The organism is Pseudoxanthomonas sp., from assembly GCF_002863005.1.
Lineage (GTDB): Bacteria > Pseudomonadota > Gammaproteobacteria > Xanthomonadales > Xanthomonadaceae > Pseudoxanthomonas_A.
In genome coordinates, this window is the sequence record NZ_PKDG01000035.1 from 1 (window position 1) to 55,893 (window position 55,893).

The following is a 55,893-nucleotide window of genomic DNA, read 5'->3' on the forward strand; positions in this document are numbered from 1 at the left end:
GTATCTAAGACTTACTTAGATAAGACTCATGGGCGAGCACGAGGATTGTGGAGGGACGGAGGCCGGGACGTGCGCGCTCGTTGCGATTGCAACGCAGATCGCCAGCAGCTTCATTCATCCTCTGGCGTCAGCATTGAGGTTGCCGGCCCGCTTGGTCTGCCCCTCGGACGAGGCGGAGCAGGCCGTCGTCGACGCGATGATCCAAGCCGCCGCTGCACGGGCAATTCCAGTCGACGTCATCGATCTACGGCCGTCGCCCGCCGAGCGATTGGACGCCGTCACGGCGCGACTCGACGGGTGGGGAAGCAGAGCAGCTGATGTCGCCCCCGGTGCGATGCCGACGCTCCTGATCCTGCGGGGTTTCGACGTCTTCGGCGACGACACGCACGATACACCCACCTATCCGTTCCGATCCGAATTCCAGTTCGACCGGAAATTCCTGTGGCTCTTCATCGGCCGAGACGCCTCGCGCATGCGGTTCCTGTTCGGCAGCTACCGACGTCCGCTGTATCAGGTAGCAGGTGACATCACCCCCGAAGAGTGGCGGCCAGGCAAACGTCATGATCAGTGAAAGAGAGCTCGAACGTCGTCTGGAACGGGCGCGTCAGAATCGCGATCTGGAGCCGGCCTTCTTCCGTTGTCTGCTCGACGCGAGGGTTTATGCCCACGCGCCGGTGTCAGACGACCATTCGCGGCTGCGGCTGCTCCAGTTCCAGCACCCGGATGGGTTCCTTGCTGTTCCTTTCTTTACGTCGCTTGAGAAGGCACGACCTCCCACTGGGATCACTGCCAAGATCGTCCCATTGCGGGGGCGGCAGTTCCTGGAGCTCACGCATGGCGCGGCCGTCATGTTGAATCCCAATGACGGTGGCTGTCTGCTGTTTCCCGAGGAGGTCAGCGCTCTGCTGAGGAGCGGGACCGTCGCCCGCGTCGAGAAGTTTGATCTCGAGTCGGAAATACCTTTTCTGGTCATGGATGAAGCCAACCCTCCAGTCTGGTTGATGCAGGCCTTGATAGCGCTTTATGAGGGCTTACCATTCGTCGAGGTGGCGTACTTGTTGGAAGTGGCGCCGTCCGAGCACCCGGAGCGGCACACCTTCCTGATAGCGGTCGGAGTGGCGAAAGAACACGCCGAACGGACGGCATGTGCCACCATCACCGCGCTGCAGTCGGCCGTCGCTAAGGCGGATATTCCGCTCGATCTGACGTCGTTCGATCCTGATCAGGACCTGCCCGAGTACTTGCGGCGGCCAGGGGCGATGTGCTTCTTTGGGCCACGAAAGTAGCGCCATGAGACCTGCATTGCGTACGGTTTCCGCCAAGATCCCTGCAGAGCTGTTTGACCGACTGCGCGAAGCTGCGGACCGGAACGAGCGGCCGATGGCCTGGATCATCAGACAGGCGCTGCAGAACTATCTCGATGAGGACGAGGCTCTCTGCCCGGGCACTCTAGAGAAAGGTGCGGGTCCGCCGATGCGCCGGCTGTGATCTGCCAGGCACCGGGCAACATGGGCGTGTTGTCGGTGGTTTGGATTTCGTTCGCCTGCGGCCTGGCGGGAGGATTTCGGGGCCCGGAAGCGAGATCAGCCTAATGTGAGCTGAAAAACGCTCATCTCATTGATAAAAAACATTTTTTTTGATCTTGTGCATGGTTTTTACACGTATGTCGGCTGTACCCCAACTACACGGGCAAGACGCGGCCCGCCATCACCGTCAACGGCTCGGTGCCTGCACCGATCCTGCGCTGGCGCGAAGGCACGCGGGTGCAGCTCAGGGCCCGGAATGACCTTCCCCCCGGCTCGATCCACGGCGACGCGACGTCGATCCACTGGCACGGCATCCTGCTGCCCGCCAACATGGATGGGGTTCCCGGCTTCAGCTTCGACGGCATCAACCGCGGCGAGAGCTACCTGTACGAGTTCGATGTCCGCCAGAGCGGAACCTACTGGTACCACAGTCATTCGGGGTTCCAGGAACAGGGCGGCATGTACGGGCCGCTGATCATCGACCCCATCGATCCGCCTCCGTTCTCCTACGATCGAGACTACGTGGTCTTCCTGTCCGATTGGACCGACATGGACCCGGCGCGCCTGTTCGCCCGGCTGAAGAAGCTGTCGGAGTACGACAATTACTACCAGCGTACGGTGGGCGACTTCTTCCGCGACGTGCGCCGGGACGGCTTGAGCGCGACGCTAAGCGATCGCGAGGCATGGGGACGCATGCGCATGACGCCGACGGACCTGTCCGACGTCAACGCGCATACCTACACCTACCTGATAAACGGGACCACGTCGCTGGGCAACTGGACGGGACTTTTCCGTGCCGGTGAGAAGGTGCGCCTGCGTTTCATCAACGGTGCGGCGATGACCTACTTCGACGTCCGCATCCCGGGCCTGAAGATGACGGTCGTCGAGGTCGACGGCCAGTACGTCCACCCGCTGACGGTGGACGAGCTGCGCATCGCCACTGCCGAAACCTTCGACGTGATCGTCGAGCCTACCGGGCAGGACGCCTTCACGATCTTCGCCCAAGACTCCGCGCGCACCGGCTACGTCAGTGGCACGCTTGCGGTCCGCGAGGGCTTGCGTGCTCCGGTACCGGCGGTGGACCCGCGGCCGCTGCTGACCATGGCCGACATGGGGCATGGCGGCCACGGTGCCCATTCCGGACTGGCGGCCGCATCGGCCGATCCGCATGCCGGGCATGGCGCCGCGCCGGCGCCGGACCCCCACGCGGGCCACGGGGCGGGGGCCGTGGCCGCCGATCCGCATGCCGGGCACGGCGTTCCGGCCGCACCAGGCGCGCACTCCGCGCATGAAGGCGGCGGCATGCAGATGCAGACTCATCCGGCCAGCGAAACGGGCAATCCCCTGGTGGACATGCGGACCATGACGCCGGAGCCGCGACTGTCCGATCCTGGGATCGGTCTGCGCGGCAACGACCGCAAGGTGGCGACGTATGCCGACCTGAAGAGCCTGTTCGAAGACCCCGACGGTCGCGAGCCGGGGCGCACGGTGGAGCTGCACCTGACCGGCCACATGGAGCGCTTTGCCTGGTCGTTCGATGGGATCAAGTTCGCCGACGCCGAGCCGCTGCGCCTCAACTACGGCGAACGCATGCGCATCGTGCTGGTGAACGACACCATGATGTCGCATCCGATCCATCTGCATGGCCTGTGGAGCGATCTTGAGGACGAACAGGGCAACTTCCACTTGCGCAAGCACACCATCGACATGCCGCCGGGCACGAAGCGCAGCTACCGGGTGCGCGCCGACGCGCTCGGTCGCTGGGCCTACCACTGCCATCTCTTCTTCCACATGGAATCCGGGATGTTCCGGGAAGTGAGGGTCGAAGAATGACGAGCGTGAGAACATCGATGCGTTGGGCTGCGCTGGCCGCAGCATTGCTGCTCCCTCCTGTCGGCGCCCACGCGCAGCACGCCGGTCATGGCCAGCCTGTCCCGTCGAGTCCGACTGCGAACCAGCAGGAAGAGGACGCGACGACAGCGCAGTCTCCCAATGCCGGCATGGACCACTCGCAGATGGATCATGGACAGCATGGTCGCCCACAGGTCGACCACTCGCAGATGGATCATTCGCAGCATGATCGTCCGCAGGTCGACCATTCGCAGGTCGACCATTCGCAGATGGATCATTCCCGGATGGGGGTGTTCGACTCGCCACGCGAACCCATCCCCGCCGTCACGGATGCCGATCGCCTGGCGGCATTTCCGACGCTGAAGGACTACCACAAGCATGGAACCAGCCTGAACTCCTTCTGGCTTATGGATCAGCTGGAAGGGGCGAACACGGATGAAGGCAGGGAGATCGCCTGGGAGGGAATCGGCTGGGTCGGTAGCGACATCAACCGCCTCTGGCTGAGGACCAAGGGGCACGCCCTGGACGAGAACCTGCAGCGCGCGCGGGTGGAGGCGATGTACGGACGCGCGATCCATCCCTGGTGGGATGCCGTGGTGGGCGTGCGCCGGGATTTCGGTGACTTCGGCGGAGGCGGAACGCCGCGCACCTGGGCCGCGTTCGGCGTTCAGGGGCTGGCGCCCTATAAGTTCGAGGTTTCCGCAACGGGTTACGTCGCAGAAGGCGGCAAGACGGCGGCGATCGTCGAGGCCGAGTACGACATGCTGTTCACCAACCGGCTGATCGCAAGCTGGGGTGTCGAAGCCAACTGGTTCGGGCAGTCCGATCCGGCGGAAGTCATCGGGTCAGGCTTGAGCACGGTAGAAGGAGGTGTGCGATTGCGCTACGAGATCACGCGGCAGTTCGCGCCCTATATCGGGTTCGAGCGCGAATGGAGCTTCGGCGAGACGTCCGACCTGCGCAGGCTCAGCGGTCATTCCCGAACCGACAACCGCTGGGTGGTCGGCCTGCGCTTGTGGTTCTGACGTAGATGCGTTTGGGGTTGGGGAGATGGCGGGGTGGTGCCATCGTAGGAGGGCCTGGAATGCAACCCGCATCAGGCCATCGAACACGAAATCGAAGGTCATATGCGTCCACCCCGAATCTCATCGTTGCGTCGTGGCATTCAGATTGTGGTCGCTGCCCTTGGATTCGGTTTGGCATGGTGGCGCCTGCGGAAGACCACGCCATCGGTGCTGGCGGAGCGCTTGCGCGAGACGCTGGAGGGGCTGGGCACGACTTTCGTGAAGCTCGGTCAAGGCTTGAGCTTGCGTCGCGACATGCTGCCCGACGCGTACCGCGTGGTGCTGGAGGACTTGCATAACCGGGTGCCGCCGTTCTCGTCGCAGCTTGCCGAAGCTGCCATCAAAGATGCGTTCGGCCAACCGGCGGCAACGCTGTTCGCACGGTTCGATGCAATTCCCTTTGCTGCAGCGTCCGTGGCCCAGGTTCATCGAGCCCGTACGCACGACGGGCAAGAAGCCGTGGTCAAGGTTCGCCGCCCCGGTGTCGTCTCCCAGGTCAAGACCGATCTTCTGCTGCTGCGCTTGCTGGTGAGGATTTTGCTTCCTGTGTGGCCGCAGCTCAGGCGGCAACAGCCGCTGGCGCTGATCGACGAACTCGGCATGCAGTTGCTTGCAGAAATCGATCTGGATCACGAAGCGCGGAATATGCGGCGTTTGCAGTCAGCAATCGCGGGGCTGCCAGGAGTCATGATGCCCCGCGTCGTCGAGCCCTATGTCTCGCCTAACGTACTGGTTCAGGAATACAGCAGCGGCGTCGTCGTCACCGACTTCGCCGGAAGCGACCGAGGGCGCGCCATTGCCGATCAGTTGTTCAATGCCTATCTGCACCTCTTGTTCGTTCGCGGCGTGTACCACGCCGACCCACATCCAGGAAACCTGTTCGCGATGGCGGATGGGCGACTGTGCCTTCATGACTTCGGCTCGATCGGATACCTAGATCCAAAGGCGCGGCTGGCACTCGCACGCATGATCGCTGCCGTGCCCTATGCGGATGCGGACGAGGTGCTGGATTCGGCGCTTCTTCTGGGTTTCATCGTTGCACCCGTGGACCGTCGCGAGTACACGCGCGCCATCGGCGAGATTCTCGACAAACTGGAGAGCCTGCCCGTCACCGAGTGGTCGCTGGCCGAGATGGTGTGGCGGATCTCAAGCCTGGGCGGAGGAGAGCGTTTCCGGCTGCCCCGGCATCTGCTGGTCCTGATCCGAACACTGTTCCTGGTCGAGAACACGATTCGCCAGCTCGATCCGGAGTTCAACCTGCTGGGAAGTTTCGAGCTCCACCGCGAAACCCTTGCAGCTTCGTTGAGCAAGGAGGCGAGCCGCAGCCGGCGGCCGGTGGCCGAGCGTGCTGCGCGCACGGCCGACAGCTTGTCGACGATCGCATCAGAACTGCTCAGGTCGGCGATGGTGGATGATGGCAGGCCGAGCCTGACCATGTACCACCGGGGGCTTGAGGCATTGCAGGCCAACATCAGCCGGACCGGCAACAGACTGTCGGTCGCGTTGATCACGCTGGGGCTTTACCTTGCTGGATCGCTCTTGATGCAGCACAGCATTGGGCCTCGCATCTGGGGCGACATGCCGTTGTTCGCGGTCGTCGCGTATTTGCTGGCCCTATTGCTGTCGCTACGCCTGGTTCTGGCGATCTCGCGCTCCGGTCACTTGTGACGACTGGCGCCTAAGCCTTCATCCGCCGATCCACTACGCAACCAAGCCGCGACCACGAATCGTCAGGCCGCGCCGAGCCTTCTCGGCATGGCGCCGAACACAAGCGCGAACCACCATTCCATCGCCTCGTCGCGATGCTTGCGCCCATCTTCGATGGCCTGGGTAACCTGCGCGATCACCGCCTGCTCCTGCGCCGCGAAGGGGTTGTCCGCGGGCAATGGCGTCCGCTCCTTCCTGATCAGGGGCGCCAGGGCCGCGACGGCGTGCATCCAAGGGCTGAAGGCCTCCGAAAGCAGGTAGCGGCTGGTGCGCATCGGATGCAGCCATTCCAGCGCCGGGGCGCTCCAGGGATTGCTCATGGCGCTCACGACGGGACTCACGAACGTCTTGTAGAACAATTCGTTCGTCTCCGACATCCCTCGCACTTTCTCGAACGCTGCACTAGGGACATCGAACCGCAGGTCCTCGACCTGTCGCTCCTCGAAACGGACGGTGTACTGCGACCGCGCGCAATCCGGGTCGCCGGTGGGGTTGTCGATCCTCATCTCGTAGAGGCCCGGGGCCAATGCCTCGACGTCCGCCAGGGTCTCCAGGATGGCCCGATGCTCGAAGCGGGCGACCTTCGCGGAGACGAAGATCCCCAGGTGACCAACATGCGGGTTGGTCAGGTAGACGATGCGCTGATCCGCCTGCTTGAGCGCGTTCGTGTCGGGATAGACAACGGGAATCCAGCCCAGTGCCTGGTGAGGCGGCGTGATGTTGTCACCGTAGGAGGCGAAGACCACCAGCGGGTTGCGGATGCGCTTCAGGTCGACGGCGCAGTGCTCGTCGATCCGCAGTTTGCCTTCCTCAAGACGGTTGCCGATGAACAGGTTCTCGACAATGGCGACGATCTCTTCGCGGCTCATGAAGTACCAGGCATTCCACCAGCGCTCGAACTGGAGGAAGCGATCACGCTCGGTATCCACATGAGCGAAGAGGTTGGCGTACTTCTCCCACACGCCTTCCGGCTTGAGATTCTCGAAGTTCTGGATGAGCCAGGCGCCGTCGAAACGACCATTGCCCAGATCCGCGAGCAGATGGGTCATCCACACGCCGCCCACGAATCCTCCGGCGAGCCGCATCGGGTTCATACCCGCGGCGCCCGCCCAGTAGGACAGCGGCGATCCATTGAGCACGACTGGCCCGCTCAGGCCCTGGCAGTCCGCCGCGAGCAGCGTGAGCGCCCAACCCGCCTGGCAGTTGCCGTACAGCACAGGAGGCAGGCCGGGATGGCGCCTCGCCACTTCCTCCACGAAGCGCCGCAGCGCCTGCAACACGTCCGCGAGCGTCTGGCCGGGACATGGTTCAGGATAAAACGAGACGAAGTAAACGGCATGGCCGCGATGCAGCGCGATACCGACTTCGGAGTCGGTCTTGAAGCCGCCGATGCCTGGGCCATGTCCGGCACGCGGATCGACGACCACCACGGGCGGCCTGGAGGCATCCAGGCAGTCTTCGATGCAGTGGTCCCCGGCCCGCGTGATGCGAAGGAGCGCGTAGTTGGCCGGACGCTCGAAGCGCCGGGCATCGAGGAGGGTTTCGTAGTCGAAGTCCAGCAGCGGAGGCTTGCCCGCGCGCTCGTGGGCGATCATGTCGTCGGCCCGCTGGCGCAGCGTGTCCCAGAACAGCACCGCGCGCTCGAACACGTCACGCGAGTAGCCCACTGCCTGAGCGAAGTCGTACACGGCAGAACCTGCAAGCGCTTGTTCGGCGGAATGATCTGTCGACACCGACGGCACGGCTGCCACGGGTGATGCGTGAACAGCCCTTTCGCTTCTGGATCTGCCCGCAGCGCGCTTCGCTGAACGAGTCAGAGTTTCACGTGGGCGCATCTTGGCCTCCAATGGAGATACTGCCGCGACGTCTCAAGTCGCGATTTCGATGATGTCCGGGTTCCGGGACGCATATTCCATGGCATAGGCCAGTTCACCCGCGGTGTCGGCGTACAACTGAAGCAGCGGCTGTCCGATGCCGACGTCAGCTCCCAGCATGACCTCCATGGTGACGCCGGCGGCCTTGGCCTCGGGCGCACCGGCCAACTTAGCGAGCTGGGCAATCTTGCGGTTGTTGATCTGGACGATCCTCCCAGCACGCGCCGCAGTCAGGGGCCGGATGTGCAAGGCCCTGGGCGGCTCGCGCATGCCGCCCTGCGCCTGGCAGATCCGCTGGAACTTCGTCCAGGCCTGACCGTCAGCCAAGGTGGCCAAGGCCAGCGCATAGCCTGCTCCTGGCTCTGCCGCGCCGCCGATTTCGAGCGCGGCGCCGGCGAGCACTGCGGCCCGGTGCCGCAGATCGCCGGGCGCATCGGGTTTGTTCTGAAGGACGGCGAGAATATCGTGCGCTTCGAGGGCGGGGCCGATCCCTCGGCCCACCGGCTGGCTGCCGTCGGTGCGGATGCACGTCGCGGCCAACCCGAAGTGCGCGGCGACCGCGATCAGGCGGTCGCCCAGCCGATCTGCGGCTTCCTCCGTGCGGACCTTGGCGGTCGGCCCGACCGGGATATCGAGCACGACGTGATTGGAGCCCGCCGCGATCTTCTTGGACAGCACGGAGGCGATCAATTGCCCCTCGGTGTCCACGTCCAGTTCCCGTTCCACGCGAACGAAGATGTCGTCGGCGGGACTGAGATGCACAGCACCGCCCCAGGCGATGCAGCCGCCTTCCTGATCCACGACGCGCCGCATGGTGGCCAGGTCAAGATCCACAGGCGCCAATGTTTCCATGGTGTCGGCGGTGCCCGCCGGCGACGTGATCGCGCGCGATGAGGTCTTGGGCATCACCAGGCCGTGGGCTGCCACGATGGCGACGACGATCGGCGTGGTCCGGTTGCCTGGCAGTCCGCCGATGCAGTGCTTGTCCACCACCACCGGAGCGTTCCACGTCAGGCGCTCCCCGGCATCGATCATCGCGGCGGTCAGATCGACCGTTTCCTGTTCGTCCAGCGGCAGGGCCGCACTGGCCGTCAGGAACGCGGCTAGATGCACGTCCGTGTAGCGTCCCGCCGTCACGTCCGCGACGACGGCTTGCAGCGCGGCCGCATCGAGCCGATGGCCATAGATCCGCCGTCGAACGCTGGCCAAGGAGTCCAGGGCGGGGGCATGGGAGACCTCAATGGGGGCGCCCTCGGCGACGCCCAGCCGTTCCCAGGCGGATTCGGAGAGTGCGGCTTCGCCTGGCGCAACCAGATCGCCATCGGCCTGATAGAGCACTGCCTGCACCTGTCGCCCACCGGCCGAAAGCAACACCTGCGATCGTGAGGCGAGTCCCTCGGCGCGGCACACGTGGCAATCCGTGCGCATGACCGCAATCGACTGGTGTTGGGCATAAAGCCCCAGGCGCCGAGCGCGTAGCGTCGGCGGCGAATCGGCCACCTGGGCATCACGCGCGTTCATAGTTCGAACACCTGCCCGAAGCGCGGCACCGAGACAGGCCAGCCGTTCTCCTTGTCGATGCGTACGCGCAGCGCCTCGGAGGCCTCCGGTTCGCCATGCACGACGAAGATCCGCGAAGGCGCGTGCCGAAAACCGGAGAGCCAGCGCATCAGCTCGTTGGCATCGGCGTGCGCGGACAATTCCGGCAGGTTGGCGACCTGCGCATTGACCGGCACCCATTGACCGTGAATCCTGATTTCGCGCGTGCCTTGCAGCATCGCCTGGCCGCGCGTCCCCGCGGCCTGGTAGCCGGCGAACAGGATCGTATTCTCGCGCCTGGGCGCGAACGCTGCGAGATGGTGCAGCACGCGACCGCCCGTCGCCATGCCGCTGGCCGAGATGACGACCTTGGGGAATCGGCTGGCGGTGATCTGTTTGGATTCCTCGACCTCGCGTGTATACGTGGCGATCCCGCAGGCGGCATGGCAGATCTCGGCGGGCAGGCGGTGGTCGGCGAGGTGATCGCACAACAGCTCGCTGGCGTTGATCGCCATCGGACTGTCCAGATAGATGGGCACCGAACCCAGGCGCCCGGCCTGGCGCAGCTTCCAGAGGTGATAGAGCAGCAGCTGCGCCCGGCCCACCGCGAAGGCGGGAATGACCACCGTACCGCCGCGGCCGACCGTTGTCTCGATGACCGCCCCGAGTGCCTCGGCGGCATCGCTCGGGGCATGGGTCCGGTTGCCGTAGGTGGACTCGATCACCACGTAGTCGGCTTCGGTCACGGGCTGCGGATCGAACAGCATCGGGTCGTCGTAGCGTCCCAGGTCGCCCGAGAACACGATGCGCTTGCCGCCCCAGTCGATCTCCACGGTCGCAGCGCCCAGAATGTGCCCGGCGTAGCGGAACGTCAGTGTCGCGCCGTCGGGAAGCGCGAATGGCTTGCCGAAGGGCACGTTGGAGAACTGCTTGAGCGCGCGCTCGGCATCCTGCACGGTGTACAGCGGCAGCGCGGGCTTGTGCTTGCTGAAGCCCTTGCGATTGGCGTACTCGGCATCCTTCTCCTGCAGATGGCCGCTGTCCTTTAGGATCAGTTCGGCCACGTCGCGGGTTGCGGCGGTTGCGTAGATGCGTCCGCGAAAGCCGTCGCGCACGAGCCGGGGAATGTAGCCAGAATGGTCGAGGTGTGCATGCGTCAAGACCACTGCATCGAGCTCCTTCGGCGCGATCGGCAATGGCTCCCAGTTCAACTCACGCAGGTTCTTCAGGCCCTGGAACAGGCCGCAATCGACCAGGATGTGTTTTCCGTTGTGGCTCAGCAGGTGCTTGGAGCCGGTGACGGTGCCAGCACCGCCGAACGAGGTGAGATGCAAGATGGTGCTCCTCAAGATGTGGAGGGGGCAGTAAAGGAATCGGCATCCAACGGGTCGATGTCATCGAGAGGTTCGGGTGGACGGCGATGGCGCACGAGGCGGGCCTCTGCCTCAGGAGAGGCGGCAAGGAACTGCGCGATCAGGGGAGCCAGTGCAATCGCATTGCTCTGATGACGCACGGCATCGGTGGAGACGATGCGGCTGCATAGCTGCGCGAGTTGTGGATAGGCATCCTCGGCGAAGATGGCATGCACCACAGCGACCACGGGCAGCGCGAAGCCTTGCTGAGGCAGCTGCCGCGCGGCCTCGATCAGCGTGCGTCCGGAGGACGCAATGTCATCGACCAGCACGGGCTGGCGATCGCGCCAGGCGGACAGGTCGGACAATGCGACCTCGACATTGCGGTCGCCGTGGCGGATCTTGCGCAGGACTGCATGGGGTGCGCCGATGCGCTGGGCGATGGCCGCCACCCACTGCTCACTTTCCTCGTCCGGACCGATCACCAACGGCCTTTCCACCTCGCCGGTGATCCAGTCGGCCAGCAGCGGAGCGGCATGAAGGGTGTCGGCGGGCACGGTGTAGAGCGCCGACAGCGCCGGGTAACGGTGCAGATGGGGATCGACCGTTACCAGGCGGTCGAAGCTCGACGACACGAGACGGGCAAAGCTCCGGGAGGTGATCGCTTCTCCGGGGTGGAAGCGGCGATCCTGCCGCATGTAGGCCAGGTAAGGTGCGACTAGGATCACGTCGCGGGCACCGAGGTCGCGGGCGGCGTCGGCGGCGAAGACAAGCGACAGGAAGCCGGGATCGGGCTGGGCCAGGGTCTGCACGAGGACGACCGACTTGTCCGCCACCTCCGCGGCGATGCGCACGTAGCTTTCGCCGTCGGGGAATCGCCGGGTTTCCAGCTCTCCCAGCTCCCACCTTCCAGCGACCGCCAACTGGCGGGCGAATGCTTCGTTGCCGGGAAGGGGAAGGATCACTCGGCTGGAGGAATCTGTCGTAGTCATGTTTGTCGCCTGTAGAAACGGAGAAGCTGGGCATTGATGGCGACGATCACCGTGCTGGCCGACATGAAGACGGCGGCGATGGCAGGCGTCATCAGGAAGCCCGTACCGAAGGTGATGCCCGCCGCCATGGGCACCGCAATCGTGTTGTAGCCGGTCGCCCAGATCAGGTTCTGCACCATCTTGCGGTAAGTGGCGCGAGACAGGCCAAGGATGGCGCCGACATCGCGCGGATCGCTGCGCACGAGCACGACGTCGGCCGACTCCACGGCGACGTCGGTGCCCGCGCCGATGGCCACGCCCAGGTCGGCCTGGACCAGCGCCGGGGCGTCGTTTACGCCATCGCCCACCATGGCGACCGATAGCCCGCGGGCCTGAAGCTCCTGGATCTTCTGCGACTTCTGATCCGGGAGCACCTCGGCGAAGTACTCCGAGATCCCAAGTTCCTTGGACACCGATTCGGCCACGCCTCGGGCATCACCTGTCAGCATCACCGAGCGAATCCCCAGCCGGGTCAATTCGGCGATGGCATCCCGGGATTCGGACCGAACGATATCGGCAAGCGCGAACAGTGCGCGCGGCTGACCATCGCGTTCGAGTACGACGACGGTCTTGCCTGCCGATTCGAGCTGTCCCAGCCGCTCGTGGGTAATGGCGTTGCCCTGGCGGGCCAGATGACCTGGGCTGACGATGCGCACGCGCTCGTCGCCCACGTTGGCTACGATGCCTTCGCCGGTGATGTTGCGCACGTCGCTGGCCTTGGGGATGGGGATGTCGCGGCGCTTTGCCTCGGCCACGATGCCATGGGCGATGGGATGTTCCGACTGGCTCTCGGCCGCCGCGGCGAAGGCCAACTCCTGGCGCTCATCGCCCTCCTGCAGCATCACGATGTCGCTGACCCCGAATCGTCCCTCGGTCAGCGTGCCCGTCTTGTCGAACACGACCGCATCCAGTCGGCGCGCGCGCTCGAACGCGGCCCGGTCACGGATCAGCAGGCCGTTGCTCGCGCTCAGCGACGTGCTGACCGCGACCACCAGCGGCACCGCCAGGCCCAGGGCATGCGGGCAGGCGACGACCATGACGGTGACCATGCGCTCGATGGCGAAGTTGAGCGGCGCGTCGAGCACCAGCCACCAGACCAGCAGCGTGCCGACGCCCACGGCCAAGGCGATGTAGGTCAGCCAGGCGGCAGCGCGGTTGGCGATGTCCTGCGTGCGCGAGCGGGTCTGCTGCGCCTTCTTGACCAGGTCGATCACCTGCGACAGATACGTGGCATCGCCGGTTGCGGTGACGCGTATGGTGACGGCGTTCGCGCCGTTGATGGCCCCGCCGATCGCGGTGGCACCGACTCCTTTGGCGACCGGGCGGGATTCGCCGGTGAGCATGGCTTCGTTGAAGTCCGAGGAGCCCTCGGTGATCTCCCCGTCCACCGGCACCTTGGCGCCGGGACGGACGATCACGCGGTCGCCCGGCTGCAGTGCGCTGATCGGGACGTCGTGCAGGCTGCCATCGGCATCGATGCGGGTGGCACTGTCGGGCAACAGCTTGACCAGTTCCTCCAGGGCACGCGACGCCCCCATGACCGAGCGCATCTCGACCCAGTGGCCCAGCAGCATGATCGCGATCAGCGTCACCAGTTCCCAGTAGAACTCCTGCCCGGGAAAGCCGAAGGTCACTGCCACCGAGAAGATGTAGGCGGCCGAAATGGCCAACGCGATCAGCGTCATCATCCCGGGCTGACGCTTGCGCAGTTCGGAGACGACGCCGACCAGGAAGGGCCAGCCGCCGTAGAGATAGGCGACGGTCGACAGGGCGAACAGGAGGTAACGATCGCCTGTGAATGCCAACGCCTCGCCCAGGCCGAGCGCGTGCTGGATCATGGGCGACAGCGCGAGGACAAACGGGGTCAGCAGCAGCGTGACCCAGAAGCGTCTGCGGAAGTCGGCGACCATGGCGCCATGGTCGTGGCCGGCATGGCCTGCGTGACTCGAACCGGCGGCGCTTACGACTGCGCCGGTGCCGGGTGGAGACGCATGGACGTGTGCGCCGTGATCGTGCTGGTGGTGTGCGTGCGGGTCATGGTGACTCATTCGATCTGGCCTTCTCTATTGTTGAACAAGCGCCCAAGCCGCGGCACGAATGCAGGCACGTCGCTCGCGTAGCGTCGATACTGATCCCCGAACGTCGCTTCGACCTCGCGCTCCTCCCGCTTGGCGAGCCGCCAGTACATGACCAGCAGAATCGGCAGCATCACGCCCGTCACGAGTGTGGGCCATTGCAGGAAGAATCCGATCAGCACCAGGATGAAGCCCACGTACTGCGGATGCCGCACATGGGCGTACGGCCCGGTGGTGGCAAGCGATCCGGCGCGTTGAGCCTCGTGCAACACCCGCCAGCCGGCGGCGATCAGCCAGAACCCGCTGCCGATCAGCATGTAACTGGCCAGGTGGAACGGATTGAGATGAGGATCTCCCGACCAACCGAAGAGTGCGGGCCAGATGTGGCCGGCGTCGTGGGACAGCGGGTCCAGTCCCGGGAAACGATTGCCCACCCAACCCGCCAACAGGTAGAGCGTCAGCGGAAAGCCGTACATTTCCACGAACAGGGCGACGATGAAGGCGGAAAACGCGCCCAGCGAGCGCCAGTCGCGCGCCGTCGTCGGCTTGAAGAAGCTCAGGGCGAACAGAATGAAGATGCCGGCGTTCACCAGCGCCAGAAACCAGAGGCCGTAGGCGGGCGGGTTACCGGTCATCGCGGTCGCCCTCCTCCCGATGCGTCTGGTGGCCACCGTGACCGCCGTGACCGCGGTGCAGGAAGAAGTGCATGCCGATGCAGATCACCAGGGGCAGCAAGAGGGGGAGCGCACCGAGTACGTGCGCCCGGTGCTCCAGCCACAGGAAGAGTCCCGCGATAAAGAGAAAGACGCACAGGGTCAGGACGGCGGGGCTGCGCCAACCGCCTCGCTTCCGATCAGGAATTTCGCTCATCTCGATGCTCCAGGACGCCAGTTAAGAATGGACGGGACAATTGGCGAAGATGCGTCCTGAGCGTAGAAAGGCGTCGCTGTCGGGTCAGTTACGCGTCGATTACATTCATGTAATCACCACGTCATCGCGTGGCAGATGGCGGCTTGCAATGTAGGCAGCAAGCATCCTGGCTTACCGACCTGGTCGGGTCGGCGCTCGAAGCCGTTGTGGAGATTGGACGCGATGAAGCAGCACGTTGTCGATCGGAGGGACGTGCTGAGCGGCATCCTGCTCCTAGCGCTCGGCCTCCTCACCATGGGAACTGCGGTGTTCTTCCTAGTGTTGCGCCCCGCGCTTCTGCCCGAGGATATCCGGCACACCGGTATCGATCCGGGCACGTTGGCTCACGGCGTTCCTGGAATGGCTCGGCACCGTGTTCCGCGCTTGGGGCGCTTCATTGCCGGATTGGGCGTCCTGCTGCTGGGGAGTGGAGGCTTCCTGCTCTCCGGCCGGGCGCGATTGCCTGTACTGGGCCACGGCAATAGGCGCCCTCGTCGCGTTTGGGCGCTTCCTGTTCAGCAATATCCTCCTGGATTCGGATTTCCTCTGGTTCATTTCGGCCCTGTTCGCGTTGGCCGCCGCAACCGCGATCAGCCTGCTGCTGAGGCGCGGACGCTGACGCGATTGTTTGGCATTCACTCGTTCAAGGCCGCTCCGGCCCAAATGGTGACGAAATGATTACCAATATGTAATCTTTGCGTCATCCTTATGGCAGCTTCGCCTCGATAGATTCCAGTGACCCATCATGATCCATCCGTCGTGGCGGGGGCCGGAAGCACGAACGAGTGCGGGCATAGGGCTGACATGAAACTTCTGGTTGTCGAAGACGAGCACAAGACGGCGGACTACGTCCGTCAAGGACTGATGGAGGCCGGGTTCGTCGTCGACTTGGCGCGCGATGGGCCCGACGGCCTGCATATGGCCACGACCGAGCATTACGACCTGATCGTGCTCGACGTCATGTTGCCGGGCATGGATGGGCGGAAAATCCTGCAAACCATCCGGGCGGCCGGCAACCAGGTGCCGGTGCTGTTCCTGACCGCTCGCAGCAGCGTCGACGATCGCGTCCAGGGATTGGAGTTGGGCGCCGACGACTACTTGGTCAAGCCGTTCGTGTTCTCGGAACTGCTCGCACGCGTCCGGACGTTGTTGCGCAGAGGGGGTTCGCCTATTCCGCACGATCGCATCCAGATTGCGGATCTGGAGTTGGATCTGGCGCGCCGTCGTGCCACGAGGGCCGGGCAGCGTATCAACCTGACCAGCAAGGAGTTCGCCTTGCTCGAACTGCTGGCGCGTCGCCAAGGCGAAGTGCTGCCGCGTTCGCTGATCGCCTCGCAGGTCTGGGACATGAATTTCGACAGCGACACCAACGTCATCGACGTCGCGATCCGACGGCTGCGCGCCAAAATCGACGACAGCTTCGAGCCCAAGCTCATCCAGACCGTACGTGGCATGGGCTACACGCTGGACCTGCCGGATGCCTGACCGGTTTGCCTTTCTGCGGCGTCCGGCGTCGCTCTCCGCACGGGTCACCGGCCTCGTCGGCATCGCGATGATGGTGGTGCTCCTTCTGTTCAGTTGGGTCAGCGTGGGATCCCTCGACCGGCATTTCGCCGAAATGGATGAGGAAGAGTTGGGCGTGATCGCCAGTTCGGTCATCCGGGCACTGGGCGAGGTGCAGGACGGAAGCGATGCGCAGGCCTTGCGCCGTGCGGTTCGGGGGCATCACGGGGTCTATTACTATGTCGCTGATGCCGGCGGAAAGACGCTGTACGCGCCGAAGGACGGTCCGGACCTGGCGAGCTTCGCCCGGCGCACGCCTCCCGTCCCTCTGGCGGACAGGCAAAGCATGACGATATGGGAAGAGAACGGGAAGTCCTATCGAGGTGGCGTCATCCGGGTCGGGGGCGACACCAGCCTGAGCGGTACCTACACGATCGCCGTGGCGATGGACATCGGCGGCCATCTCGAATTCATCCGGAGCTTCAAGCGCATCCAGTGGTGGACTATTTGCGTGGTCATGTGCATCGCGATCCTGGTCGCCTGGTTCGCGGTTCGCTGGGGGCACATTCCGATCCACAGGGCGAACGAGAAGATTCGCGCGATCACCTCGTCCAAGCTGTATCTGCGATTGGATCCCAAGGCCGTACCGGTCGAGTTGGAAGAAACCATCGCGTCCTTCAACGACATGCTCGGGCGCATCGAGGATGGGTTCGAGCAACTGGCGAACTTCTCGGCCGACATCGCCCACGAGTTGCGCACGCCGGTCACGAACCTGACCACGCAGACGGAAGTGGCGCTTGGTCAGGCCCGCTCGGCCGACGAGTATCGGGAGATTCTCTATTCCAACCTGGAGGAGTTCGGGCGCCTGAACCGCATGATCAACGACATGCTGTTTCTGGCTCAAACCGAGAACGATCCCGGCAATCTGAATCTGGAGAGCGTGGTCCTTGAGGACGCCGTCCGGGGGCTGTTCGAGTACTTCGAAGCCCTGGTGGAAGAGCGAGGCGTGAAGCTTGAACTTCGCGGCCGCACCACACCGATCCGCGGTGACCGGGAAATGCTTCGCCGGGCGCTCAGCAATCTGATCTCCAATGCGATCCGGTACACGCCCAGTGGCGAAACGATCACCGTGAGGTTCTCGCAGAACGATCGGGACGTCATCATCAGCGTGGAGAATCCCGGCGAGAAGATTCCGCCCGAGGAAGTCTCGCGCATCTTCAACCGCTTCTACCGGGTGGGGCACGCCGCCCACCGAAAGGGCGAAGGCGCCGGGCTGGGGCTGGCCATCGTCAAATCCATCGTCGAGGCGCATGGCGGGTCGGTCAGCGTGCTGTCCGACCAGAAGCTGACCAAGTTCTACATCCTCTTGCCATTGACCGAGAGCTGAAAGCACGTTCTTCATCGCCACGCGCCGGCGGGTGATGGGTCATCGAGACCCGCGGACTTCTGCCGTAGCGCGAGGTTCAGGGGCGGGGATAATCGAGGGAACCAGCGTCGCGCTGGGGCCAGAGCCGTGAAAGGCTGAGCGTCAGCATGAGCGAAGCCGCGGCTAGCCCCCAGACAATGACAAACTGCTGGGCCGCCCGGCACGCTGAGCCGGAACCGCAGTTCCCGGAGCGGGCGTGGAGAAAGGGGCCCACCGGCTACGGGCTGTATCCCTACGAGGGCTATCGGATCGCCCCTCACGTGTTCGACAACGACTAAGCAACGCTTACTTCATGGGTCCGCGGCCCGTGTCGGGCAGCAGCAGTCGCGCAACCGCGCTTTGGATCATTTTTCGGCGCACGTTGTGCTCATGCGGATCCGCCGCTGACGGAGCCATGCACCATGATTGCACCAGGGTTGTCACCAGCCGCACGATCTCGACAGGCGTAAAATGCATAGTGATGCGCCCCTGCGCCTGAGCGGTGGCAATGGCCGCCAGCTTGCTCTCAAGAACGCCATGCCCGGCTGGCAGTAGCAGCACATCCTGGCCGCGCTCCAGATGGAACCAAGCCATCAGCCGCCACAGATGCGGCCGCTGCGCGAGTAGATCGTAGGTGCGCCCTGCGTAGCCGGGCAAATCGTCCGCCTCGAAGCGGTCGTCCTGCGCGGCTCCCACGATCTCTTGCGCAAGCACCGCATCGAAGAGCGCCTCTTTGACACCGAAGTAGACATAGAGCATCGGCTTGCTGATGCCTGCCGCGGCCGCGATCCGGTCGATGCGCGCCCCCGCCAACCCATTGCGGGCGAACTCCTCCATCGCGGCTTCCAACAGCTTCTGCTGAGTCACGACAGGATTTCTTTTGGACATACGCGGTTCCCTTTGATTCGGACGGCCGTGCCGGCGAAGGGCCGTGCTTGACAGTCGCCGAACATCGGCCTGTCGGTGGTCTACAAGGCGCTGGACAACATGGGCGCCTATCAGCGCTGGCTTGGCTTCCAGCCCAACACCAAGGCGGCCACGTTGATCTTCGGTCTGTTCCACGGCTTTGGCCTGTCGACCAAGATCATCGAGTACGACATCTCCCCCGATGGCCTGGTGCCCAACCTGCTGGCCTTCAACGTCGGCGTGGAAATCGGCCAGCTGCTGGCCCTGGGCGCGATCCTGATCGTGATGGGTTACTGGCGCCGCTCGCGCGGCTTCTGGAAGCACGCCTACACCGCCAACGTCGCGATGACGTGCGCCGGTTTCATCCTGATCGGCACGCAGCTCACTGGCTACTTCGTTTCCTAATTCAAGACATTGCGAGAACACACCATGTACAACAGCAAGCCTCTCAATACCGATCTGCCGTCCTCGCGCCAGTTGCTGCGCTCGACCATCATCGCCTTCATCGTCGCGGTGTTGCTGCTGGTCACCGTCGTGCTGCCTTCCGAGTACGCCATCGATCCGACCGGCATTGGTCGAATGCTTGGGTTGACCGAGATGGGCGAGATCAAAGGCCAGTTAGCCGAGGAAGCCACCGCCGATGCCGCACGCGATGCGGCCGCGGTCGCGGCTGCGGCACGCGCGCCGGTGTCATCGGCCGCCTCATCCGCAAGCCCGGCCGCACCGGCCACGCCGGCCGTGGACACCACGCAATGGCGCGATGAAATGCAAGTGGAGCTGGCACCGGGGCAGGGCGCCGAGGTCAAATTGGCGATGACGGCCGGTCAAAAGGCGAACTTCGCCTGGACCGCGCAGGGCGGTGTCGTGAACTTCGACACCCATGGCGATGGCGGTACCGGCGGCGAATCGACCAGCTACGAAAAAGGACGCGGCGTGGCCGCCGACGAGGGTGTGCTGGAAGCGGCCTTCAACGGTAACCATGGCTGGTTCTGGCGTAACCGCAGCGAGGCCGAGGTGACGATCACCCTGCGTACGGCCGGCGACTACGCCCAGATCAAGCGAGTGATGTAACCCCGTAGCGGCCAGGCGCTTGTAACGGGCCGTGGCATGGCCTCGACCCAACGTCGCGAGCCTGGATCCTCGCGATACCTACTCATCTTCGGCCAAAGGCCGATCACGAAGGAACTGAAATGAAAGCTCGCTCACTGTCCATTGCCGGCCTGGTTGCGCTATCGCTTGTCTCGCTGTCCGCCTTGGCGCACCCCGGAGCCCACGACGAAGAGAAAGAGATTCCCAAGACCTGTGAGGATCTGAAGGACACCAAGCGTTTCACCGACGACTCGGCGTATCCGGAAGTCAAAGCTCTCAAGGAAAAATGTGGCGCGCAGGGCAAGCCAGTCAAGGCCGAGGAGGCTAAGAAGCCGGCTCCGGAAGCTAAGAAGACCAACTGATCGCCCACGGGCCCTTGGTGGTCAGTTCGACTGACCGCCGAGGGTCCCACTCTATCGTTCAGAGGTGGCCCGAGCGGTCATCTGGCTGAAACAACGGGTTGAACTACTTCCTATATTCCGGAACTATAGAAGTATGGATACACCCCAGACCGTTCAAGCGCTTCGTGCGCTCGCGCACGACCATCGGCTTGCCGCCTACCGCGCTCTTGTACAAGCCGGCCCCGGCGGTATGGCGGTTGGCGAGCTGCGCGATCAACTCGACTTGCCGCCTGCGACGCTGACAGCCCATCTGAACCAGTTACGTGCCGCAGGGCTTGTCACCGACGAGCGAGAAGGACGGGTCATCCGGATACGTGCCGACTATGACCGCATGAACGGTCTGATCGGCTTCCTGACGGAGAACTGCTGCGGCGGGAAGTCCTGCGTGCCGGCAGTCAAGAAGAAGCTCCGCTGATCCGCACTCCAGAGATACGACATGACTAACAAGACCTACAACGTACTGTTCCTGTGCACCGGCAACTCCGCACGCAGCATCATGGCCGAGGCGATCCTCAACGTGCTGGGCCACGGCCGGTTCAAGGCCTATAGCGCCGGCAGCCATCCCAGCGGCCACGTCCAGCCAATGGCGCGGGAGCTTGCCCAGGCCATCGGCTATGACGCCAGCCAGGTGCGCAGCAAGAACTGGGACGAGTTCGCGGGGGAGGGTGCGCCCGAGATGGACATCGTCATCACGGTTTGCGACAACGCCGCTGGTGAGGCGTGCCCCGTATGGGTGGGTCATCCTGCACTCGCGCACTGGGGTGTGCCCGACCCGGTAGCCGCCACGGGCGATGAAGAAGATCGCCGTCGAGCCTATACGGCAGCATTCGCAACACTGCGCCGCCGTATCGAGCTACTGCTGTCCCTGCCGCTGCAAAGCCTCGACCGGTTGGCAGCACAAGCAAAGCTTGGCGAGATCGGACGCGTCGGCGCTGAATGATCCGCCAGCGTCTCCTTGCCGAGTTCTTGGCGACGGGCCTGCTGCTGGTGACAGTAGTGGGCTCGGGGATCATGGCTGAGCGTCTTGCGGGCGGAAACGACGCCGTCGCCTTGCTAGCAAATACCCTGGCGACCGTTGGCGGACTCTACGTTCTCATTGAGGTGTTTGGCCCGATCAGTGGTGCGCACATGAACCCCGCGGTCAGTGCCGTGATGGCTGCGCGTGGCGAACTGTCCAAAGCCCTATTGCCGGCATACATCCTGGTCCAGCTCATGGGCGCGGTGAGCGGTGCTTTGTTGGCGAACGCCATGTTCGATCTTCCGATGCTGGAGTTCTCCGCGAAGGTGCGGACCGGCGCGGGTCAATGGCTGGGCGAGATCGTTGCGACAGCGGGTTTGCTGCTGGTGGTGCTGCGGGCACCTGTCCTGCAGCCGCCTTCGGCCGCATGTTAAGTGACAGCTTCGCCGGCATTTCGCCCGACGACGTGCCGGCCTTCATTGTGGCTCAGGTCATTGGGGCAGCCCTGGGCGCAATGATCCACAAGCTACTTGGAAAACCTCATGTCGAATCTCGGTGATCTGCCCAACATCTTGGCTGAACTGTTTCAGTTGCCCGAGGTTGACCGCCTATCCCCAGCCGCACGTGCTACTCATGCCCCGCGGATTCTTTTGCTCTATGGATCGCTGAGGAAGAGGTCATACAGCAAGTTGCTAGCGCTGGAGGCGGCCCGACTCCTTCAGGCAATGGGCGCAGAGACTCGGCTCTTCGATCCGACAGGCCTTCCTCTTCCAGATGCAGAGCCCGACACCCATCCGAAGGTGCAGGAACTGCGGCAACTGGTGCAGTGGTCGGAGGGCATGGTCTGGAGTTCACCCGAGCGGCACGGTTCCATGAGCGGCATCATGAAGGCGCAGTTGGATGCGCATGATCACGATCCCAAATCAGTCCTCTGTCGCAAAGGCCTTCAACGAGTTCGATGAAGATGGGCACATGAAACCCTCCGCGTTCTATGACCGCGTCGTGGACGTCATGGAAGAGCTCATGAAATTCACGCTACTGACCCGGGATGTGTCGCCGCACCTAGTCGATCGCTACAGCGAACGGAAGGAAAGCGCGGAAGAGCTTGCCAAGCGGGTCAACCTTCGCGCCATCTAAGTATGGAAGTGGCCTGCGCATTTCTCTCGCCAGCTCCCTGCGTGCGCTTCTGGCCGATAGTAAAAAACGCTACACAGTTACACCTCAAAACTTTGCGTTGGCTGACGTAGCTTCGAAAGGCTCGTGCACTCGGCCCGCTGTCCCCGCGGCAGCTGCCGATGACACGCTCAAGTTCATCGGCCAGCCGACGAAGATCTTCCTGGCGCGCACAAATATCGATCAGATGTGTACGCGCCAGGCGGTCGACGTCGTCGCAAGCAACAGTTGCTTCTCGTGGGGATACATCGCACGGCAGGACGCGTAGGCCGGGGCCAAGAACTTCAGGATCGTGACCGTCGCGGTCACCGGCCCCCAGGCAGTGCGCAGGCAGGTGTCAGTTAAAAAAAGCGCGGAATCAATCGAGGGTGCTGGCCGCGCCCCGGCTTTACATAAGCGACGTTATGCGAAGTAAGCTATTGATTATATTACATTAATCAAGGAATCGCAAGGTCTGTAGTTGCACCGTGCGCTGGCCGGCCACAAACGCGATAAGCTAAGCATTCCTTAGCGATAGTCATTCTTGATGTTATGACGATGCCATCTGAGCGCACCCGCAATGTGCTGCAGGCGGGCGCATTCCTCAGGCAGCTAGCGGCCAGCCAAGCCGTGCCGAAAGAGGTGCGGCAAGAGGCATATCGACTGCTGCGGCACTATCCAACCGTCAGCGACATCGAGGCGATTGCTGAGCACGAAGAGCGGCTGCGAGCGCTGACCCAGTCGGCCTTCGTACGGCCCTACCTGAGCAGCGAGATCGAGGTGGATTGGTTCTCCGGGTACCCGCTTGGCCCTCATCGCATCTGACCATGAAGCAACCGAGCAGGCCGCGTGGAAGAGGGACTACGTCTGCGGAGACAGCGCTGGAGGCTTCCTTTGAACGGGCCCGCGACAGTGCAGCCGAGGAACGCGCATTCTTCAAGCGACTGATGGATGCGATCGTGTACGTGCATGCGCCCGTCTCGGACGACGCGCGGACACTGCGCCTCGTCCAGTTCCGCCATCCTGACGGTTTCGATGCGATCCCTTTCTTTACCTCGCTCGACAAGGCGCAGGCGGCCAGCTCGGCTGCTGTCAGAATTCTGGGAGTTTCAGGCCGTGAGCTGCTAACCGGTACTCGCGGCGCGACGTTGATGCTCAATCCCAACGACGGCGGCGTTGTCCTGTACCCGGAAGAGGTTGCGACATTGTTGGATACGGGCTTTCTGGCCAGGGTGGAACGGCTGGCGCCGGCGGAGTTCGCGGTGAGACCTGCCCAGGCCGCACCGTCTTGGCTCGCTCCGGCCATCAGCGGCAGCCTTGAGCACGCCGACTTCGTCTCGTCGGCGTATCTCCTGGAAACTCACTCGTCAGGGGGCGTCGAACAGCCTCCCGGTCTGTTGATCTGGCTGGTGGTCGACCTGGCTTTCGCCGAGCGGGCGGCTCGTCTGGTGACCACCGCCATACAGCCCTTATGCTCAGATTTGGACGTAATCATCGACTTGGCGGTCCATGACGTATCGCTGCCTTTGCCGGCGGGCTTGGATGATCCCCAGATCCTGCCCATATTCACGAGAATCAAGCCAACTTGAGCGCAGCTCATCGGCCTATGAGCCCTGAAGACAAGCTACTAGCACTCCTTCCGGAATTGACCGAGGAAGAGAAGGATCGACGGACCCGCGAGGGTATGGCCGACGTCGACGCTGGACGTACGATCCCGCACGAGGAACTACTGCAATGGATCAGGCGATGGTCGGAGCCTTCCTGAGCAGTACTCCAGGAATGCCTGTGTCACGCGGCTTCTGGTTCGATCAAGCCTAGGTCTGAAATCCACGAACTGCCTGACGTCGAGGCTTTCCTCGTTGAATCATGGTGTTAGAGCCGATTCGGCTGTTTTTCTCACGAATCCCTGCCGACCCTCTAGAAAAGCCGGTACCGTTCGAATTCGAAGTAAGACCGGCTCAAAGTGCACCCGCCTGGAGAGCGCCAGCTTTGTCTCGGCGGCCTATCTCCTTGAAACCCTTCCAGCCACGGCTTCAAACCAGCCCCCAGGGCTGTTGATCTGGTTGGTGGCTGACGTGGCCTTTTCCGAGAGGGCTGCCCGCCTGGTGACCACGGCCATCCAGCCCTTATGCTCAGAAGTGGATGTCGTCATTGATCTGATGGTCCACGACGCGTCACAGCCTTTGCCGGAGGCCTTGGATAGTCCGCAGGCCTTGCCCATCTTCAAGAGAACCAAGTCCACCTGAGTCCAAGCACCCTGGTCCACATGCATCCCGATGATGAGCTGCCAGCACTTCCTCCGGAGCTAACAGAGGAAGAGAAGGATCGCCGGACTCGCGAGGCCTTGGCCGATGTCGACGCTGGGCGGACGATCACGCACGAGGAACTGCTGCGATGGGTCAGAGGGCTGTCGAAGCCTTCCTGAGCGCACCCATAGGCTCAGGAGCGTGGAAACTGGGGCACGCAAAGCGCGTTAGCGTGACTTCTGGGGATACACGACTGCGGCCATTGAAACTGAGGACATCAGAGCGCGGCAAATGGGGAGGGTTGGCGCGGGCGCTGGGGACAATCAAGTGCGCTCAACAATCATCCGAGAGTGCGCTGCCCACCAGTATGAGCAGGCGTGCGAACTGCTGGGACAATGCCGTCGCTGAATCCTTCTTCGGAAGCCTGAAGAAAGAGCGGATCAAGAAGCGCATCTATGCAGACCGCCAAACGGCTGCCTTAGACGTATCCGAGTACATCGAAGGCTTCTACAATCCGATCCGTCGGCACAGCCATGTCGGCGGTGTCAGTCCCATCGAGTTCGAGGCGGTACATCGACACCGCCGCTCAGGTGTCCACTAAATCCTGGTAACTCCAGTCAAGCCGCCTTGTTCCATTCGGAAGCGGATCGCCTCAATTGGATCGGGGGCTTCGATCGGGAAGTGCTTGGCCTCATAAGCTTTGACCAGCGTGGCCAGGATCTCGAAGCGGCCGCCGTCCTCCGTACCCGGAACCGGCTCGTTCTCGAAATACGCAGACAGCTCGCGCAGCGCAGCCTGGTAATCATTTTCGGTGCGAATGGGATGGATGTTCATAGATCCTCCACGGTTTTGGGCGTCGATCACGCGGTTGTAACCGATAAAGCTGACACTGGCGTAGTGATTGCGAATGTGCGTGGTAGTCCGAACGGCGTGCCTGCCTTCGTCGTACCACTGCAAACCTGTTACTTCCCCGAAGTGCACATTAGTCCTGTGACTTGGCCGGGGGAGAGGAGGAAAGTCACAGCTTTACCGAGCCCGGTTGGGGCCGCCTTAGGTGTGGCGATGGCCCGAACTGGGCACATCCGTAATTTCGCATAATGCCTATTATGTAAAGTCGGATTGGGGCTGGTGGGCGCGGCTGCTCCGGGACTGGCTGGCATGGCGCTTGCGTGGCTCTAAGCCCACCAACGGGAGCTTTGACGCGTGCCTGATCGGTTGAACCGCAACGCCCCTACGATTGTCGAGATTCTTACCGACGTACCTAGCCAGTGGAACGGCTGGCGCTTCTCTGCCAGCGGCCGGCATCTGATCGGGCCGGATGGCGACAGGATCACGGCACAGCGCCTAGCAGGTCTGCTGTGGCGTGATGCCATGGAGCTTCGACGTGACGGCCTGAAATCGCGCCGCGAAGCTGAAAAGCCTGTTCGGCGTGGACCGGTCAAGGTGGTCATCGTTGACCTGGCCGACTGGCACGCCCGGAACGTCGGTACTCGCGCTGGATGAAGCGTCACCGTTGGGGTGCCGCCCCTACACCCCGGGTATGATCGGTCCGGGGGTGAACATGGAACGTCCGAGACACCCGGTGGCGCGGGAACGATCCGGCATCATTCATATCACGCTGATCGGTTTAGCACTGGCTACAGTGATCGCCGGAGGCGTACACCTGCTCGGCAGAACACAGTTGGCGTGGAACGCTCGCTATGGCGAGCGACCGCCAACGCCTAAAGCTCAGCCGCAGAGTGAAGCACCGCTAGTGCTTCCGGCTCCTGATCCGGTCTACGAACAACTGAAGAAAGATTTCGCTGCTGGCCGACTCAGGTGCATTAACGGCCAACTGTTCCGAAAGCTTCCTAATGGCTGGGAGAACATCCCCGGCGAAGACTGCCTACAGGAAGACCAACCGAGGATCGACAAATGAACCAGCAGCAGAACCCACTAAATTGGTTTGAGGATTTGGTGAAGGAGTATCCGGGCGCAGAGAACTACCGATCGGATGTGCAGAACGTTGAGCGCCTAGTGATCGAGGCATTAGACATAGCCGATCAAGCTAGGAATCAAGCTCGCGACAGTGCAAAGAAATTTCTGATCGATCTACTAACATCGATGTGGGACAAATCGTCCGCGTACACGACTGCTGTTATTTCCGTTGGTTACGTAGCGCTATTCACATCATGGAGTGCTACAGCGGGCGATATCGCGCCACAGTTTTCACGGCTGGTAGCGGTATTCGGCCTAAGCTCGCTTGCAGTGTTCGTAATATTCGAGGTTGGAAAGATGGTGTGGCAGCACGTGCACGTGATGGCTTTGATACGCCTCATCGGACATCAAGGACCAGCTTTCGATGAGGCACAAAATCGATACAGCTCATTCAGCGCATCAAGCCAAAAAGCGCATCAATGGGTATGGAGCATCGTGCTCGGACTTACGTTGGTCCTGGGAATGACATCCGCTAGCGTTTTGGTATACGCCAACCTAGAGCGGATGTTTGGCCTCTAAAGCGATGACACAGGCCCGGTGTATGTCGTGCCCGGCGCATAGCCGGGGCTGCGCGGGAACACATCCGGGCGTTGGCCGGGTGCGTAATCGACGGTGCCGCCTGCGCGGCCAGCGTCACCGCCCTCACTCGCTCCGCTCGCAAGGCCGGAGGCGCTGCCGCTTCCGCTCAGGTTGTACAGCGTGTGGGACGTGTAGCCGAGCGCCTCGATGGCCGCCACCTCGATCTGTTCGACTGTCTCCCCGGAGTCGTTGACCCACTCCACCCAGCCCCGCACTCGCCCGCCGACCTCGGCACGCGCGGCGAGCCTGACGCGGCCGAGATCCTGCAGCTTGACGACGAAGCGTTGGTCAGGCGTTAGATCGGCGAACTCATCCTTGGACGGGAGCGATCCTGCTGCGCTCAAGGCACCAGCTTCACCACCCCTGTACACGCCCTTTCGCAGTCTTCCTCCATGACGGCGACCCCCCGCGACCTCATCGTATTGGGCCCTGAAGGCATGTACTGCCCGGCAGGCGATTTCTTCATCGATCCCTGGAAGCCGGTCGCGACGGCGGTGATTACCCATGGGCATGGGGACCACGCCCGCAGCGGCATGGCGCGCTACCACGCGGCCAGCGACTGCATGCCGGTACTGCGGTGGCGGTTGGGCGATCAGGAGTTCCATCCGCATGCCTACGGCGAGCGTTTCTCGCTGGGGAACGCCACCGTGTCGTTTCATTCAGCCGGGCATGTCCTCGGTTCCGCGCAGGTACGCATCGAAGTGGACGGCGAAGTCTGGGTCGCGTCGGGCGACTACAAGCGCCAGGCGGATCCCACCTGCCCGCCCTTCGAGGTCGTGCCGTGCGACGTTTTCATCACCGAAGCGACGTTCGGCCTGCCCGTCTATCAATGGCCCGACACGCCCGAGGAAGTCGCGCGCATCGTCGAATGGCGTCGCGCGTGCGAGGCGCGTGGACGTGCGGCCATCCTGTACGCCTATGCGCTGGGCAAGGCGCAGCGCATCCTGGCCGAACTCGCGCGCTTCGACGAACCCCCCGTCTACCTGCATGGCGCCGTGGACACCGGCGTGCAGGTGTACCGCAGTGCGGGCATCGACCTGATCGCCACCGAGGCGGTCGGCGAGCAGCCCAAGGGCAAGGATTTCGCGGGCCGCCTGGTGATCGCGCCGCCCTCCGCGGCCGGGTCCACCTGGACGCGTCGCTTCCGCGACGCCGAACATGGCTTCGCATCCGGCTGGATGCGCCTGCGCGGCAACCGCCGGCGACGCAACTACGACCGCGGCTTCGTCGTGTCCGATCATGCCGACTGGCCGGGCTTGCTCGCCACCATCGAACAGACGGGCGCACGTCGCATCATCGCCACCCATGGGAACACCGACGCGCTGATCCGCTTCCTGCGCGAGCGCGGTCAGGATGCGCAGGCGTTCTCGACCGACTTCGGTGGCGAGGAATGAAAGCCTTCGCCGCGCTCTACCAGGCGCTGGAGCACAGCACCGGCACCCTCGACAAGCGAGCGGCGATCGCCGACTACGTGCGCCGCGTGCCGCGCGAAGACGCGGCGTGGGGGCTTTGGCTGCTTGCCGGCAACAAGCTGCGGCGGATCGCGGGCAGCGGCGAACTGCGCACCTGGTGCGGCGAACTCGCCGGCCTGCCCGCGTGGCTGGTGGACGACAGCTATTCCCACGTCGGCGACCTGGCGGAGACGCTTGCCCTGTTGCTGCCGTCGAGCACGGCGCAGCATCCCGAGCTGCCGCTGCATGCGTGGATCGAACAGCGCCTGTTGCCGGTCGCCGGTGCCGATGCGGAGACGCGTCGTAGCACCGTGGTCGACGCCTGGACGCAGCTGCCCGACAGCGAGCGCCTCGTCTTCAACAAGCTGCTGACGGGCGCGCTGCGGGTCGGTGTGTCGGCGCGCCTGGTCCAGCAGGCGCTCGCGGATTTTTCCGACGTGCCCATCGCGGTGCTCGCGCAGCGCATGCTCGGTGACTGGCCGCCCACGCCGGCGTTCCTCGATGGCCTGCTGTCGACCGAGGTGCTCGACAGCGACCGCGAACAGCCCTACCCGTTCTTCCTCGCATCGCCGCTGGAACATGCACCCGAACAACTGGGCGACGTGAAGGACTGGCTGCTGGAATGGAAGTGGGATGGCATCCGCGTGCAGGTGATCCGTCGCCGCAACGAGGTCGCGCTCTGGTCGCGCGGCGAGGAGCGGCTGGATGGCCGTTTTCCCGAGATCGAGGCCGCTGCGCTCGGCCTGCCGCAGGATGCCGTCATCGATGGCGAACTGCTGGCCTGGGACGACGGCACTGCACCCCTCCCCTTCTCCGCGCTGCAGACGCGCATCCAGCGCAAACGTCCGGGCAGCAAGCATCTTGCTGCCGCACCCGCGCGGGTGCTGGCGTACGACCTGCTGGAACTGGAAGGCGAAGATGTGCGCGAATGGCCGCTGGAGGCGCGCCGGCAGCGCCTGGACGAGCTGCTCCGGGCCACGCACGATCCGCGCCTGCAGGTCTCGCCGGCGGTGGATGCTGCATCCTGGGATGCGGCCGCCGCGCTGCGCCAGGGCGCGCGCGAACGCGGCGTCGAAGGCCTGATGCTGAAACGCCGTGCATCGCCGTATCGCAGCGGCCGGCGACGCGGCGACTGGTGGAAATGGAAGATCGATCCCCTGACCATCGACGCGGTGCTGCTGTACGCGCAGGCCGGGCATGGGCGCCGCAGTACCCTGCACACCGATTACACGTTCGGTGTATGGAACGACGCCGGCGAACTGGTGCCGGTGGCGAAGGCCTACTCGGGACTGGACGACAAGGAAATCCTGGCGCTGGACCAGTGGATCCGCACCCACACGCGCGAGCGGTTCGGCCCCGTGCGTTCCGTCGTCGCCCACCATGTCTTCGAGCTCGGCTTCGAAGGCGTCAACATCAGCAATCGGCACAAGGCGGGCGTCGCCGTTCGGTTTCCCCGCATCCTGCGCTGGCGCCACGACAAGTCCGCGGCGGACGCCGACAAGCTGTCCACGCTGCAGGCACTGGCGCGATGACGCCCCTTGCCCGGCTGCAGCAGTGGTTCGCCACCCGCGGCTGGAAGCCGCTGCCGTTCCAGCGCCAGGCCTGGCGACATTACCTGGCGGGCGAATCGGGGCTGATCCATACCCCGACCGGCAGCGGCAAGACACTCGCCGCGTTCGGCGGACCGCTGCTCGAAGCGTTGGCGGAAAAGGCGCCGTCCCGTTCATCCGGGTCGCGCAGGCCGGTTGCGCGTCCGTTGCGCGTGCTGTGGATCACGCCGCTGCGCGCCCTGGCCACCGACACGACGCGAGCGCTGGCCGAGACCGCCGATGCGCTCGGCCTGCCGTGGAGTGTGGCGCAGCGCACCGGCGATGCCAGTGCACGCGACAAGCGCCTGGCGCGCGGCGGCAAGCTGGATGTGCTGGTGACCACGCCCGAGTCGCTGTCGCTGCTGCTCAGCTATCCGGATACGGCGCCGATGTTCGGCGACCTGCGCTGCGTGGTGGTGGACGAATGGCACGAGCTGATGGGCAGCAAGCGCGGCGTGCAGACCCAGCTTGCGTTGGCGCGCCTGCGCCGATGGTCGCCTCGCGTGCGAACGTGGGGACTGTCGGCGACGCTCGGCAATCTGGAGGATGCCTGCCGGTCGCTGCTTCCGCCCGGCCAACCGCCGCGCGTGCTGTCGGCCGCGCGGCCCCGGCCGATGACGCTGGAAACGCTGTTGCCGGCGGACATCGTGCGGTTTCCCTGGAGCGGCCACCTGGGCCTGAGCCAGCTTGCGGGCGTGATGGATCGCGTGTTCTCCGTCCGCACCACCCTGCTGTTCACCAACACGCGCGCGCATGCGGAACTGTGGCACCAAGCGCTGTCGTCGGTATGGCCGGAAGACACCGCGACGCTGGCCCTGCATCATGGCTCGCTCGATCCGGCCGTGCGGCAGCAGGCCGAAGCCGGCTTGCGCGATGCATCGCTGCGGTGCGTGGTCGCCACGTCCAGCCTGGACCTGGGCGTCGACTTTCCCTCGGTCGACCAGGTGATCCAGATCGGCAGCCCGAAGGGCGTGGCCCGGCTGCTGCAGCGTGCCGGCCGTGCGCGCCATCGCCCCGGCGAGACCGGCCATGTCCTGTGCGTGCCCACCCACGCGCTCGAACTCGCGGAATACGCGGCCACGCGCACGGCGATCACGGAGGGCGTGGTGGAGACCCGGCATCCCCCTCGCCTGCCGCTCGACGTGTTGGCGCAGCACGCGGTGACGCTCGCGCTGGGCGGCGGCTTCGAGGCGGACGCGCTGCTGGCCGAGGTGCGCACGACGCACGCGTTCGCGACGCTCGACACCGCGACGTGGCAGCGGGTGCTCGACTTCATCGTGCGCGGCGGCGATGCACTGGAGCACTATCCCGAGTATCGACGCGTCGTGCGCGATGCGGACGGTGTATATCGCGTGCACGAGAAGATCGTAGCCCTGCGCCATCGGCTTTCCATCGGCACCATCGCCAGCGACGGCAACGTGTCGGTGAAGTTCATGAAAGGCGGGGGACTGGGTGCGGTCGAGGAAGCCTTCCTCAGCCGCCTGCGACCGGGTGACCGTTTCCGGTTCGCCGGTCGCTTGCTGGAGCTGGTGCGGCTGCAGGACATGACGGCCTACGTGCGCCTGGTCAAGCAGGGGGACGGCGTGGTGCCCCGCTGGATGGGCGGCCGCATGCCGTTGTCGTCGCGGCTGGCCGCGCAGGTGCTGGCGTCGCTGGCGGACGACCGGACATCGCCCGAGATGCGGGCGTTGGGTCCGCTGCTGGCCGTGCAGGAAAGTCTCAGTCGCGTGCCGTCTCCGGGTGAGCTGCTGGTGGAGCAGGTGAAGCGCCGCGATGGATACCACGTGTTCGTCTACCCGTTCGCCGGCCGTCGTGCGCACGAGGGGCTCGCCGCCCTGATGGCGTGGCGATGGGGCCAGCGGCACCCCAACACGTTCTCGCTCGCGGCCAATGATCTCGGTTTCGTGCTGTCAGCCCAGCTGCCCGTTGCCCTGGATGCGGACCTGCTGCGGGAACTGCTCTCGCCCCTCCATCTGGTGGACGACCTCGCCCACGGCGCCAACCTCGGCGAACTGGCGCGCCGGCAGTTCCGCGGCATCGCGCGCGTCGCCGGCCTGTTGCCGCCTTCGCTGCCGGGCCGCACGCCCCGCAGCCTGCGGCAACTGCAGGCGTCGAGCGGCCTGCTCTTCGACGTGCTGTCGCAACACGACCCCGGCCATCTGCTGCTGGAACTGGCGCGCCGCGAGGCGCTGGAAGAAGACCTGCAGATCGCCGACATGGAGGGCCTGCTCGGCCGGCTGCGCGATGCGCGCGTGCACCTCACCTCGCCCGCCAGCCTCACACCGCTCGCCTTTCCGCTGTGGGCCGACGGGATGCGCGCACACCTGAGCACCGAAGACTGGCAGGCGCGGGTACGCCGTGCGGCCGAGCAGCTGGAACGCCGCCATGCAGGCTAGCCTCGATATCGAACTGGCAGGACAGCCTGTACGACTGCTCGCCGATCGCGCCATGTTCTGGCCGGCGCAATCCCTGCTGCTGATCGCGGACCTCCATCTCGGCAAAGGCGAGGCGTTGCGTCGTGGTGGCATCGCGGTACCGCGCGGCGGCACGCGCGACGATCTGGAACGCCTGCAGGCGTTGCTTGCCGCCACCGATGCACGCGAGCTGTGCGTGCTGGGCGACTTCCTGCATGGCGCCGGATCGGGCGGCGCGTGGCAGGAGGAGTGGCAGGCGTGGCGTGAGCGGCATGCGTCGTTGCCGATCACCGTGGTGGCAGGCAACCACGACCGCCATCTGCATGGACGCGCGTCGGACTGGCGGCTCGATCTCGCCTCCGAAGGCCTGCGACGCGGCCCGTTCGAGCTGCGCCATATACCCGGCGACGGGACGGGACACGTCATCGCAGGTCACGTGCATCCCCGCGTGCGCTATCCCGGCCTGCCAGGGCGATGGCCGACGTTCTGGCTGCGAACCGGGCTCACCGTCCTGCCCGCGTTTTCGCGCTTCACCGGCGGCGTCGAGCCGGTCCTGCGCGCCGGTGATCGCCAGGTCGCGTGCCTGGGCGGCCTGGTGGCGGCGTTGCCGGCGGGATAGATCGGCGACGACTCAGGCCTGCGCCATTCGTCCGGGATGGCTGTAGACCACATGCCGGCCCGGACGCGCGAAACCGACCAAGGTCATGCCGCATCCGATGGCCAGGTCCACCGCCAGCGCCGTGGGCGCCGATATCGCGGCGAGGAACGGAATGCCTGCCATCGCTGCTTTTGCCACCATTTCGTAACTCGCCCGGCTGGTGACCAGTGCGAAGCCCGATGCGGGATCGATGCCCTCCCGCCGCATGGCACCGATCAGTTTGTCCAGTGCGTTGTGACGACCGACGTCTTCGCGTACCCGTGTGATCTTGCCGTCCACCCCCGCCCATGCGGCGGCGTGTACGGCGCCCGTCGCTGCGTTCAATCGTTGTCTTTGCGCCAGTTCGAACAGCGCGGCCTCCAGCGCCGATGAGGCGATGGCGCGCCCCTCGCCCACGGCCTCGGGTTGCCTGATGACATCTTCCAGGTGCCGGTTGCCGCAGATGCCGCAGCCACTGCGACCGGGCAGCCAGCGTTGCTGGTCGGCGACACGCGCGGGCAGCGGAACGCGGGTGCGAACGTCGAGCTGGATGCCTTCCAGCAAGGGCTGCGCATCCACCGACACGAGATCGCCTGCCTCGATGCCGAGCTCGGTCCACGCGAAGCCATGCGCGAAGTCCTCCAGATCGCACGGCGACACCATCATCACCGCCAGCGGTTCGCCGTTGCAGTGGATCGCGAGCGGTACCTCCTCGGCGAGCAGATCCTGGCGGACGGTCGATGCGCCCCCGGTGACGTCGACGACCTCGCGTCGCGCCACGCCCCCGGTACGATCATCCGGCATCGACATGCGAATCGCGCACCTTGCTGACCACCACCGGGATCGACTTGTAGGCCGGCGTGCCGGAGTGCGGATCGTGGCTGTCCAGCGGCACCAGGCGGTTGCCTTCCGGGTAGTACATCGCGGCCGACCCTTGCGGCAGGTCGTATTCGACGGCGATGAAACCCGACACCGTCCGCGTCGCGTCGTCGCCGGCCAGGTACGACACCACGTCGATCCGGTCGCCCTGCGCCAGCCCGCGCGCGCGCATGTCGTCGCGGTTCATGAACACCACGTCGCGTCGCCCGCTGATCCCGCGATAACGATCATCGAAGCCGTAGATGGTGGTGTTGTACTGGTCGTGGGACCGGATGGTGGTCAGCGTCAGCAGGTCGCGACGGCCCGTGCCCGGATCCTCGTCGAGCCCGGGCGCGACCAGGAACCGCGCCTTCCCGCCAGGCCCCCAGTCGCGTTCGGACGCCCCCACGTACAGTCGGAAACCGCCGGGCTCGCGAACGCGGCGGTTGAAGTCCTTGAACATCGGGAACACCGCTTCGATGTCATCCCGGATGCGGTCGTAGTCGCCGACCAGGCCATCCCAGTCCACTTTCGTCTGCGGCAACGTCGCTTTCGCGATGCCGGCCACGATGGCCGGTTCCGAGAGCAGGTGATCCGACGCCGGCGGCAGTCCACCCTGCGATGCATGCACCATCGACATCGAATCTTCCACCGTTACCGACTGCAGGCCGCTCGCCTGCAGGTCGCGTTCGGTGCGGCCCAGGCAGGGCAGCAGGAACGCCTGCTTCGCGGGAATCAGGTGCGAGCGGTTCAACTTGGTGGCGATATGCACGGCCAGGTCGAGCGTTCGCATCGCGGGAATCGTCGTCTCCGGGTCCGGCATCGCAACGGCCAGGTTGCCGCCCATGCACACCAGCGCACGCGAACGGCCGTCGCGGATCGCGCGCACCGCCTCGACGGCGTCGTGCCCGTGCGTGAGCGGGAACTCGAAGCCGTAGGTGCGCTTGATCGCATCGACCAGGGCCTGCGTTGGTTTTTCGGTGATCCCGACCGTGCGGTCGCCCTGCACGTTCGAATGCCCGCGGATCGGCGCAATGCCGGCGCCCTGCCTGCCGATATTCCCGCGCAGCAGCATCAGGTTGGCCATCTGCTGCACGTTCTGCGTGCCACGGCGGTGCTGCGTCATGCCCATGCCGTAGCAGAGGATCACGCGGTCCGCCCTGGCGTAGAGCTGCGCGGCGGCGGCGATGTCGTCGCGTGCCAGGCCGGAATGCCTGACGATCTCTTCCCACGTCGTGCGCGCGAGATCCTCGCGCAACGCCTCCAGTCCTTCGGTGTGCTCGGCGATGAACGCATGGTCGAGCACGCCGTTGCCGCCGGCGGCGAGGTCGTCGGCATCGGCGTCCAGCAACCACTTCATCATGCCTTTCAGCAGCGCGAGGTCGCCGCCGATCTTCACCTGGTAATAGGTCTGCGCGATCGGCGTGGCAGTGTTCGTCAGCATCTCGGCCGGGTGCTGCGGCGAGGTGAAGCGTTCCAGGCCGCGCTCCCGCAGCGGATTCACCGCCACGATGGGGACGCCGCGCTTCGAGACCTCCCGCAGCGTCGAGAGCATGCGGGGATGGTTGGTGCCGGGATTGTGGCCGAAGCTGAAGAGCGCATCGCAGTGCGCGAAATCGTCCAGCGTCACCGTGCCCTTGCCCACGCCGATGGATCCTGGCAACCCGACGCTGGTCGCCTCATGGCACATGTTCGAACAGTCGGGAAAGTTGTTGGTGCCGTACTCGCGCACCATCAGCTGGTACAGGAAGGCCGCTTCGTTGGACGTGCGGCCGGAGGTGTAGAACTCGGCCATGTCGGGATGCGGCAGCGCCCGCAGCGCTGCGCCGATGCGGGCGAACGCTTCGTCCCAGCCGATCGGCACGTAGCGGTCGGTATCGGCGTCGTAGGCCATCGGATGCGTCAGCCGGCCTTCGTCCTCCAGCGCGTGGTCGCTCCATTCCCACAGTTCCGCCAGCGTGTGGCGTGCGAAGAAGTCCGGAGTCGCGCGCTTGCCGGTGGCTTCCCACGACACCGCCTTGGCGCCGTTCTCGCAGAACTCGAACGACGACGTGTGCTTCGGATCGGGCCAGGCGCAGCCCGGGCAATCGAACCCGGTGGGCTGGTTGACGCGGCGCAGCGCCGAGGTCTCGCGACCGACCGCCATCTGGCTCTTCACCGCGCGGGCGACGGCGGCGAGTGCGCCCCATCCGCCGGCTGCGCCATCGTACTCGTCGATGCCCGGGACCTTGCGTTCACTCATCGGATCCCTGCCCTTGCATGTCGGAGAAAGAGACGCCTGCAGGATACCCGATGCCCTCGGACGGGTTGCATGCGTCATACATCGTGGCGCCTGTGAACCAGACGCTCAGGATGGGATTGCTAGCATGTCGACCTCGTCTGACCCGGTACCGCATGCCTCCCGTGATCCGTCTCCTGCTTCCGCTCACCGCCCTGCTCGCCAGCGTTGCGCTGCTGCTGGGTGGAAATGGCCTGCTCGGAACGCTGCTGGCCATGCGCAGCCAGGCCGAAGGTTGGGGCGAGCGTACGACGGGTCTGGTGATGTCGGGCTACTTCGTCGGCTTCTTCCTGGGTACGTTCACGGCGCCACCGCTGATCCGGCGCGTCGGCCACATCCGCGCATTCGCGTTCCACGCCGCGCTCGCGGCGGCGGCGGTGCTGGTGTACCCGCTGTGGAGGGAGCCGGTCGGATGGATGCTGCTGCGCGTGGTCACCGGCATGTCGCTGGTCGGGCTGTGCACCGTGATCGAAAGCTGGTTGAACGCGCAGGCCGCGCCCGAGCACCGCAGCCGCGTGTTCGGCGTGTACATGGTGGTCTCGCTGCTCGCCCTGGCGGCCGGCCAACTGTTGCTCGACCTGCAGCCTCCGCGCAGCCCGGTGCTGTTCAGCGTCGTGGCGATCCTGTTCGCGCTGGCCATCCTGCCGGTCAGCGCGACACGGCTTTCGCCGCCGGTGATGACCGTCGCTCCGAAGGTGCACCTGCTGGAGATCTGCCGGGCGGCGCCGAGTGCGGCCGTCGGCGCGGTGCTCGCCGGCCTGGCGCTGGGCGCGTTCTGGGGCATGGGCGCGGTGTATGCGGCCTCGCTGGGCCTGGATCGCGCAGGCATCGGCACTTTCATGGCAGTGACCATCATCGGCGGCGCTGCCCTGCAGTTGCCGATCGGCCGTCTGTCCGATCGCGGCGACCGCCGCAGCACGTTGGCGCTGGTCGCCGCCGCAGGCGCCGCCACTGCCCTGCTCGCGCTGCGTTTCGAGGGTCAGGCGCACGCCCTGTTCTTCCTGTTCGGCGGTCTGGCCTTCGCGCTGTATCCGCTGGCCGTCGCGCACCTGCTGGACCGTCTGCCGGGGGAGCAGCTGCTCGCGGGCTGCAGCGCACTGCTACTGCTCAACGGCATCGGTGCCGCGATCGGGCCCGCCGTGGCCGGTGCGCTGATGCAGCGCTTCGGTGCGGAGGCACTGCCGCTTTTCTTCGCCTGCACCCTGGGAGTGTTGGCGCTGGTGGCCGGTGGCCGCCGCCTGTTCAAGACGCGCCGGCTGCTGCATCCCGGCCGGTTCCACCCCATGCTGCGCACCACGCCGACCGCGCTGGAGATGCTGCCCGAAATTCCCGATGCGCCCGAGGCCCGAGAGCGCGATCCGCGCGGGAATTGATCCCGATCAATGCGGCATGGTGGGCCAGCCCCTAGCCTGCGCGACATGGGCCACGTCTCTCCAACCCCGATGTTCGATGCCGACCTGCTGCGGCGCTACGACACGCCCGGTCCGCGCTATACCTCGTACCCGACCGCGCCCCAGTTCAGCGCGCGCTTCGGTGCCCCGGAACTGCGCGCACATGCGGCGTCGACCAATGGCCTCGAGCACGCGCGCCCCCTGTCGCTCTACGTGCATGTCCCGTTCTGCACCAGTCCCTGCTTCTACTGCGGGTGCAATCGGGTCATCACGCGCGACAAGGCGCGTGGCGAGCTCTACCTCGACTATCTATACCGCGAGATCGCGCGGATGGCCCCGTTGTTCGACAGCGGCCGCCCCGTCGTGCAGCTGCATTTCGGTGGCGGTACGCCGAATTTCCTGACGCCGGCGCAGATCGCCGATTGCGTGGCCGAACTGCGCAGCCAGTTCACGTTCGCCGATCCGGCGACCATGGATTTCTCGATCGAACTGGATCCGCGCTTCGTCACGCCCGCCGACATCGCCGAGCTGGCCGCCGTGGGCTTCACGCGGGCGAGCCTGGGGGTGCAGGACTTCGACCCGGGCGTGCAGAAGGCGGTGAACCGATTGCAGGGCGTGGAAGAGACGCTCGCCATCGTGGCGGCATGCCGCGAACACGGCATGCGGTCGGTCAACATCGACCTGATCTATGGCCTGCCGAAGCAGACGCGCGACGGTTTCGCGAGGACGCTCGAGATCGTGCTCGACGCCAGGCCCGCCCGTATCGCCGTCTACAGCTATGCGCACCTGCCGCAGCTGTTCAAGCCGCAACAGCGCATCGCGGACGCCGACCTGCCCGATCGCGAGACCAAGCTCGCCTTGCTCCAGGGGGCGATCGAGCGGTTGGTGGCGGCGGGCTACGTCTACATCGGCATGGACCATTTCGCCCTGCCCGACGATGAGCTGGCACGTGCGCAGGCGCGCGGCGACCTGCATCGCAACTTCATGGGCTATACCACGCATGCCGAGAGCGACCTGATCGGGCTCGGCGTGAGCGCCATCAGCCATATCGGCGACAGCTTCAGCCAGAATCCCCGCGACATCGCCAGTTGGGAACGCGCCATCGACGACGGACGCATGCCGGTCTGGCGCGGCATGCCGCTGGATCGCGACGACGTGTTGCGGGCGGAGGTCATCCAGGAACTGATGTGCCATGGCCGACTGGACTACGCGCGCATCGGACGGCGCTACGACATCGTGTTCACCGACTACTTCGCCGATGCGCTGTCGCGGCTGGCGCCGCTGGCAGACGACGGCCTGCTGACGTTCACGCGGGTCGGCATCCAGGCCACGCCCAAGGGTCGCCTGCTGCTGCGGGTGATCGCGATGTGCTTCGACCGCTACCTGCCAGCCGCACCGTCGCCGGACACGCCACGGTTCTCGCGCACGATCTGAGACCCTCCTTCACCGGCACGCCTGGTTGACACGGTCGTCGAGCTTGCGGCTTGTCGCGAAATCGCGCTTCAGGCCAAGTCGCGCGTACGCCTGGTCGCGTGCGTGCTTGGCCCGTTCGCAGGCTACGGCATCGCGATGCATCGAGATCACCGCCCCCTGCGCGGCTGAATTTTGCCTGCGTTGCCTGGCCGGCGCGCGCTTCGTCCCCGCACCCGCCTGCGCCGGCATGGGCGTCGTGGCAACGACGGGACCGGCGGGCCGTGCGGGGTCCGGCGGGTAGTCGCGCACCCACTCTGTGTGGTGCGTCGACGGGCATGGCGCGGACTGGTAATGCGACTGGCCATCCTTGCCGCGGCATTTGTGGACGGGGTCGCTGCCCCAGGTGGAACTGCCCACGGCGACGAGCACGCAGGCCAGCACGAGGCGGAAGGCGCACGATGAAGAACGATGCATGGCGGGCTCTCCTGGCGGTGGAGCCTGCAGGCTCGCGTGCATGGCCGCGCGCAACCATCGGGGCATGTCGCACGGTGTCGTCGGACTTCGCCGCGTTCACCCTGCCATCACTTGCCGCCATGCGAGATGGCGGTCCATCCCGCCGGAGACGTCCCGTGGCTGCCGCCTATCTGTACCTCAACGCGATCATCTACCTGGTATTCGCCGCGTGGTGCACGCTGGCACCGGCGCGGACCGCGACGGCCATCGGCTACGCGTCGCTGACGCGCTCCGGACAGACCGAATACCTGACCATCTACGGCGGCCTGCAGCTCGGGCTGGCGTTCCTGTTCGCCTGGTTCGCCTGGACGCAGCAGATGCGCACCGGGCTGATCCTGGCGATGGCGCTGTATCTTCCGATCGTGCTGTATCGCAGTGCCGCGCTGATGCGCTGGTGGCCGGTGGAGACCACGACGCTCGCCCTCGCGGTGACCGAGTGGCTGATGTTGGCGGCGGCGGTCTGGCTGTGGTGGCAGGGCCGCCCGGCCTGACACGTCGGATCAGAAGTTGATCGGCAGGCGTGCGGTGAAGGTCATGTCCGGCGTGTCGCGGGTAACCCCGACACCGAGCGCCACATTGAGCGACATCCTGTCGCTGAAACGATAGGTACCGCCCAGCAGCAACGTGCCGAGCGTGGTGCGCACGGCGCCGGCGACGTCCTCGCCATCCTGCTTCGCCTTGCCGACGATGCTGGTGTCGTAGCCGATGCTGATGGCCGCCTTTTCGTTCAATGCCAGGCCCATCCCCAGGTTGAAGCCGAAGATGTCGCCGGCCTCGATGTCGCCGAGGAGTTCGGTCTGCCCGCCCAGTACCCGGCGCGATACGTTGCTCCGCTTGAAGTTGTGGAGGTAGCTGAGGCTGCCGAAGAAGACGACCGGGTCGGAGGGATACAGCCACGTGATGCCCGGCTGCAGCGCATTGAATCCGCTGCCGGTGGGCAGGTCCAGCGGCAGACCGGTGCCGGTGGTGTTGGCCACGCAGCGCGTGACGCAATCGGTGGTGACGTCGAACAGGTCCCGGCCGGTGCGGCTCTTGTAGCGCAGCCACGCGATGTAGAACGGCTTGTCGGCCCCCCCGCGGTTGAGCTGGTAACGGCCCGTGACTTCCACGTCGCCCATGCCGCTGCCGCGCGCGTTGAAGACGCGGTCCTGGGCGGAGCCGGTGAAGATCTCGCGGCTGACGGTGTCGCTGTGGATGTAGACGTAGGGTAGCTTGGCTTCGACTTCCATGCGCCGGCTGACACCGTAGCGACCGGTCAGCGTGGCGACGGCGGTGGTCGTCTTCACCTGGCGCACGTCGATCAGGCCGATGAGGATCGCCGGGATGATCGTGTAGCCGACCAGGGCGACCCGATCATTCGCCGAGTACCCGTACTGAATGGCCGGCTCCACCACCAGCTTTCCCTTGGGCGTCAGCACGCCGGGCTGGTCGAAGATCTGCGCGACCTCGGGTGGCCGCGAGTCGCTTTCCGGTGCCTGCCCCACGCGCTCCGGTGCCGAACTGTCGCCCGCCCGGGGCGACGAGGCCTGCGCTTGCGCGCTGGCGTGCGGCGTCGCGGGCGATGGTCCCACGATGTAGGTCGGCGTCGGGGCCGGCGCGTCGCGAAACGTCGGCGCCTGGTTGAGCGAGGGGACGATGACGGGCGCGGGAGCCCCGCGTGCGCGGGCATTGGCGAGGATCTCTTCATTCAGCGCGTTCTGCAGGCCGAAGATCTGCTGCTCCTGCGCGTGCATCAGTTCGCGCATCTGCTGCAGGCGCTGGTTCTGCTCGTTGAGCTGCCGCTGCAGCGCATCCAGTCGCGCGTCGGCCGTGATCTCGTACGGCTGTGCGGGAATCGGCGACGCGGTGGCAGGCAACGGAACATCCTGCGCCCTCGCCTGCCCGGCCTGCACACCCAGCCCCACGGCCAAGGCCAGGGGTGCGACTTCGATCAGAGACGTCCCTTTCATGATGTTCCCCTTGTCTTGCTGGGTGGTCGGGATTGCGTGGTCGCTCACGGACCGCCGGGTGCGCGGATCAGCGCGTCGTTCAGCGCATCGCTGGCATTGAGGTTCTGGTAGGCGCCGAGGGTGTCCACGCCAACATCGATGCGGGTGATGGTCCGGATGTCCTGGTCGTCGAGTGTGTTCTGGATGACCAGGCCGCCGGCGGCACTCACGGGGTCGAAGCGGTTGCCGTTGCCCACCTGCACGACGAGACCACGGTTGAAATCGGCCAGCGCCTGCGCCTGTTCGGGCGTAAGGCGCGCCACGTCGGGTACGTGCACGGCGATGCGTGCGGTGAGCTCGCCGTTGAGGTACACCACGCGCTCGATGCCGAACGACAGCATCATGCCGGACGGCATCTGGAAACCGCCGCGCATCCGGTCGAGGCGACCGGGATCGACCGGTTGCCATTCGGCGCCAAGGTCGCCGCCCTGCCCGCGCGCGCCCAGGGGCGCCAGCACCAGTGCCAGCATCATCGCGATGCGGTATGCGCATACCCGATTGGCGGCCATGTCAGATGTCTCCCGGACCGCGCCGCGGCACGGTAACGTTGCGCAGGCCATCGCGCTGGATTCCCATGTCGAGCGGCGCCGGAGGTGCGGTCTTCCAGTCGCTGGCCTGGTTGAAGCGGGCGCGCTCGCGCTGGTTGTGCACGACGAACATCACCCGGTTGTCCCACAGGGCTTCGAAGCGCGAACGCGGCATCGCGCGCGTTCCGCGCGCCGGATCGCCGAGCAGGACGCGCCCGTTGCGCAAGCCCTTCACCACCACGAAATGCCGATAACCGCGGTCATTGAGCAAGACGATCGCCGGCACGTTCTCCTGCTGCAGCTTGTCCAGCGGCAGCTCGAAGCCGTCCGCCTCGTATCCTTTCGAACGCAGGTAGCGCCGCATGTCCAGCAACGAAAACCCTTCCTTCCGGATGCGCGCCTGGTCGCCGTTGTTGTACATCTGCACGAATACATCCACCTCGCTGACCGGATGACCGTACTGGTGCGTCAGCAGCGTCGCGGTCGCCGCAGAGCCGCAGCTGAAGTCGTACTGCTGCGGCAATGTGGTCTTGAAGCGGGCTTCCTTCAGGCTGGTCAGGCGGACGGTATAGGCGCCGCCTGGGACGCGTAGGTCGCTGGTGGCGGCGGAAGCGCCGCCGAGGGTCGCGAACGCGCACGCCAGCGCGACGTGTGCCAGCCAGTGCGCGCGCCGCGAGCCGCGTTTCATTGCGGACCGCCCGCGAAATCGACGGTCACGATCATCGCGTTCTGGATGAGCACGTTGCTGCCGGTGTTCTGGATGACCGTGTTGATGCCGCTGGCGTTGCCGAAGGCGCCGTCGGCAATGCTGTTCGAGCCACTGGTGACGTGGTGCGCCGTGTTGCCGTCGACGGAGCCTTCCACGTCGATCAGGTTGTCCACCTGCGTCGCATCGCCGCCCCGCAGACCGGACAGGCGATCGATCGCGACGGCACGCCCGAGTCCGCTGACAGCCACCTGCGGCACCTCCACAGGCATGACGTCGATGACGTGCGCAACGGGTGGAACGGTCGCGACGGCATTGTCATCCGCCCACGCGCCGCCGACGGCGAACACCCATCCGCAGGCCGCGATGCGCAGCCCTGTCTGGTAGTGCGTATGCATGGTCAGTCTCCCTTGCCATGCGTCCACCGCGCGGCGATGGGGCGCCCCGCGTGAAGCGGCGGGGCGCCTTGCGTCCGCGCAGCGTGTCCCGGCATCGCCAGGACACCGACGGAACGCTTATGGTCCTACGGTGAGGTTGGCTTGGACAGTGATGCCCTGCTGGATCAGCGAGGCCATGCCGCTGTTCTGTGCCGCCACCATGATGCCGGCCGCCGACTGTCCGACGCTGGTCATGTTGTTCGACATGTCGAACGCACCCGCGTCGACTGCGACGGAGCCGCCCGCACCGCCTGCACCGCCGGTCGCGCCGTTGCCGACGCCGCCGTTGCCGTCACCGCCCATGCCGTCACCGCCGTTGCCGACGCCGCCCGCACCACCGGTCGCACCGACCGCGCCACTGGCACCGTTGCCGGCGGTGGCATCGCCGTTGCTGGCCGTGGAGGACGCGCTGCCGTTGCTCGCATCGCCGTTGCTGGCATCCCCACCATCGCCACCGTCGCCGGCGGTCGCGGTCAGCGTGCCGCCCGTGCCACCCATGCCCGAACCGGCGCCGCCGCTGGCGGTGGCGTCGCCACCCGTGCCGGAGCCGGCACCTCCGGTGCCCATGCCGTCGCCACCGGTCCCGGTCGCGTCACCGGATGTACCGGCACCGGCAGTCGCAGTGCTGGCGCCGCCGGTCGAGGTCGCATTCCCCGAGGTGCCGGCGCCGCCCGTGGCTGTTCCGTCGCCGCTGGTGCCGTCGCCGGCACCACGCTCGCGGACATTCCCGCTGCCCGCTCCTGCGTCGCCACCGGAGGCGTCCGCGATCGAACCCGTGTCGCCGCTGGCGCTGCCTGCATCGCCGCCCGATGCGCCCGTTGCACCGTCGCCATCGCCGCCCCAGCCACCCGCATCGCCGCCCCGACCGCGTCCGTTTCCGGCGGTCGCATCGCTGTCGCCGCCCCAGCCGCGTCCATCGCCGCCATTCGCGCCACGGATGTCGTTGGCGTTACCGCCACGGCCGCCATCGCCCGCCGTCGCGTCGCCGATGGACGCGCTGCCATTGGACGAATCGCCGGCCGTCGCATCGCCAATGCTGGCGCTGCCGCCGCTTCCGCCGTCGCCGCCACTGCCGCCATTGCCACCGTCGCCGCCGCTGCCGGAACCGCCGCCAGCTTCGCCGCCGTAGCCGTTTCCGCCATAGCCGGCGCCGCCACGTCCGCCGCTGCCGCCATTGGCATTGCCCCAGTTCTTGGCGACGTTGCCGATGTCGTGCACGGTCACGCCGGACACGCTGCCGTCCAGGCGCGTTTCGGCCACAGCCTTGCTGTGGTTGAAGGAATTGGAGAATGAGGAAGTGGCGGTGCTGCCGTTGTTGGCCGCGGTGGAACCGTAGCCCTCCGCACTGGCGCGGCCGCTATTGTTGCGGTTGTCGCCGTCATGCGTGCTGTTGTCGCTGTGGTCCGAATTGTCGGAGTTGTCGGAATTGTCGGAGTTGTCGCTGTTGTCCGTGTTGGTGCTGTTGTTGCTCATGTCCACCGCGAGATTGACCAGGATGTCGTCTCCCCGGCCGTTCTCGGTGTTGGTTTGTTGCGCGAATGCCTGTCCCGTCGTGCCGAGCGCCAGCAATACCGCCGATGCGATCAGTGTCTTGCGAATGCACATGTCCAGTCTCCTTGTGGCCGCTCCGGGACCCAGGGGAAGCCCCTAAAAAGCGACGCGGGTCACGGTTGCACGCCAATCGTTATCCGCAACCCGGCACAAGGTTAAAAATCTGTTCGAGCAGGGACCGTTCGTCCGCTCAGTCGCGGCGCTGTAACAGGTCGAACATGGATGTCCGGCAAGAAAGCCGGACGATGTTGTGCGCCTTACCAAGACGGCGCGCGAACCGCGCCTGCGACGCGTGCACCCAGCCATACCAGCAGCAGGCCGGCGACCAGAGTGATGGCGAGATAGCCCAGCGCACTGCCCTGCCGGTCCGAACGCGCGAACAGCAGGCATTCGACCATGAGCGCCGAATACGTGGTCAACGCGCCCAGCACGCCGACCATCAGGAATGCGCGCCAGTAGATCGCCGAAGGACCACGCGCTTCCAGCCACATGGCCAGGAAACCGGCGGCGAACGAGCCGATCATGTTCACCGCGAACGTGCCCCACGGGAATCCGGTCCCCAGCTGGCGCAGCAGGACGCCGCCGAGCCAGAAGCGCGCCGCCGCGCCGAGGGCGCCACCCGCCATCACCAGCGCGAGCTGTTGCCACCAGATCCAGGCGTGTACCGGCATGCGTCGTGTCCTGTCTTGGAATTCAGTCGTCGCGACCGGCCCGCGTCCGGGCCTGTCGGCGGGCCTCGCGCAAGCGATCGAGTTTTTCCTTCAACTTGATCTCGAGCCCGCGCTCGACCGGCGCATAGTACGTCCGCTCGCCCATGGCGTCGGGGAAGGCGGTCTGGTCCAACGCGATGCCGCCTTCGGCATCGTGGTCGTACTGGTACCCGGTACCGTAACCGAGCGACTTCATCAGCTTGGTCGGTGCGTTGCGCAGGTGCATCGGTACCTCCTGCGTGCCGTACTCGCGCACATCGGCTTTCGCCGCGTTGAACGCCATGTAGCCCGCATTCGATTTCGCGGTGCTGGCGAGGTAGATAACCAATTGCGCCAGGGCGAGGTCCCCCTCGGGGCTTCCGAGACGCTCATACGTGTCCCACGCATCGATCGCCATCTGCAGCGCGCGGGGATCCGCCAGTCCGATGTCTTCCACGGCCATCCGCGTCATGCGGCGCGCGAGATAGGCGGGATCGCAGCCGCCATCCAGCATGCGCGCTAGCCAGTACACCGCTCCGTCGGGATTGGAACTGCGCACCGACTTGTGCAAGGCGGAGATCTGGTCGTAGAACTGCTCCCCACCCTTGTCGAAGCGGCGCGTGCGGTCCGCCAGTACCTGCACCAGCGTCTGCGGTGTGATGCGCCCGCCTTCGTCGGCCGCCAGTTCCGCGGCGATCTCCAGCAGCGTGAGCCCTCGCCGGACGTCGCCGTCCGCGGCCGTCGCGATCTCGAGCAGCGCCTCAGCGTCGACATGAAGCCCCAGATCGCCAAGCCCGCGCTCGCCATCCGCCAGTGCCAGTTGCAGCGCCTGCCGGATGTCCTCCGGCGACACCGCTTCCATCACGTGCACGCGACACCGCGACAGCAGGGCCGAGTTGAGTTCGAACGACGGATTTTCCGTGGTCGCCCCGACGAAGATGATCGTGCCGCGCTCGATGTGCGGCAGGAACGCATCCTGCTGCGCCTTGTTGAAGCGATGCACCTCGTCCACGAACAACACGGTGCGACGCCCGCCGGCGAATCGCTGGGCCGCTTCGGCCAGCACCTGCCGAACCTCGGGAAGACCCGACAGCACGGCCGAGATCGCCTTGAATTCCGCGTCGGCATAGCGTGCCAGCAGCAACGACAGCGTGGTCTTGCCGCAACCGGGCGGCCCCCACAGGATCATCGAGTGCACATGGCCGGATTCCACCGCGCGACGGAGGGCGCTGCCCGGGGCCAGCAGGCGGCGCTGCCCGACCATTTCGTCCAGCGTACGCGGACGCATCCGCTCGGCCAGCGGACGCAGCGCGTCAGTGTCTGCGCTCAGCAGGTCGACCTGGGGTTCGAGAGGGGTGCGTGTCCTGGCCACGCGTCATTGTAACGTCGTGGCCCGTAAGGCTCGTTGACGCGTGCGTGTCAGGGTCCACCGACCACATCGACACCCTTGGCTGGCGCGTACTTGAACGTGCCGGCGGAAAACGCCGGATTGCGCTTCCATCCCGAGAAGCTGATCTCGGTGCGCTGGCCCACCGCGTCCTTCACCTCCATCTTGACCAGCGTGCCGTTCGTGAACGCCAGACGCGCCGTCTGGAAGCTGGCATCGCCTTCCTGCCTGGGCGTCAGCGTCAGCCATTGCACGCCACCCTGCCCGGCGCCCTCCGCCACCTTGAACTGCTGGTCGAGTTTGCCCGGGTCGATCAGTGCAGCGAGCGGGCTGTTCTCTTCTTCAACCCCCTGCTCGCGGACGGTGGCCTGCTGCAGGTCGGGGTCGTAGACCCACACCTTCTTGCCGTCGGCCACGATCAGTTGCTCGTACGGCTTGTTGTACTCCCAACGGAACAGGCGCGGCGCGGACAGCGCGACTCGGCCATTCGAGGTCTCCTTCAACTTGCCGCCGCCGTCATAGACCTTCTGCGTGAACTGGCCATCCAGGCCCTTCAGTCCCGTGGTGAACGTCTTCAACTCGTCGCGTGCGCCGGCGAAGGCGCTGTTGGCGAGCAAGGCAGTGGCGAGGACAGCGATGCGGGCAGTGCGGAGCATGGTGCGTTCCGGTGGGAAGGTGTTGGCGGGAGTGTGCCGGGACGAAACTGAACAGGCTGATGACTGCACTCGACGGAAATTCAGCCGTTCAGTTAGCGCGGTGGCGGCGGTGCCAGGACCTGGCGGTCGCCATTGTGCTCGGGCGGCGTGACGACACCTGCCGCCTCCATCGCTTCGATCAGGCGCGCGGCGCGGTTGTAGCCGATCTTCAGGCGGCGCTGTACCCCCGATATCGAGGCCCGGCGGCTCTCGGTGACGATCTTCACCGCCTCGTCGTACAGCGGATCGGACTCGTCGCCGCCACCGCCGCCGGACTCCGGCAGGCCGGTCGGACCGACGACGATGCCATCGCCCATGGTCTGGACTTCCTCCAGCACGCCTTCGATGTAGTCCGCGGTGCCGCTGGCCTTGAGATGCTCGACGACGCGATGCACTTCCTCATCGCTCACGAAGGCACCGTGGATACGTTCCGGCATCGCCGTGCCCGGCGGCAGGTAGAGCATGTCGCCGTGGCCCAGCAGCGTCTCGGCGCCCGACTGGTCCAGGATCGTGCGCGAGTCGATCTTCGAGCTGACCTGGAACGCGATGCGGGTGGGAATGTTGGCCTTGATCAGGCCGGTGATGACGTCCACCGACGGGCGCTGGGTGGCCAGGATAAGGTGGATGCCGGCGGCACGCGCCTTCTGCGCCAGGCGTGCGATCAGTTCCTCGACCTTCTTGCCGACGATCATCATCATGTCGGCGAATTCGTCGATGAAGATGACGATGAACGGCATCGGCTCGAGCGGGCGCGGCGCTTCGGCCAGGTCCGGATTCGGCTTGAACAACGGGTCCATCAACGGCTGGCCCGCGTCCATCGCGTCCTTGACCTTCTTGTTGAAGCCGGCCAGGTTGCGCACGCCCACCGCGCTCATCAGCTTGTAGCGGCGCTCCATCTCCGCCACGCACCAGCGCAGGCCGTTGGCGGCCTCCTTCATGTCCGTGACCACCGGGGCCAGCAGGTGCGGGATGCCCTGGTAGACGCTGAGTTCCAGCATCTTCGGGTCGATCATCAACATGCGCAGGTCTTTCGGCGAGGCCTTGTACAGCAGGCTCAGCACCATCGCGTTGACCGCCACCGACTTGCCCGAACCGGTGGTGCCAGCGACCAGCAGGTGCGGCATGCGCGCCAGGTCGGCCACGGTGGGCCGGCCGGCGATGTCCTTGCCCAGCGCGAGCGTCAGCACACTGCCGGACTTGTCGTACTCCTTCGAGCGCAACAGTTCGGACAGGAAGATCATCTCGCGACTGGTGTTGGGGATTTCCAGGCCGATCACCGACTTGCCCGGGATCACGTCAACCACGCGCACCGACTTCACCGACAGGCCGCGCGCGATGTCCTTGTCCAGCGAGCTGATCTGGCTGACCTTCACGCCGGGCGCGGGCTCCATCTCGAAGCGCGTGATGACCGGTCCCGGATAGGCGCCGACCACCTGCACATCGATGCGGAAGTCCTTGAGCTTGAATTCGATCTGCCGCGACAGGGTCTCCAGCGTTTCCTCGGAATAGCCCTTGGTCTGCGGCTTGGGATCGTCCAGCAGCGACAGCGGCGGCAGGCCGGATTCGTCTCCGCCGGTACCGTGGAACAACGGGATCTGCTGTTCGCGCTTGGCGCGTTCGCTCTTTTCCACCACGGCTGGCGCGGGGGGCTCGATCTTGACGGGTTCGCGCTTGGCGCGGGCGACGGCGTCGATCTTGCGGACGATCTCGCGCTCTTCGCGCATGGCGCGGGTCTGCTGCCACTCGTTCGCCTGCTGCCCGCCACGGCGGAACAGGTCGGGCAGCATCAGCACGTACTTGCCGATGCGCTCCATCACCGCGAACCAGGACAGGCCAGTGGCGAGCGTCACCGAAGTCAGGAACAGCACCAGCAGGAACAGGTTGCCGCCCAGGCCGCCGAACAGCTTCAGCAGCGACTTGCCGACCAGCGTGCCGAGGATGCCGCCGGCACCGTCGGTGAGCGATTCGGCCGGAACGCCGCGCATGAACAACAGGCCAGTCGCCGAGATCAGGAAGGCGACCATGCCGATCAGGCGCAATGCCGGCCCCAGGTCCGCCTGCCCGTCTCCATCGGTATCCATGCCGAACAGCGCGATCCACGCGATCGCCCCCAGGATGAAAGGCAGCACGAACGCCACATACCCGAACAGCGACAGCAGCAAGGCCGACAGATAGGCGCCGGCAAGCCCGCCCATGTTGTGCACCGGCGCGGTGATGCTGCCGGACTGCGACCAGCTCTGGTCCTGCGGCGAGAAGGTGAAGAGGCTGGCCAGCAGGTAGAGCAGCAGCGGCGCGATCGCGATGAGCGCCAGGTCGCGCCACAGGCGTTGCCTGCGCGGATTCGGCGGCGAGGCCTGCTTGCGCGCGGCCGCATTGCCGCCCTTGGATTTGCCGTTGTCCGGGAGCTGCTTCGCCACCTTTGGACCAGACCTTAGGAAATTTCTGTTAGTGATTGATACTAAACGAATCGTATGCGATGCGACAGCGCGCCGGTCAAGCTTCGGGCCTGTCCGTCCGAAGACCGGATAGCAAAAACGCCGCGCGGTCGCGCAGCGTCTTCGATTGACCTGTCCGGGCGCCGGCCTGCATCACCGCTTTCCATCTGCGCGCCTTGATTCGCCGGATACGCAACGCCACTCTATGTGCCTGCGGACGATGCGACAGCGCGTCGTTGCCTGCCCGATCACCCTTTTTCGCGAGTATACATGAGCACTTCGAAGCACTGCCGCCTGTTGATCCTGGGCTCCGGCCCCGCCGGCTGGACCGCTGCCGTCTACGCCGCCCGCGCCAATCTGAAGCCGGTCGTGGTGACCGGCCTGCAACAGGGCGGCCAGCTGATGACCACGACGGAGGTCGACAACTGGCCCGGTGATGCGCACGGCCTGATGGGCCCGGACCTGATGGCGCGCATGCAGGCGCATGCGGAGCGCTTCGAGACCGAAGTGATCTTCGACCACGTCCACACGGCCGACCTGTCCAAGCGCCCGTTCAAGTTGATCGGCGACGCCGGCGAATACACCGCCGACGCGCTGATCATCGCCACCGGTGCGACCGCGAAGTACCTGGGCCTGCCCTCGGAAGAGGCCTTCAAGGGACGCGGCGTGTCCGCATGCGCCACCTGCGACGGGTTCTTCTACCGCGACCAGGACGTGGCCGTGATCGGTGGCGGCAACACGGCCGTGGAGGAGGCCCTGTACCTGTCCAACATCGCCCGCAAGGTCTATCTGGTGCATCGCCGGGATACGCTGCGCGCCGAGAAGATCATGCAGGACAAGCTGTTCGCCAAGATCCAGGCCGGCAAGATCGAGCCGGTGTGGCACCACACGGTCGACGAGGTCTTGGGCAACGAGGCCGGCGTTACCGGCATCCGCGTGAAGTCCGTACAGGACGGCAGCACGCGCGACATCGACGTGCACGGCTTCTTCGTGGCCATCGGCCACACGCCGAACACCGGGTTGTTCGAAGGCCAGTTGGACATGAGCAACGGCTACCTGAAGATCCGCTCGGGCATCGAAGGCAATGCCACGGCCACGACCATCCCCGGGGTGTTCGCGGCAGGCGACGTGACCGACCAGCACTATCGCCAGGCCATTACCTCGGCAGGCTTCGGGTGCATGGCGGCGCTGGATGCAGAGCGCTTCCTCGACAAGGACGCCTGACACCGACGCGGGCGGCCTCCACGGATGGACAAGCTGCTGATCAAGCAATGCCTGTTCTACGGCAGTTGGCTCGTCTGGCCCTTCATGGCGTGGCTGCTGTGGCGACTGCGCCATCGACACGCCCGCGGCTGGCTCGTTCTGCTGCTTGCGGGTTGCCTGCTGTTCGCATGGGCGCGTTTCGTCGAGCCGCAGCGCATCCGGGTCCAGCAGACGGTGCTCGACGGGACCGGCGCCCCGCTGCGACTCGTCCTGATCAGTGACATCCATCTGGGCGTGTACAAGGACGCGGCATACCTGCGGCGCCTGGTCGACCGCATCAATACATTGCAGGCCGATGCCGTCGTGATCGCGGGCGACTTCACCTACGAGCCCGACGGCGCCTCGCTGCAGGCGATGTTCGCGCCACTCGCCGGGCTGCGACGGCCGTCCTACGCGGTGCTGGGCAACCATGACCAGCAGGCCCCGGGGCCCGACATCGATACGGAATTGCGCGCCGCCCTGGCCGGACATGGCGTCACGGTGATCGAAGGCACGTCGGTAACGCTGGGCGGCTTCCGATTGGCCGGACTGGGGGATCGCTGGGCCGACCGGGACGATCCGGGTTTCCTGTCGGGCGTGCCATCGGCCCTCCCCACGCTGGTACTCACCCACAATCCGGACAGTGCGATCCGACTGGACCCACGGCAGACCGTGCTGGTACTGGCGGGTCATACGCATGGCGGCCAGATCCGCCTTCCCTGGATCTACCGGCACGTGATTCCCAGCCGGTATGGATTCGATCGGGGCGAGCAGTACCTGGCCACGCCGGAAGGGCGCGTGCGGGTTTACACCACGGTGGGGACGGGTGAGATCGGCCTGCCGATGCGGCTCTTCAATCCGCCCACCATCGACCTGCTCGACCTGCGTCCGTAGTCTGCGTGCCGATGGCCGACGTTCGCTTCCTTCCCTCTCTCGCCGACGTGCCGCCGCCGGCCTGGGATGCCCTGCATGACGGACGCAACCCCTTCGTTGCCCACGCGTTCCTGCAGGGCCTGGAAGCGCACGGCTGCCTGCGCGAAGACTGGGGGTGGTCGCCGCATCATGCGACGCTCTGGGACGAAGAGCGTCTGGTCGCCGCCGTACCCGGCTACCTGAAGGACAACTCGCATGGCGAGTTCGTGTTCGACCACGCGTGGGCCCACGCCTATGCGCAGCACGGACTGGACTACTACCCGAAGTGGCTGGGGGGCGTACCGTATTCGCCGGTCACCGGTCCGCGCCTGCTCGCGCGCGATGACCCTGCGCGTCAGGCGCTACTGACGGCAATACAGCAGGAAACGCGCCGGCTGGGCCTGTCGTCGGCCCATGTCAACTTCCCGACATCCGGCGAGGATGCGGCATTTCCCGTCTCGTGGTTGCCCCGGATCGACGTGCAGTACCACTGGCGGAATCCCGGCCACTGGCGTGACTTCGACGGCTTCCTCGCCGAGTTCGACCACAAGCACCGCAAGAACATCCGCCAGGAGCGGGCCAAGGTCCTGCGCTCCGGCGCGACGTTCCGCACCGTGCACGGGGACGAGGCCAGCGATGCCGAGCTGGAGGCCATGTTCGGCTTCTACCTGCAGACCTTCCGTGACTACGGCAACTCGCCGGCGCTGACGCTCGACTTCCTGCGGCACCTTGCGCGCAGCATGCCGCGGCAGGTGGTGATGTTCCTCGCCGAGCACGAGGGCAGGATCATCGCGGGCGCGCTGTGCCTGCGGGGCGGCGACACGCTGTACGGTCGCTACTGGGGCGCGGCGTCCCATCTGCCCGGGCTGCATTTCGAAACCTGCTACTACCAGGGCATCGACTACTGCCTGCGCGAAGGCCTGACGGTGTTCGAGCCCGGCGCGCAGGGAGAGCACAAACTCGCACGCGGATTCCTGCCGACGCTGGTGCACTCGCGGCACTGGATCGCCCACCCCGACTTCTCCGCGGCGCTGTCCCGCTGGTGTGCCGAGGAAGCTGTCGCGGTGCGCCGTTACGCCCATACCCTGACAACGCACACGCCATTCAAGCATCGCGCGTGAGTATCGCGGCACCGGCAGCGGGATGACGCCTACAATCCCCGCATGCGACAGCGGCCGTTCGTCCTGCCTTCCGATCCCCACGCCCCGTTCCCGCCCGCGGACAGCGCGATGCGCGACCCGGACGGCCTGCTCGCCATCGGCGGCGACCTGTCCCGGCCACGCCTGCTCAACGCCTACCGGCACGGCATTTTCCCGTGGTTCTCCGCGGGTCAGCCGCCGCTGTGGTGGTCGCCGGATCCCCGCATGGTCTTCCCTACCGACCAGGTGCGACTGTCCACGCGCTTTCGCCGTGGACTGAAACGCTGCGCGTGGCAGGTCCGAGCGGATACCTGTTTCGAACAGGTCATCACCGCCTGCGCCCGCTCGCCGCGGGCCGGCCAACAGGGCACGTGGATCACGTCCGGCATGCGCCAGGCCTATATCGACCTGCATCGGCAGGGTGACGCGCACTCGGTCGAAGTATTCGAGGGGGATGCACTGGTGGGGGGCATCTACGGCGTTGCGATCGGCAGGATGTTCTTCGGCGAGAGCATGTTCAGTGGACGCTCCGGCGGTTCGAAAGTCGCGCTGGCCGCGCTGGCCAGCCGCTTGCGGGCGTGGGGTTGGCCGCTGATCGACGCGCAAGTGGAGAACGACCACCTGCACTCGCTGGGCGGGGCCCTCATGCCGCGCGAGGATTTCCTGGGCCAGGTCGCCCGCCTCGTCGACCTGTCCTCGCCGGAAGGCGCCTGGACCGACCGGTTTGGCGTACTGGACGCCGTCTCGCTGTCGCAAGTCTCCGCGCCATAACGGAATTTTTGCACCGGAGGCGCGGCTGGCGTACAATGCGCGGCTTCATGGCACCCGCCATCCCTCGCGGCACAGCATAGGCTTACATGTCGAAAGACGATTCCATTGAATTCGAGGGCACCGTCGCCGAGACGCTGCCCAACACCATGTTCCGGGTCAAGCTGGAGAACGGGCACGAAATCATCGCCCACATCTCCGGCCGCATGCGCAAGAACTACATCCGCATCCTGACCGGCGACAAGGTGAAGGTCGAAATGACCCCGTACGATCTCACCAAGGGTCGTATCACTTATCGCATGAAGTAAATCGCATAAGTGATTGATTGAAAAGCGGCCTCAGGCCGCTTTTCTCGTTCTGGACGTCAGTATGTTCCCATGACGAAGGGCACGGGGTCGGTCGTCATGGCGACTTCAGGCAGATTCCCCCGCAGCCCAGCGGCCTCAGCATGCCTGGCGCCCGCTCCGGGCGCTGACCACAAGAGAGCCGCCATGAACTCCCGTCGCCCCCTCCCCCTGCTGGCCGCACTGGCCGTCGCGATCGCCCCCTTTGCCGCCCTTGCCGCCTCCGCCGGCGAGGCCATCACCGACTGCGTGGACCTGGGCAGCGATCAGGAAATCGTGCGCGCGGGCGGAGGGCAGCAGTTCTTCCTGCGCAATGGCGACGATCACTACCGCGTCTCGTTCCAGCGCACCTGCGATTCGATCACGATGACCTCGCGCGTGGAGATCAGTACCGACGGCCAGCCCAATCGCCTTTGCGGCGCGGGGACCCGCGTGAAGACCACGCGCGACACGTGCCGTGTCGGCGCCGTTGAAGCCGTGACGGCAGAGGAGTTCGCCACGCGCAAGAAGCGCGCCTCGCGCTGACGCGCCAGATGAGAACGGAAAAGGCGGCCGCATGGCCGCCTTTTCGTTGCGCCGGTGGGCTTCTGCTTACGACACCGTGGCCGGCAGCAAGCGCTCCGGCTCCGCCTGCGCATCCACTACCAGGTCGCCGTCGCGCACGTCGATGCTGACGCGGCCGCCATCCACCAGCTTGCCGAACAGCAGTTCGTCCGCCAGGGGCCGCTTCACCTTGTCCTGGATCAGGCGCGACATGGGTCGCGCACCCATAAGCGGATCGAAGCCGTGCTGGGCCAGCCAGTCGCGGGCCGCGGGCGTGGCCGACAGGCTGACGTGCTTTTCCTGCAGCAGCATCTCCAGCTCGATGATGAACTTGTCCACCACGCGCAGGATGTGATCGAAACCCAGACCCTGGAACTGCACGATGGCGTCCAGGCGGTTGCGGAACTCCGGCGTGAAGCTGCGGCGGATCACTTCCATCGCATCGGTGGAGTGGTCCTGCTGCATGAAGCCGATCGTCCGGCGCGAGGCCTGCGCAGCCCCCGCGTTGGTCGTCATCACCAGGATGACGTTCTTGAAGTTCGCCTCCCGGCCGTTGGTATCCGTCAGCACGCCGCGGTCCATGACCTGCAGCAGGATGTTGAAGATGTCGGGATGGGCTTTCTCCACCTCGTCCAGCAGCAGCACGCAGTGCGGGGTCTTGACGATCTTCTCGGTGAGCAAGCCACCTTGGTCGAAGCCCACATAACCCGGAGGCGCGCCGATCAGGCGGCTGACCGAATGCGGTTCCATGTACTCGGACATGTCGAAGCGGACCAGCTCGATGCCCAGCTGCAGGGCGAGCTGCTTGGTCACTTCGGTCTTGCCCACGCCGGTGGGGCCGG

General features: G+C 65.5%; 54 protein-coding genes and 4 pseudogenes (1 of these 58 only partly in view). 35 read left to right on the top strand and 23 right to left on the bottom strand.

Annotated elements, in window-relative coordinates; translation table 11 throughout:
- The first annotated feature begins 28 nt into the window (after window positions 1-28).
- The 6 genes and pseudogenes from CYU89_RS13350 to CYU89_RS13375 all read left to right on the top strand — a co-directional run bounded on the left by CYU89_RS13350 (window position 29) and on the right by CYU89_RS13375 (window position 6,109).
- Window positions 29-571, top strand: a complete 543-nt coding sequence (locus CYU89_RS13350; RefSeq protein ID WP_296281677.1) for a hypothetical protein — start codon at window positions 29-31, stop codon at window positions 569-571.
- Window positions 561-1,286, top strand: a complete 726-nt coding sequence (locus tag CYU89_RS13355; protein ID WP_296281679.1) for an enhanced serine sensitivity protein SseB C-terminal domain-containing protein — start codon at window positions 561-563, stop codon at window positions 1,284-1,286. The genes CYU89_RS13350 and CYU89_RS13355 overlap by 11 nt, the downstream gene beginning before the upstream one ends.
- 4 nt (window positions 1,287-1,290) lie before the next feature.
- Window positions 1,291-1,488: a ribbon-helix-helix domain-containing protein gene (locus CYU89_RS13360; RefSeq protein WP_296281681.1), complete on the top strand. Its 198-nt coding sequence runs from the start codon at window positions 1,291-1,293 to the stop codon at window positions 1,486-1,488.
- Between the two features lie 191 nt (window positions 1,489-1,679).
- Window positions 1,680-3,359 (top strand): annotated as a pseudogene (locus CYU89_RS13365) (copper resistance system multicopper oxidase); the annotation flags it as partial.
- Window positions 3,360-3,661: 302 nt separating this feature from the next.
- Window positions 3,662-4,402, top strand: a complete 741-nt coding sequence (locus CYU89_RS13370) for a copper resistance protein B (protein ID WP_277726194.1) — start codon at window positions 3,662-3,664, stop codon at window positions 4,400-4,402.
- Between the two features lie 126 nt (window positions 4,403-4,528).
- Window positions 4,529-6,109: an AarF/UbiB family protein gene (locus tag CYU89_RS13375; protein WP_277726193.1), complete on the top strand. Its 1,581-nt coding sequence runs from the start codon at window positions 4,529-4,531 to the stop codon at window positions 6,107-6,109.
- 62 nt (window positions 6,110-6,171) lie between these two features.
- Here CYU89_RS13375 and CYU89_RS13380 read toward each other — a convergent pair whose 3' ends face one another.
- The 7 genes from CYU89_RS13380 to CYU89_RS13410 form a co-directional block, all read right to left on the bottom strand.
- Window positions 6,172-7,899, bottom strand: coding sequence for a DUF3141 domain-containing protein (locus CYU89_RS13380; protein WP_296281687.1), 1,728 nt, complete (start codon window positions 7,897-7,899; stop codon window positions 6,172-6,174).
- A gap of 117 nt (window positions 7,900-8,016) precedes the next feature.
- On the bottom strand, window positions 8,017-9,543 hold the full coding sequence (locus CYU89_RS13385) for a thymidine phosphorylase family protein (protein WP_277726191.1): 1,527 nt from the start codon (window positions 9,541-9,543) through the stop codon (window positions 8,017-8,019).
- Window positions 9,540-10,898 carry an MBL fold metallo-hydrolase gene (locus tag CYU89_RS13390; protein WP_343125262.1) on the bottom strand — a complete coding sequence of 453 codons (1,359 nt, stop codon included), beginning with the start codon at window positions 10,896-10,898 and terminating at the stop codon, window positions 9,540-9,542. Before CYU89_RS13390 ends, CYU89_RS13385 begins: the two co-directional genes overlap by 4 nt.
- An 8-nt stretch (window positions 10,899-10,906) precedes the next feature.
- Entirely contained in the window at window positions 10,907-11,905 is a 999-nt protein-coding gene (locus CYU89_RS13395; RefSeq protein ID WP_296281689.1) for a ribose-phosphate pyrophosphokinase, read from the bottom strand.
- Complete coding sequence (locus tag CYU89_RS13400) at window positions 11,902-13,854, bottom strand: heavy metal translocating P-type ATPase (protein ID WP_277726188.1); 1,953 nt, start codon at window positions 13,852-13,854, stop codon at window positions 11,902-11,904. Before CYU89_RS13400 ends, CYU89_RS13395 begins: the two co-directional genes overlap by 4 nt.
- A gap of 134 nt (window positions 13,855-13,988) precedes the next feature.
- Window positions 13,989-14,654, bottom strand: coding sequence for an isoprenylcysteine carboxylmethyltransferase family protein (locus CYU89_RS13405; RefSeq protein WP_277726187.1), 666 nt, complete (start codon window positions 14,652-14,654; stop codon window positions 13,989-13,991).
- Window positions 14,644-14,889, bottom strand: a complete 246-nt coding sequence (locus CYU89_RS13410; protein ID WP_277726186.1) for a DUF2933 domain-containing protein — start codon at window positions 14,887-14,889, stop codon at window positions 14,644-14,646. The genes CYU89_RS13405 and CYU89_RS13410 overlap by 11 nt, the downstream gene beginning before the upstream one ends.
- A 222-nt stretch (window positions 14,890-15,111) precedes the next feature.
- Here CYU89_RS13410 and CYU89_RS13415 point away from each other — a divergent pair, with 222 nt between their 5' ends.
- The 3 genes from CYU89_RS13415 to CYU89_RS13425 all read left to right on the top strand — a co-directional run bounded on the left by CYU89_RS13415 (window position 15,112) and on the right by CYU89_RS13425 (window position 17,818).
- Window positions 15,112-15,606 (top strand): hypothetical protein, encoded by a 495-nt coding sequence (locus CYU89_RS13415; protein ID WP_277726185.1) that lies wholly within the window; start codon window positions 15,112-15,114, stop codon window positions 15,604-15,606.
- Between the two features lie 126 nt (window positions 15,607-15,732).
- Window positions 15,733-16,413: a heavy metal response regulator transcription factor gene (locus CYU89_RS13420; protein ID WP_054665569.1), complete on the top strand. Its 681-nt coding sequence runs from the start codon at window positions 15,733-15,735 to the stop codon at window positions 16,411-16,413.
- Window positions 16,406-17,818 carry a Cu(+)/Ag(+) sensor histidine kinase gene (locus CYU89_RS13425; RefSeq protein ID WP_296281697.1) on the top strand — a complete coding sequence of 471 codons (1,413 nt, stop codon included), beginning with the start codon at window positions 16,406-16,408 and terminating at the stop codon, window positions 17,816-17,818. Before CYU89_RS13420 ends, CYU89_RS13425 begins: the two co-directional genes overlap by 8 nt.
- Window positions 17,819-18,142: 324 nt before the next feature.
- Here CYU89_RS13425 and CYU89_RS13430 read toward each other — a convergent pair whose 3' ends face one another.
- The gene (locus CYU89_RS13430) at window positions 18,143-18,703 is read right to left on the bottom strand and encodes a TetR family transcriptional regulator (RefSeq protein ID WP_296281701.1); all 561 of its coding nucleotides are present in this window, start codon (window positions 18,701-18,703) and stop codon (window positions 18,143-18,145) included.
- 84 nt (window positions 18,704-18,787) lie between these two features.
- On the opposite strand from CYU89_RS13430, the pseudogene CYU89_RS13435 reads away from it, so the two are divergent.
- From CYU89_RS13435 to CYU89_RS13480, 10 genes and pseudogenes are all read left to right on the top strand, one after another.
- A pseudogene (locus CYU89_RS13435) lies at window positions 18,788-19,147 on the top strand (HupE/UreJ family protein); the annotation flags it as partial.
- Window positions 19,148-19,171: 24 nt separating this feature from the next.
- Window positions 19,172-19,813, top strand: coding sequence for a transmembrane anchor protein (locus CYU89_RS13440; protein ID WP_296281703.1), 642 nt, complete (start codon window positions 19,172-19,174; stop codon window positions 19,811-19,813).
- A gap of 119 nt (window positions 19,814-19,932) precedes the next feature.
- Window positions 19,933-20,193: a hypothetical protein gene (locus CYU89_RS13445; RefSeq protein WP_296281705.1), complete on the top strand. Its 261-nt coding sequence runs from the start codon at window positions 19,933-19,935 to the stop codon at window positions 20,191-20,193.
- Between the two features lie 133 nt (window positions 20,194-20,326).
- Complete coding sequence (locus CYU89_RS13450; RefSeq protein WP_296281706.1) at window positions 20,327-20,647, top strand: metalloregulator ArsR/SmtB family transcription factor; 321 nt, start codon at window positions 20,327-20,329, stop codon at window positions 20,645-20,647.
- A 21-nt stretch (window positions 20,648-20,668) separates the two neighbouring features.
- Window positions 20,669-21,172: an arsenate reductase ArsC gene (locus tag CYU89_RS13455; RefSeq protein WP_296281708.1), complete on the top strand. Its 504-nt coding sequence runs from the start codon at window positions 20,669-20,671 to the stop codon at window positions 21,170-21,172.
- Entirely contained in the window at window positions 21,169-21,624 is a 456-nt protein-coding gene (locus CYU89_RS13460; RefSeq protein ID WP_296281710.1) for an aquaporin, read from the top strand. The genes CYU89_RS13455 and CYU89_RS13460 overlap by 4 nt, the downstream gene beginning before the upstream one ends.
- Before the next feature lie 108 nt (window positions 21,625-21,732).
- Window positions 21,733-22,327, top strand: a pseudogene (locus CYU89_RS13465) (NAD(P)H-dependent oxidoreductase).
- Window positions 22,328-22,894: 567 nt separating this feature from the next.
- Complete coding sequence (locus CYU89_RS13470) at window positions 22,895-23,167, top strand: BPSL0761 family protein (protein WP_296281712.1); 273 nt, start codon at window positions 22,895-22,897, stop codon at window positions 23,165-23,167.
- Between the two features lie 2 nt (window positions 23,168-23,169).
- Window positions 23,170-23,931, top strand: coding sequence for an SseB family protein (locus tag CYU89_RS13475; RefSeq protein WP_296281714.1), 762 nt, complete (start codon window positions 23,170-23,172; stop codon window positions 23,929-23,931).
- A 1,021-nt stretch (window positions 23,932-24,952) separates the two neighbouring features.
- Window positions 24,953-25,189: pseudogene (locus tag CYU89_RS13480) on the top strand (IS3 family transposase); the annotation flags it as partial.
- Here CYU89_RS13480 and CYU89_RS13485 read toward each other — a convergent pair.
- Window positions 25,186-25,422: a hypothetical protein gene (locus CYU89_RS13485; RefSeq protein WP_296281716.1), complete on the bottom strand. Its 237-nt coding sequence runs from the start codon at window positions 25,420-25,422 to the stop codon at window positions 25,186-25,188. The pseudogene CYU89_RS13480 and the gene CYU89_RS13485 sit on opposite strands and share 4 nt — an antisense overlap.
- 381 nt (window positions 25,423-25,803) lie before the next feature.
- On the opposite strand from CYU89_RS13485, the gene CYU89_RS13490 reads away from it, so the two are divergent.
- From CYU89_RS13490 to CYU89_RS13500, 3 genes are read left to right on the top strand one after another with little or no spacing between them, the layout of a single operon-like run.
- Window positions 25,804-26,091, top strand: coding sequence for a DUF3653 domain-containing protein (locus tag CYU89_RS13490; RefSeq protein WP_296281718.1), 288 nt, complete (start codon window positions 25,804-25,806; stop codon window positions 26,089-26,091).
- A 52-nt stretch (window positions 26,092-26,143) separates the two neighbouring features.
- Window positions 26,144-26,506: a hypothetical protein gene (locus CYU89_RS13495; RefSeq protein WP_296281720.1), complete on the top strand. Its 363-nt coding sequence runs from the start codon at window positions 26,144-26,146 to the stop codon at window positions 26,504-26,506.
- A complete protein-coding gene (locus CYU89_RS13500; protein WP_296281721.1) occupies window positions 26,503-27,084 on the top strand; it encodes a hypothetical protein in 582 nt (193 codons plus the stop codon). The genes CYU89_RS13495 and CYU89_RS13500 overlap by 4 nt, the downstream gene beginning before the upstream one ends.
- On the opposite strand, the gene CYU89_RS13505 is transcribed toward CYU89_RS13500, so the two are convergent.
- Complete coding sequence (locus CYU89_RS13505) at window positions 27,081-27,488, bottom strand: hypothetical protein (RefSeq protein WP_296281725.1); 408 nt, start codon at window positions 27,486-27,488, stop codon at window positions 27,081-27,083. The two genes, CYU89_RS13500 and CYU89_RS13505, sit on opposite strands and share 4 nt — an antisense overlap.
- A gap of 48 nt (window positions 27,489-27,536) precedes the next feature.
- On the opposite strand from CYU89_RS13505, the gene CYU89_RS13510 reads away from it, so the two are divergent.
- The 4 genes from CYU89_RS13510 to pdeM are packed head-to-tail and all read left to right on the top strand — an operon-like array spanning window position 27,537 to window position 33,217.
- The gene (locus CYU89_RS13510; protein ID WP_296281726.1) at window positions 27,537-28,538 is read left to right on the top strand and encodes a ligase-associated DNA damage response exonuclease; all 1,002 of its coding nucleotides are present in this window, start codon (window positions 27,537-27,539) and stop codon (window positions 28,536-28,538) included.
- A complete protein-coding gene (locus CYU89_RS13515) occupies window positions 28,535-30,127 on the top strand; it encodes an ATP-dependent DNA ligase (protein WP_296281728.1) in 1,593 nt (530 codons plus the stop codon). The genes CYU89_RS13510 and CYU89_RS13515 overlap by 4 nt, the downstream gene beginning before the upstream one ends.
- Window positions 30,124-32,580, top strand: a complete 2,457-nt coding sequence (locus CYU89_RS13520; protein ID WP_296281729.1) for a ligase-associated DNA damage response DEXH box helicase — start codon at window positions 30,124-30,126, stop codon at window positions 32,578-32,580. Before CYU89_RS13515 ends, CYU89_RS13520 begins: the two co-directional genes overlap by 4 nt.
- Window positions 32,570-33,217 carry a ligase-associated DNA damage response endonuclease PdeM gene (gene pdeM, locus CYU89_RS13525; protein WP_296281731.1) on the top strand — a complete coding sequence of 216 codons (648 nt, stop codon included), beginning with the start codon at window positions 32,570-32,572 and terminating at the stop codon, window positions 33,215-33,217. Before CYU89_RS13520 ends, pdeM begins: the two co-directional genes overlap by 11 nt.
- A gap of 12 nt (window positions 33,218-33,229) precedes the next feature.
- Here the strand turns inward: pdeM and fdhD are convergent, their stop codons facing one another.
- The gene (gene fdhD / locus CYU89_RS13530) at window positions 33,230-34,045 is read right to left on the bottom strand and encodes a formate dehydrogenase accessory sulfurtransferase FdhD (protein WP_296281733.1); all 816 of its coding nucleotides are present in this window, start codon (window positions 34,043-34,045) and stop codon (window positions 33,230-33,232) included.
- Window positions 34,029-36,335 (bottom strand): FdhF/YdeP family oxidoreductase, encoded by a 2,307-nt coding sequence (locus CYU89_RS13535; RefSeq protein WP_296281735.1) that lies wholly within the window; start codon window positions 36,333-36,335, stop codon window positions 34,029-34,031. The genes fdhD and CYU89_RS13535 overlap by 17 nt, the downstream gene beginning before the upstream one ends.
- Window positions 36,336-36,508: 173 nt before the next feature.
- On the opposite strand from CYU89_RS13535, the gene CYU89_RS13540 reads away from it, so the two are divergent.
- Window positions 36,509-37,744 carry an MFS transporter gene (locus tag CYU89_RS13540; RefSeq protein WP_296281786.1) on the top strand — a complete coding sequence of 412 codons (1,236 nt, stop codon included), beginning with the start codon at window positions 36,509-36,511 and terminating at the stop codon, window positions 37,742-37,744.
- Window positions 37,745-37,789: 45 nt separating this feature from the next.
- Complete coding sequence (gene hemN, locus CYU89_RS13545; RefSeq protein WP_296281737.1) at window positions 37,790-39,196, top strand: oxygen-independent coproporphyrinogen III oxidase; 1,407 nt, start codon at window positions 37,790-37,792, stop codon at window positions 39,194-39,196.
- Window positions 39,197-39,205: 9 nt separating this feature from the next.
- Here hemN and CYU89_RS13550 read toward each other — a convergent pair whose 3' ends face one another.
- Window positions 39,206-39,649, bottom strand: coding sequence for a hypothetical protein (locus tag CYU89_RS13550; RefSeq protein WP_296281739.1), 444 nt, complete (start codon window positions 39,647-39,649; stop codon window positions 39,206-39,208).
- 155 nt (window positions 39,650-39,804) lie between these two features.
- On the opposite strand from CYU89_RS13550, the gene CYU89_RS13555 reads away from it, so the two are divergent.
- A complete protein-coding gene (locus CYU89_RS13555; protein ID WP_296281741.1) occupies window positions 39,805-40,179 on the top strand; it encodes a DUF4345 domain-containing protein in 375 nt (124 codons plus the stop codon).
- 9 nt (window positions 40,180-40,188) lie between these two features.
- On the opposite strand, the gene CYU89_RS13560 is transcribed toward CYU89_RS13555, so the two are convergent.
- The 9 genes from CYU89_RS13560 to CYU89_RS13600 form a co-directional block, all read right to left on the bottom strand.
- Window positions 40,189-41,637: an acetate kinase gene (locus CYU89_RS13560; RefSeq protein WP_296281743.1), complete on the bottom strand. Its 1,449-nt coding sequence runs from the start codon at window positions 41,635-41,637 to the stop codon at window positions 40,189-40,191.
- 44 nt (window positions 41,638-41,681) lie between these two features.
- On the bottom strand, window positions 41,682-42,185 hold the full coding sequence (locus CYU89_RS13565) for a hypothetical protein (RefSeq protein ID WP_296281744.1): 504 nt from the start codon (window positions 42,183-42,185) through the stop codon (window positions 41,682-41,684).
- Between the two features lies 1 nt (window position 42,186).
- Window positions 42,187-42,891, bottom strand: coding sequence for a C39 family peptidase (locus CYU89_RS13570; protein ID WP_296281746.1), 705 nt, complete (start codon window positions 42,889-42,891; stop codon window positions 42,187-42,189).
- Window positions 42,888-43,307, bottom strand: coding sequence for a hypothetical protein (locus CYU89_RS13575; protein ID WP_296281748.1), 420 nt, complete (start codon window positions 43,305-43,307; stop codon window positions 42,888-42,890). The genes CYU89_RS13570 and CYU89_RS13575 overlap by 4 nt, the downstream gene beginning before the upstream one ends.
- 117 nt (window positions 43,308-43,424) lie before the next feature.
- Window positions 43,425-44,951 (bottom strand): hypothetical protein, encoded by a 1,527-nt coding sequence (locus CYU89_RS13580; RefSeq protein WP_296281750.1) that lies wholly within the window; start codon window positions 44,949-44,951, stop codon window positions 43,425-43,427.
- 203 nt (window positions 44,952-45,154) lie between these two features.
- Window positions 45,155-45,568 carry a fluoride efflux transporter CrcB gene (gene crcB, locus CYU89_RS13585; protein WP_296281752.1) on the bottom strand — a complete coding sequence of 138 codons (414 nt, stop codon included), beginning with the start codon at window positions 45,566-45,568 and terminating at the stop codon, window positions 45,155-45,157.
- 22 nt (window positions 45,569-45,590) lie between these two features.
- Entirely contained in the window at window positions 45,591-46,958 is a 1,368-nt protein-coding gene (locus CYU89_RS13590; protein WP_296281754.1) for a replication-associated recombination protein A, read from the bottom strand.
- A gap of 47 nt (window positions 46,959-47,005) precedes the next feature.
- A complete protein-coding gene (gene lolA, locus CYU89_RS13595) occupies window positions 47,006-47,629 on the bottom strand; it encodes an outer membrane lipoprotein chaperone LolA (protein ID WP_296281756.1) in 624 nt (207 codons plus the stop codon).
- 92 nt (window positions 47,630-47,721) lie between these two features.
- Window positions 47,722-50,085, bottom strand: a complete 2,364-nt coding sequence (locus CYU89_RS13600) for a DNA translocase FtsK (protein ID WP_296281757.1) — start codon at window positions 50,083-50,085, stop codon at window positions 47,722-47,724.
- 288 nt (window positions 50,086-50,373) lie between these two features.
- Here CYU89_RS13600 and trxB point away from each other — a divergent pair, with 288 nt between their 5' ends.
- The 6 genes from trxB (at window position 50,374) to CYU89_RS13630 (ending at window position 55,033) form a co-directional block, all read left to right on the top strand.
- Entirely contained in the window at window positions 50,374-51,327 is a 954-nt protein-coding gene (trxB, locus tag CYU89_RS13605; protein WP_296281759.1) for a thioredoxin-disulfide reductase, read from the top strand.
- Between the two features lie 24 nt (window positions 51,328-51,351).
- Complete coding sequence (locus CYU89_RS13610) at window positions 51,352-52,239, top strand: metallophosphoesterase (protein WP_296281761.1); 888 nt, start codon at window positions 51,352-51,354, stop codon at window positions 52,237-52,239.
- An 11-nt stretch (window positions 52,240-52,250) separates the two neighbouring features.
- Complete coding sequence (locus CYU89_RS13615; RefSeq protein ID WP_296281762.1) at window positions 52,251-53,378, top strand: GNAT family N-acetyltransferase; 1,128 nt, start codon at window positions 52,251-52,253, stop codon at window positions 53,376-53,378.
- A gap of 42 nt (window positions 53,379-53,420) precedes the next feature.
- Entirely contained in the window at window positions 53,421-54,167 is a 747-nt protein-coding gene (gene aat, locus CYU89_RS13620; RefSeq protein ID WP_296281764.1) for a leucyl/phenylalanyl-tRNA--protein transferase, read from the top strand.
- A gap of 86 nt (window positions 54,168-54,253) precedes the next feature.
- On the top strand, window positions 54,254-54,472 hold the full coding sequence (gene infA, locus CYU89_RS13625; protein ID WP_055943174.1) for a translation initiation factor IF-1: 219 nt from the start codon (window positions 54,254-54,256) through the stop codon (window positions 54,470-54,472).
- 183 nt (window positions 54,473-54,655) lie between these two features.
- Entirely contained in the window at window positions 54,656-55,033 is a 378-nt protein-coding gene (locus CYU89_RS13630; protein WP_296281781.1) for a hypothetical protein, read from the top strand.
- A gap of 66 nt (window positions 55,034-55,099) precedes the next feature.
- Here the strand turns inward: CYU89_RS13630 and clpA are convergent, their stop codons facing one another.
- On the bottom strand, window positions 55,100-55,893 hold the 3' end of the coding sequence (gene clpA / locus CYU89_RS13635) for an ATP-dependent Clp protease ATP-binding subunit ClpA (protein WP_296281783.1). The gene runs 1,489 nt beyond the window's last position; only the last 794 of its 2,283 coding nucleotides appear in the window; its start codon lies off the right edge, out of view; its stop codon occupies window positions 55,100-55,102.

Bases quoted from the DNA above. Each gene is read 5' to 3' on its own strand.
- CYU89_RS13570 (WP_296281746.1), bottom strand. From the start codon at position 42,891: ATGAAACGCGGCTCGCGGCGCGCGCACTGGCTGGCACACGTCGCGCTG.
- CYU89_RS13535 (WP_296281735.1), bottom strand. From the start codon at position 36,335: ATGAGTGAACGCAAGGTCCCGGGCATCGACGAGTACGATGGCGCAGCC.
- CYU89_RS13420 (WP_054665569.1), top strand. From the start codon at position 15,733: ATGAAACTTCTGGTTGTCGAAGACGAGCACAAGACGGCGGACTACGTC.
- CYU89_RS13370 (WP_277726194.1), top strand. From the start codon at position 3,662: ATGGGGGTGTTCGACTCGCCACGCGAACCCATCCCCGCCGTCACGGAT.
- CYU89_RS13630 (WP_296281781.1), top strand. From the start codon at position 54,656: ATGAACTCCCGTCGCCCCCTCCCCCTGCTGGCCGCACTGGCCGTCGCG.
- CYU89_RS13515 (WP_296281728.1), top strand. From the start codon at position 28,535: ATGAAAGCCTTCGCCGCGCTCTACCAGGCGCTGGAGCACAGCACCGGC.
- CYU89_RS13560 (WP_296281743.1), bottom strand. From the start codon at position 41,637: ATGAAAGGGACGTCTCTGATCGAAGTCGCACCCCTGGCCTTGGCCGTG.
- CYU89_RS13500 (WP_296281721.1), top strand. From the start codon at position 26,503: ATGAACCAGCAGCAGAACCCACTAAATTGGTTTGAGGATTTGGTGAAG.
- CYU89_RS13615 (WP_296281762.1), top strand. From the start codon at position 52,251: ATGGCCGACGTTCGCTTCCTTCCCTCTCTCGCCGACGTGCCGCCGCCG.
- CYU89_RS13580 (WP_296281750.1), bottom strand. From the start codon at position 44,951: ATGTGCATTCGCAAGACACTGATCGCATCGGCGGTATTGCTGGCGCTC.
- CYU89_RS13575 (WP_296281748.1), bottom strand. From the start codon at position 43,307: ATGCATACGCACTACCAGACAGGGCTGCGCATCGCGGCCTGCGGATGG.
- CYU89_RS13400 (WP_277726188.1), bottom strand. From the start codon at position 13,854: ATGGTCGCCGACTTCCGCAGACGCTTCTGGGTCACGCTGCTGCTGACC.
- trxB (WP_296281759.1), top strand. From the start codon at position 50,374: ATGAGCACTTCGAAGCACTGCCGCCTGTTGATCCTGGGCTCCGGCCCC.
- aat (WP_296281764.1), top strand. From the start codon at position 53,421: ATGCGACAGCGGCCGTTCGTCCTGCCTTCCGATCCCCACGCCCCGTTC.
- hemN (WP_296281737.1), top strand. From the start codon at position 37,790: ATGGGCCACGTCTCTCCAACCCCGATGTTCGATGCCGACCTGCTGCGG.
- CYU89_RS13355 (WP_296281679.1), top strand. From the start codon at position 561: ATGATCAGTGAAAGAGAGCTCGAACGTCGTCTGGAACGGGCGCGTCAG.
- CYU89_RS13425 (WP_296281697.1), top strand. From the start codon at position 16,406: ATGCCTGACCGGTTTGCCTTTCTGCGGCGTCCGGCGTCGCTCTCCGCA.
- CYU89_RS13415 (WP_277726185.1), top strand. From the start codon at position 15,112: ATGAAGCAGCACGTTGTCGATCGGAGGGACGTGCTGAGCGGCATCCTG.
- CYU89_RS13360 (WP_296281681.1), top strand. From the start codon at position 1,291: ATGAGACCTGCATTGCGTACGGTTTCCGCCAAGATCCCTGCAGAGCTG.
- CYU89_RS13350 (WP_296281677.1), top strand. From the start codon at position 29: ATGGGCGAGCACGAGGATTGTGGAGGGACGGAGGCCGGGACGTGCGCG.
- CYU89_RS13385 (WP_277726191.1), bottom strand. From the start codon at position 9,543: ATGAACGCGCGTGATGCCCAGGTGGCCGATTCGCCGCCGACGCTACGC.
- CYU89_RS13520 (WP_296281729.1), top strand. From the start codon at position 30,124: ATGACGCCCCTTGCCCGGCTGCAGCAGTGGTTCGCCACCCGCGGCTGG.
- fdhD (WP_296281733.1), bottom strand. From the start codon at position 34,045: ATGTCGATGCCGGATGATCGTACCGGGGGCGTGGCGCGACGCGAGGTC.
- pdeM (WP_296281731.1), top strand. From the start codon at position 32,570: ATGCAGGCTAGCCTCGATATCGAACTGGCAGGACAGCCTGTACGACTG.
- CYU89_RS13445 (WP_296281705.1), top strand. From the start codon at position 19,933: ATGAAAGCTCGCTCACTGTCCATTGCCGGCCTGGTTGCGCTATCGCTT.
- CYU89_RS13405 (WP_277726187.1), bottom strand. From the start codon at position 14,654: ATGACCGGTAACCCGCCCGCCTACGGCCTCTGGTTTCTGGCGCTGGTG.
- CYU89_RS13565 (WP_296281744.1), bottom strand. From the start codon at position 42,185: ATGGCCGCCAATCGGGTATGCGCATACCGCATCGCGATGATGCTGGCA.
- crcB (WP_296281752.1), bottom strand. From the start codon at position 45,568: ATGCCGGTACACGCCTGGATCTGGTGGCAACAGCTCGCGCTGGTGATG.
- CYU89_RS13450 (WP_296281706.1), top strand. From the start codon at position 20,327: ATGGATACACCCCAGACCGTTCAAGCGCTTCGTGCGCTCGCGCACGAC.
- CYU89_RS13440 (WP_296281703.1), top strand. From the start codon at position 19,172: ATGTACAACAGCAAGCCTCTCAATACCGATCTGCCGTCCTCGCGCCAG.
- CYU89_RS13485 (WP_296281716.1), bottom strand. From the start codon at position 25,422: ATGAACATCCATCCCATTCGCACCGAAAATGATTACCAGGCTGCGCTG.
- CYU89_RS13460 (WP_296281710.1), top strand. From the start codon at position 21,169: ATGATCCGCCAGCGTCTCCTTGCCGAGTTCTTGGCGACGGGCCTGCTG.
- CYU89_RS13470 (WP_296281712.1), top strand. From the start codon at position 22,895: ATGACGATGCCATCTGAGCGCACCCGCAATGTGCTGCAGGCGGGCGCA.
- CYU89_RS13475 (WP_296281714.1), top strand. From the start codon at position 23,170: ATGAAGCAACCGAGCAGGCCGCGTGGAAGAGGGACTACGTCTGCGGAG.
- infA (WP_055943174.1), top strand. From the start codon at position 54,254: ATGTCGAAAGACGATTCCATTGAATTCGAGGGCACCGTCGCCGAGACG.
- CYU89_RS13395 (WP_296281689.1), bottom strand. From the start codon at position 11,905: ATGACTACGACAGATTCCTCCAGCCGAGTGATCCTTCCCCTTCCCGGC.
- lolA (WP_296281756.1), bottom strand. From the start codon at position 47,629: ATGCTCCGCACTGCCCGCATCGCTGTCCTCGCCACTGCCTTGCTCGCC.
- CYU89_RS13610 (WP_296281761.1), top strand. From the start codon at position 51,352: ATGGACAAGCTGCTGATCAAGCAATGCCTGTTCTACGGCAGTTGGCTC.
- CYU89_RS13550 (WP_296281739.1), bottom strand. From the start codon at position 39,649: ATGCATCGTTCTTCATCGTGCGCCTTCCGCCTCGTGCTGGCCTGCGTG.
- CYU89_RS13510 (WP_296281726.1), top strand. From the start codon at position 27,537: ATGACGGCGACCCCCCGCGACCTCATCGTATTGGGCCCTGAAGGCATG.
- CYU89_RS13455 (WP_296281708.1), top strand. From the start codon at position 20,669: ATGACTAACAAGACCTACAACGTACTGTTCCTGTGCACCGGCAACTCC.
- CYU89_RS13410 (WP_277726186.1), bottom strand. From the start codon at position 14,889: ATGAGCGAAATTCCTGATCGGAAGCGAGGCGGTTGGCGCAGCCCCGCC.